This is a genomic window from Paraburkholderia sp. CNPSo 3281 (assembly GCF_024206515.1).
GTDB lineage: Bacteria > Pseudomonadota > Gammaproteobacteria > Burkholderiales > Burkholderiaceae > Paraburkholderia > Paraburkholderia nodosa.
In genome coordinates this window covers 1-57128 of the sequence record NZ_JAMBPS010000016.1, presented here as the reverse complement: position 1 = coordinate 57128, position 57128 = coordinate 1, and the positions used below count along the sequence as shown (strand labels likewise).

At 65.0% G+C, this 57128-nt stretch carries 51 protein-coding genes and 1 pseudogene (1 of these 52 running past the window's edge); 20 read left to right on the top strand and 32 right to left on the bottom strand.

The annotated features are described in order from the left end of the window. Together oxc and M3I56_RS17890 are read right to left on the bottom strand one after the other, a co-directional pair. Positions 1-1068, bottom strand: partial view of an oxalyl-CoA decarboxylase gene (gene oxc, locus M3I56_RS17895; protein WP_254355125.1) — the 5' portion only. The gene continues 681 nt to the left of window position 1, outside the view; 1068 of the gene's 1749 nt are visible here — the first part of the coding sequence; its start codon is at positions 1066-1068; its stop codon lies off the left edge, out of view. Positions 1069-1411: 343 nt separating this feature from the next. Continuing rightward, positions 1412-2131: a GntR family transcriptional regulator gene (locus M3I56_RS17890; RefSeq protein WP_254355124.1), complete on the bottom strand. Its 720-nt coding sequence runs from the start codon at positions 2129-2131 to the stop codon at positions 1412-1414. A gap of 249 nt (positions 2132-2380) precedes the next feature. On the opposite strand from M3I56_RS17890, the gene M3I56_RS17885 reads away from it, so the two are divergent. Continuing rightward, positions 2381-2743 (top strand): hypothetical protein, encoded by a 363-nt coding sequence (locus M3I56_RS17885; RefSeq protein ID WP_254355123.1) that lies wholly within the window; start codon positions 2381-2383, stop codon positions 2741-2743. Between the two features lie 125 nt (positions 2744-2868). Here M3I56_RS17885 and M3I56_RS17880 read toward each other — a convergent pair whose 3' ends face one another. After that, positions 2869-4584, bottom strand: coding sequence for a long-chain fatty acid--CoA ligase (locus tag M3I56_RS17880; protein ID WP_254355122.1), 1716 nt, complete (start codon positions 4582-4584; stop codon positions 2869-2871). An 81-nt stretch (positions 4585-4665) separates the two neighbouring features. After that, entirely contained in the window at positions 4666-5439 is a 774-nt protein-coding gene (locus M3I56_RS17875; protein ID WP_028204838.1) for an SDR family oxidoreductase, read from the bottom strand. Between the two features lie 371 nt (positions 5440-5810). On the opposite strand from M3I56_RS17875, the gene M3I56_RS17870 reads away from it, so the two are divergent. The 3 genes from M3I56_RS17870 (at position 5811) to M3I56_RS17860 (ending at position 10598) form a co-directional block, all read left to right on the top strand. Beyond that, a complete protein-coding gene (locus M3I56_RS17870; RefSeq protein ID WP_254355121.1) occupies positions 5811-6917 on the top strand; it encodes a porin in 1107 nt (368 codons plus the stop codon). A 417-nt stretch (positions 6918-7334) separates the two neighbouring features. Further along, positions 7335-8552, top strand: coding sequence for an MFS transporter (locus M3I56_RS17865; protein ID WP_028204835.1), 1218 nt, complete (start codon positions 7335-7337; stop codon positions 8550-8552). 210 nt (positions 8553-8762) lie between these two features. Further along, positions 8763-10598 (top strand): AMP-binding protein, encoded by a 1836-nt coding sequence (locus M3I56_RS17860; RefSeq protein WP_254355120.1) that lies wholly within the window; start codon positions 8763-8765, stop codon positions 10596-10598. A 28-nt stretch (positions 10599-10626) separates the two neighbouring features. Here M3I56_RS17860 and M3I56_RS17855 read toward each other — a convergent pair whose 3' ends face one another. From M3I56_RS17855 to M3I56_RS17835, 5 genes are all read right to left on the bottom strand, one after another. Further along, the gene (locus M3I56_RS17855; protein ID WP_254355119.1) at positions 10627-11013 is read right to left on the bottom strand and encodes a hypothetical protein; all 387 of its coding nucleotides are present in this window, start codon (positions 11011-11013) and stop codon (positions 10627-10629) included. Between the two features lie 80 nt (positions 11014-11093). Beyond that, the gene (locus tag M3I56_RS17850; protein ID WP_254355118.1) at positions 11094-12695 is read right to left on the bottom strand and encodes an FAD-binding oxidoreductase; all 1602 of its coding nucleotides are present in this window, start codon (positions 12693-12695) and stop codon (positions 11094-11096) included. Between the two features lie 25 nt (positions 12696-12720). Further along, positions 12721-13545: an anti-sigma factor family protein gene (locus M3I56_RS17845; protein ID WP_375541743.1), complete on the bottom strand. Its 825-nt coding sequence runs from the start codon at positions 13543-13545 to the stop codon at positions 12721-12723. Positions 13546-13616: 71 nt separating this feature from the next. Then, entirely contained in the window at positions 13617-14180 is a 564-nt protein-coding gene (locus tag M3I56_RS17840; protein WP_375541742.1) for a sigma-70 family RNA polymerase sigma factor, read from the bottom strand. Between the two features lie 12 nt (positions 14181-14192). Beyond that, a complete protein-coding gene (locus tag M3I56_RS17835) occupies positions 14193-14339 on the bottom strand; it encodes a hypothetical protein (RefSeq protein WP_254355116.1) in 147 nt (48 codons plus the stop codon). A 534-nt stretch (positions 14340-14873) separates the two neighbouring features. On the opposite strand from M3I56_RS17835, the gene hfq reads away from it, so the two are divergent. Together hfq and M3I56_RS17825 are read left to right on the top strand one after the other, a co-directional pair. Beyond that, positions 14874-15374 (top strand): RNA chaperone Hfq, encoded by a 501-nt coding sequence (hfq, locus tag M3I56_RS17830; protein ID WP_254355115.1) that lies wholly within the window; start codon positions 14874-14876, stop codon positions 15372-15374. 226 nt (positions 15375-15600) lie between these two features. Further along, a complete protein-coding gene (locus M3I56_RS17825) occupies positions 15601-15789 on the top strand; it encodes a hypothetical protein (RefSeq protein WP_028204829.1) in 189 nt (62 codons plus the stop codon). A gap of 142 nt (positions 15790-15931) precedes the next feature. Here M3I56_RS17825 and M3I56_RS17820 read toward each other — a convergent pair whose 3' ends face one another. Next, positions 15932-16681 carry a DUF2968 domain-containing protein gene (locus M3I56_RS17820; RefSeq protein WP_254355114.1) on the bottom strand — a complete coding sequence of 250 codons (750 nt, stop codon included), beginning with the start codon at positions 16679-16681 and terminating at the stop codon, positions 15932-15934. A gap of 48 nt (positions 16682-16729) precedes the next feature. Continuing rightward, positions 16730-17002, bottom strand: coding sequence for a hypothetical protein (locus M3I56_RS41645; protein WP_375541741.1), 273 nt, complete (start codon positions 17000-17002; stop codon positions 16730-16732). On the opposite strand from M3I56_RS41645, the gene M3I56_RS17810 reads away from it, so the two are divergent. Next, on the top strand, positions 17001-17465 hold the full coding sequence (locus M3I56_RS17810; RefSeq protein ID WP_254355113.1) for a DUF2147 domain-containing protein: 465 nt from the start codon (positions 17001-17003) through the stop codon (positions 17463-17465). The genes M3I56_RS41645 and M3I56_RS17810 overlap by 2 nt on opposite strands. A 108-nt stretch (positions 17466-17573) precedes the next feature. Here M3I56_RS17810 and M3I56_RS17805 read toward each other — a convergent pair whose 3' ends face one another. The 6 genes from M3I56_RS17805 to typA form a co-directional block, all read right to left on the bottom strand. Then, complete coding sequence (locus M3I56_RS17805) at positions 17574-18029, bottom strand: transposase (RefSeq protein ID WP_254355112.1); 456 nt, start codon at positions 18027-18029, stop codon at positions 17574-17576. A gap of 199 nt (positions 18030-18228) precedes the next feature. Continuing rightward, complete coding sequence (gene zapE / locus M3I56_RS17800) at positions 18229-19326, bottom strand: cell division protein ZapE (protein ID WP_254355111.1); 1098 nt, start codon at positions 19324-19326, stop codon at positions 18229-18231. 115 nt (positions 19327-19441) lie between these two features. After that, on the bottom strand, positions 19442-20872 hold the full coding sequence (gene lpdA, locus M3I56_RS17795; protein ID WP_254355110.1) for a dihydrolipoyl dehydrogenase: 1431 nt from the start codon (positions 20870-20872) through the stop codon (positions 19442-19444). Between the two features lie 156 nt (positions 20873-21028). Beyond that, positions 21029-22300, bottom strand: coding sequence for a 2-oxoglutarate dehydrogenase complex dihydrolipoyllysine-residue succinyltransferase (gene odhB / locus M3I56_RS17790; protein WP_028204823.1), 1272 nt, complete (start codon positions 22298-22300; stop codon positions 21029-21031). Positions 22301-22405: 105 nt separating this feature from the next. Continuing rightward, a complete protein-coding gene (locus M3I56_RS17785; protein WP_254355109.1) occupies positions 22406-25270 on the bottom strand; it encodes a 2-oxoglutarate dehydrogenase E1 component in 2865 nt (954 codons plus the stop codon). A gap of 337 nt (positions 25271-25607) precedes the next feature. Then, on the bottom strand, positions 25608-27434 hold the full coding sequence (gene typA / locus M3I56_RS17780; protein ID WP_254355108.1) for a translational GTPase TypA: 1827 nt from the start codon (positions 27432-27434) through the stop codon (positions 25608-25610). Between the two features lie 409 nt (positions 27435-27843). Between typA and M3I56_RS17775 the strand changes: the two genes are divergently transcribed. The 4 genes from M3I56_RS17775 to M3I56_RS17760 all read left to right on the top strand — a co-directional run bounded on the left by M3I56_RS17775 (position 27844) and on the right by M3I56_RS17760 (position 33048). Next, positions 27844-28347 (top strand): MarR family winged helix-turn-helix transcriptional regulator, encoded by a 504-nt coding sequence (locus M3I56_RS17775; RefSeq protein WP_254355107.1) that lies wholly within the window; start codon positions 27844-27846, stop codon positions 28345-28347. 89 nt (positions 28348-28436) lie between these two features. Further along, entirely contained in the window at positions 28437-30038 is a 1602-nt protein-coding gene (locus M3I56_RS17770; protein ID WP_254355106.1) for an efflux transporter outer membrane subunit, read from the top strand. A gap of 65 nt (positions 30039-30103) precedes the next feature. Next, positions 30104-31372: an EmrA/EmrK family multidrug efflux transporter periplasmic adaptor subunit gene (locus M3I56_RS17765; protein WP_254355105.1), complete on the top strand. Its 1269-nt coding sequence runs from the start codon at positions 30104-30106 to the stop codon at positions 31370-31372. 110 nt (positions 31373-31482) lie between these two features. Next, positions 31483-33048, top strand: coding sequence for a DHA2 family efflux MFS transporter permease subunit (locus tag M3I56_RS17760; RefSeq protein WP_254355104.1), 1566 nt, complete (start codon positions 31483-31485; stop codon positions 33046-33048). A 105-nt stretch (positions 33049-33153) separates the two neighbouring features. Here M3I56_RS17760 and truB read toward each other — a convergent pair whose 3' ends face one another. The 9 genes from truB to M3I56_RS17715 all read right to left on the bottom strand — a co-directional run bounded on the left by truB (position 33154) and on the right by M3I56_RS17715 (position 45447). Next, positions 33154-34122, bottom strand: a complete 969-nt coding sequence (gene truB / locus M3I56_RS17755) for a tRNA pseudouridine(55) synthase TruB (RefSeq protein WP_254355103.1) — start codon at positions 34120-34122, stop codon at positions 33154-33156. 8 nt (positions 34123-34130) lie between these two features. Further along, positions 34131-34496: a 30S ribosome-binding factor RbfA gene (gene rbfA, locus M3I56_RS17750; RefSeq protein ID WP_042272510.1), complete on the bottom strand. Its 366-nt coding sequence runs from the start codon at positions 34494-34496 to the stop codon at positions 34131-34133. 185 nt (positions 34497-34681) lie between these two features. Continuing rightward, positions 34682-37639 carry a translation initiation factor IF-2 gene (gene infB, locus M3I56_RS17745; protein ID WP_254355102.1) on the bottom strand — a complete coding sequence of 986 codons (2958 nt, stop codon included), beginning with the start codon at positions 37637-37639 and terminating at the stop codon, positions 34682-34684. Positions 37640-37794: 155 nt separating this feature from the next. Further along, positions 37795-39270, bottom strand: a complete 1476-nt coding sequence (gene nusA, locus M3I56_RS17740) for a transcription termination factor NusA (RefSeq protein ID WP_254355101.1) — start codon at positions 39268-39270, stop codon at positions 37795-37797. Then, positions 39267-39725 carry a ribosome maturation factor RimP gene (gene rimP / locus M3I56_RS17735; RefSeq protein WP_028204813.1) on the bottom strand — a complete coding sequence of 153 codons (459 nt, stop codon included), beginning with the start codon at positions 39723-39725 and terminating at the stop codon, positions 39267-39269. The genes nusA and rimP overlap by 4 nt, the downstream gene beginning before the upstream one ends. A gap of 494 nt (positions 39726-40219) precedes the next feature. Next, a complete protein-coding gene (gene rluB, locus M3I56_RS17730) occupies positions 40220-41992 on the bottom strand; it encodes a 23S rRNA pseudouridine(2605) synthase RluB (protein ID WP_254355100.1) in 1773 nt (590 codons plus the stop codon). 61 nt (positions 41993-42053) lie between these two features. Then, the gene (gene scpB, locus M3I56_RS17725) at positions 42054-42890 is read right to left on the bottom strand and encodes an SMC-Scp complex subunit ScpB (protein ID WP_309249165.1); all 837 of its coding nucleotides are present in this window, start codon (positions 42888-42890) and stop codon (positions 42054-42056) included. A 358-nt stretch (positions 42891-43248) separates the two neighbouring features. After that, entirely contained in the window at positions 43249-44448 is a 1200-nt protein-coding gene (locus M3I56_RS17720; protein WP_254355099.1) for a pyridoxal phosphate-dependent aminotransferase, read from the bottom strand. A gap of 96 nt (positions 44449-44544) precedes the next feature. After that, positions 44545-45447, bottom strand: a complete 903-nt coding sequence (locus tag M3I56_RS17715) for a LysR family transcriptional regulator (protein WP_028204809.1) — start codon at positions 45445-45447, stop codon at positions 44545-44547. A 425-nt stretch (positions 45448-45872) separates the two neighbouring features. On the opposite strand from M3I56_RS17715, the pseudogene M3I56_RS17710 reads away from it, so the two are divergent. Then, positions 45873-46268: pseudogene (locus tag M3I56_RS17710) on the top strand (transposase); the annotation flags it as partial. Positions 46269-46554: 286 nt separating this feature from the next. After that, on the top strand, positions 46555-46842 hold the full coding sequence (locus M3I56_RS17705) for a hypothetical protein (RefSeq protein ID WP_254355098.1): 288 nt from the start codon (positions 46555-46557) through the stop codon (positions 46840-46842). A gap of 238 nt (positions 46843-47080) precedes the next feature. On the opposite strand, the gene M3I56_RS17700 is transcribed toward M3I56_RS17705, so the two are convergent. Then, positions 47081-47395: a hypothetical protein gene (locus M3I56_RS17700; protein WP_069267881.1), complete on the bottom strand. Its 315-nt coding sequence runs from the start codon at positions 47393-47395 to the stop codon at positions 47081-47083. Between the two features lie 286 nt (positions 47396-47681). Between M3I56_RS17700 and M3I56_RS17695 the strand changes: the two genes are divergently transcribed. The 4 genes from M3I56_RS17695 to M3I56_RS17680 all read left to right on the top strand — a co-directional run bounded on the left by M3I56_RS17695 (position 47682) and on the right by M3I56_RS17680 (position 49794). Then, entirely contained in the window at positions 47682-48404 is a 723-nt protein-coding gene (locus M3I56_RS17695) for a YdcF family protein (RefSeq protein WP_254355097.1), read from the top strand. Positions 48405-48563: 159 nt separating this feature from the next. Further along, positions 48564-48791, top strand: a complete 228-nt coding sequence (locus tag M3I56_RS17690; protein WP_028204804.1) for a hypothetical protein — start codon at positions 48564-48566, stop codon at positions 48789-48791. 265 nt (positions 48792-49056) lie between these two features. Continuing rightward, complete coding sequence (locus tag M3I56_RS17685) at positions 49057-49317, top strand: DNA-binding protein (protein WP_133184189.1); 261 nt, start codon at positions 49057-49059, stop codon at positions 49315-49317. A gap of 90 nt (positions 49318-49407) precedes the next feature. Further along, a complete protein-coding gene (locus tag M3I56_RS17680; RefSeq protein WP_254355096.1) occupies positions 49408-49794 on the top strand; it encodes a hypothetical protein in 387 nt (128 codons plus the stop codon). Between the two features lie 21 nt (positions 49795-49815). Here the strand turns inward: M3I56_RS17680 and arfB are convergent, their stop codons facing one another. Further along, on the bottom strand, positions 49816-50220 hold the full coding sequence (gene arfB / locus M3I56_RS17675; RefSeq protein WP_254355184.1) for an alternative ribosome rescue aminoacyl-tRNA hydrolase ArfB: 405 nt from the start codon (positions 50218-50220) through the stop codon (positions 49816-49818). A gap of 232 nt (positions 50221-50452) precedes the next feature. Here arfB and M3I56_RS17670 point away from each other — a divergent pair, with 232 nt between their 5' ends. Further along, the gene (locus M3I56_RS17670) at positions 50453-51124 is read left to right on the top strand and encodes a VC0807 family protein (RefSeq protein WP_254355095.1); all 672 of its coding nucleotides are present in this window, start codon (positions 50453-50455) and stop codon (positions 51122-51124) included. Positions 51125-51247: 123 nt separating this feature from the next. Next, positions 51248-53779, top strand: coding sequence for an FUSC family membrane protein (locus M3I56_RS17665; RefSeq protein ID WP_254355094.1), 2532 nt, complete (start codon positions 51248-51250; stop codon positions 53777-53779). A gap of 20 nt (positions 53780-53799) precedes the next feature. Here M3I56_RS17665 and M3I56_RS17660 read toward each other — a convergent pair whose 3' ends face one another. Together M3I56_RS17660 and M3I56_RS17655 are read right to left on the bottom strand one after the other, a co-directional pair. Then, positions 53800-53994, bottom strand: a complete 195-nt coding sequence (locus M3I56_RS17660; protein ID WP_254355093.1) for a hypothetical protein — start codon at positions 53992-53994, stop codon at positions 53800-53802. A gap of 95 nt (positions 53995-54089) precedes the next feature. Next, positions 54090-54551, bottom strand: a complete 462-nt coding sequence (locus M3I56_RS17655) for an Lrp/AsnC family transcriptional regulator (protein WP_028204798.1) — start codon at positions 54549-54551, stop codon at positions 54090-54092. Positions 54552-54675: 124 nt separating this feature from the next. Here M3I56_RS17655 and M3I56_RS17650 point away from each other — a divergent pair, with 124 nt between their 5' ends. After that, complete coding sequence (locus M3I56_RS17650; protein WP_254355092.1) at positions 54676-55284, top strand: cysteine dioxygenase family protein; 609 nt, start codon at positions 54676-54678, stop codon at positions 55282-55284. Here the strand turns inward: M3I56_RS17650 and M3I56_RS17645 are convergent. Together M3I56_RS17645 and M3I56_RS17640 are read right to left on the bottom strand one after the other, a co-directional pair. Beyond that, a complete protein-coding gene (locus M3I56_RS17645; protein WP_254355091.1) occupies positions 55281-56639 on the bottom strand; it encodes an MFS transporter in 1359 nt (452 codons plus the stop codon). The genes M3I56_RS17650 and M3I56_RS17645 overlap by 4 nt on opposite strands. A gap of 60 nt (positions 56640-56699) precedes the next feature. Further along, positions 56700-57128 (bottom strand): nitronate monooxygenase (locus M3I56_RS17640; RefSeq protein WP_254355090.1); only part of this gene is annotated, 429 nt, incomplete at its 5' end.

The following is a 57128-nucleotide window of genomic DNA, read 5'->3' as shown; positions in this document are numbered from 1 at the left end:
CTTCGGGAAGTCATTGCCGAGGCCGGCAACGAGCGCTTCCACGCATGAACCGATGTCGCCGATCACCGGCGCTTCGATGGCGACGTTGCTGTCGATTTCGGTCGGCGCAATGTCGATCTGCACGAACTGCTTCGGTCCGGCGCCCGCGCCCCACGTCTTGCCCTTGCCATGCGAGAGCAGCCAGTTCAGGCGCGCGCCGATCAGCACCACAGCGTCTGACTCGGCCAGCACGAACGAGCGCGCAGCCGACGCCGACTGCTCGTGCGTGTCGGGCAAGAGACCCTTGGCCATCGACATCGGCAGATACGGAATGCCGCTCTTCTCGACCAGTTCGCGGATCTGCGCGTCGGCCTGGGCGTAGGCGGCGCCCTTGCCGAGCAGGATCAGTGGACGCTTCGCATTCCTGAGCACATCGATAGCGCGCTGCACCGCATCCGGTGCGGGAATCTGGCGCGGCGCCGCGTCGACGACCTTGATGAGCGACTGCTGGCCCTTCACCGCGTCGATGGTCTGGGCAAGCAGCTTGGCCGGCAGGTCGAGATACACGCCACCGGGACGGCCCGAAACGGCCGCGCGAATCGCGCGCGCCACGCCGACGCCGATGTCCTCGGCGTGCAGCACGCGATACGCCGCCTTGGCATAAGGCTTCGCCGCGTTGAGCTGGTCCATCTCTTCATAGTCGCCCTGCTGCAGGTCGACGATCTCGCGTTCGCTCGAACCGCTGATGAGGATCATCGGGAAGCAGTTCGTGGTCGCGTTGGCCAGTGCCGTGAGGCCGTTCAGGAAACCCGGCGCGGAGACCGTCAGGCAGATGCCCGGCTTCTTCGTCATGTAGCCCGCCACGGCCGCGGCGTTGCCGGCGTTCTGCTCATGCCGGAAGCCGATGAAGCGCATGCCCTCGGCCTGAGCGAGACGGGCGAGATCGGTGATCGGAATACCGACGAGACCGAAGATCGTGTCGATATCGTTGAGTTTCAGCGCGTCAATGACGAGATGAAAACCATCAGTCGTTTGCTGCGCTTCGGGCACAGGGTTCTGCTGTACCTCGTTGATGCCTGCTTCTGCCATGACGTCTCCTCTTTGGCGGGGCGTTGTGTGACTCGTGATATACAATATTCCACACACAATATTAGTCAAGACGTTTTTTTACCCATGCCGCGTTTGCTGCACTGCGTCGCGCCGCGCTGCACCGTTGCCCTCTCGTGCGATCGCTCGCACAGCGACAAGCTCTGATGCGGCACACCATGGGCAAGCACGTTCAATCGGCCCAAACATCCTGACGACCTTGTTACGGACTCCATATCTTTCTTTCAGTATCGCGACGCTCATTCAGACGATCTGCGTATCGATACCGCTGACTCATGCGTCGAGCCGATATAAACCGGCGGCTCGACGCGGCGCGCCCTACGTTTCAGTCCAGAAAATCGCAGTTGGCTTCCACGAACAGCGCGAGTTCGATCGAGTGCTGCCGCACGAGCTGCTCGACGCGCTCGGTGTCGCGCGCCTCGAGCGCCTCGATAATGCGCATGTGCTCGACGATCGAGCGCGACGCGCGATCGCTTTGCGCGATCGTCATGCGCCGGATCGCGCGCACATGCATGAAGATGTTCTTGATGGTGTCGACGATGATGGGCGACTTCGAAAGCTCCACCAGTGACTGGTGAAACATGATGTTCGCTTCCGAGTATTCCTCTATATGGTCCGAGGGCGTCGAATCGCCGAAGGTCGCGAACATGCGCCGCAGACTTGCGATGTCGTCGTCCGAAGCGCGCTGCGTGGCGAGACGCGCGGCAATGCTTTCTAGCGCAGCCCACATATAGATCATCTCCACGATCTCCTTGCGCGTCTTGCGCAGGATGTAAACACCGCGTCGCGGCACCGTGCGCAGGAAGCCCTCTTGTTCCAGCAGCGTCATCGCCTCGCGAACCGGCGTTCGGCTCACGCCGAGCTTCTCGGTCAATTCCTTCTCGTCTAGCCGGATCTCGTCTCGCGAGCGGTAGATGTCGGTTTCGGCAATGGCCTGCTTGAGCTTCGCGTAAGCCTGATCGCGCAGCGAAGCGGTTGCGTTGATCGGCTCCAGCGTCAGGGTGACCGGGGGCATCCCGGTGACGAGTTCTCTTTCGGCGGACATCGGTCGTTTGTCTCCAACGTTCTGTTTAGCCGGCGCTAGCGGGGAATTTCATATTTCCAATACAATATATCAGCGACACGCTCATGGCTAAGCGGGGTTTACGCGGACCGGGCGCGTATCGCGCTTGATTCGCGGGCTTACCCGCAATCCATACAGCTTCACTTATATTTTTCGAAAAAAACTTTAACTATCGTTTATTCATTGGCGCTTCTACTCTTGCTTCACGCCACTCGACTTGAGGAGACAGCCATGAGCCACCTGGACACCCGCCACGATCGTCAACTGGACGCGCAGCTGTGCGCATTCAATACGGCATTTGCCGAACTGGGCCTGCGTTTTCGCTGGGACTCGCGCACGCTCGACTCGCTCGCATCGATCGCCGGTGAACATGCGCGCGTCGCCGCCTATATCGAGACGAATCACCCGCATCTGCTGAAGGCGTACAGCATGGAATTTCTGTGCGAGGCGATCCTGGCTCGCAAGAACGCGCAGGCGCCGGGCGAATGGCCGCTGACCGTGCCCGCTCAACGCGGTTCACAGGAATGGAGCAAGGCAGCCGCCATGGAGCAGGATTGGCGCGAAGGCGGTTTGCCCGCGCTTGCCGGCGCCTGATGCGTAAGCACGAACGTGCCAGCCCAATAAGAACAAAACCCGTCTGGATTGGCGCGCACTTGCGCGCTATCCAGACGGGCTCGATATTGAAGGATAACGAAGGAGAACTGCGCAGGCCTGTGCGCTCACGCGTTGCCGCGCGCCTCTGCCTCTTCTTCCTGCAGCTTGCGCCACAGAATTTTGCCGCTGCCCGACTTCGGCAGCGCGTCCACGAACTGCACGATGCGCGGCGCTTTGTACGCGGCCATGTTGTCATGCGCCCAGGCGATGACGTCGTCTTCGTTCACGCGGCCGACCTGCTTCGGATCGAGCACGACCACGGCCTTCACGGTCTCGCCGCGGCGCGCGTCCTGGGTGCCGATGATGCACACCTCGTTGATCGCCGGGTGCCGGTACATCAGCGCCTCGACCTCGGCCGGCCAGACCTTGTAGCCCGACGCGTTGATCATGCGTTTGAGGCGGTCGGTCATGAAGTAATAGCCTTCGTCGTCGCGCCGTACGAGGTCGCCCGTGCGCAGGAAGCGCTTGCCGTCGCGTTCGATGAACGCTTCGCTCGTCGCCTTGGGGTTGCGCCAGTAGCCCTGCATCACCTGCGGCGCATGCATGATCAGCTCGCCCGACTCGCCTGGCGTCACCTCCTCCAGCGTGATCGGATCGATCACACGCGAGTCGACGTCGAATACCGGAATGCCGAGACACTGCGGCTTGGGACGCCGCGGCGGATTGATATGGGTGCCCGCCATGGTTTCCGACATGCCGTAGCCCTCGACGAAGTCGAGCCCGGTGAGGTCCTTGAGCTTCTTCACGACCGCGTCGGGCATCGTCGCGCCGCCGCCGCGCATCCAGGCGAGGCTCGACAGGTCGTACTCGTGAATGCGCGGGTTCGAGATGAAGTCCACCACCATCGTCGAGATCGCCTGCCAGCCGTTGATGCGGTAATGCTCGATCGCGCGCGCCGCGGCGTCGCGATCCCAGCGCGGCAGCAACACCACGGTCGAGCCGTTGTAGATCGGGCTGTTCATGCCGCCCTGCATGCCGGTTACGTGAAAAAGCGGCAGCACCGAAAGTTGTACGGCATCCTGATTACTTCCAAACCAGTTGCAGCCGCCCACGGCCGTCGCCATCACGCTGCGATGCGTGTGCATACAGCCTTTGGGCTTGCCCGTCGTGCCCGAGGTGTATGGCATCACGCAGAGATCGTCGGGGCCGGCGGTTAGCGCTCCGGGCACGCAACGCGCCTCGAGCACGTCGGCCCAGTGCGCGACGCCCGGACCGCTCACGGAGCGCGGCGCGCCCACGAATTCGGGCGGCGGCGAAAAGGGCTCGCACTTCAGATAATCGCTATACGTCGCAACGAGCAGATGCTGCAGGCCTTCGCTTTCCTGCACGAGCGGCGCAATACGCGGGTAGAGATCCTGCGCGACGAAAGCCGTGGTCGCGCCACTGTCTTCCACGTAATGCGCGAGTTCCTCGGTGAGGTTCATTGGGTTGACCGGCACGACCACGGCGTTGGCGCGCAGGATGCCGTAGTAAGCGATGACCCACTGCGGACTGTTCTGCATGTAGAGCAGCACGCGGTCGCCGGCCTTCACGCCACATTCCTCCTGTAGATAGCCGGCTACGCGCTCGGCCTCGTCCTTGAACTGCGCGAACGTAACGGGCGTGTCGTAGAAGACGATGAACGGCTTGTCGGGATAGCGCGCCGCCGAGACCTCCGCGTTATAGAAGAGGTTCGTTTGCGGAATGCTCAGATGCGGCGACAGATGCGCGGGCCAATGCGGCGAGGCCGGCTGCGGCGATGACGGCGAATGTGCGGATAGCGTCGGGGCGGACGTGGACATGGCGGGCTCCGTCAGGCAAGACTTGTGAAGAACGCGGACGCCAACCGCTCGCTGAGGGCTGGCGCCACGTACCATGCGTAATCAGACGATGCTCGCGCCGCCATCCACGGCGAGATATTGGCCCGTCATATGCCGCGACGCCTGGCTCGCGAGAAACACCACGGCGCCCTTGAGATCGTCGTCGTCGCCGAGACGGTGCAGCGGCGTATGGTCGATCACCACCTGCCCCAGCTTGTCGAGCAGGCCCGCCGACATCTTCGAGGGAAAGAAACCCGGGCAAATCGCGTTCACGTTGATGTTGTACTTGCCCCATTCGGCAGCCAGCGCACGCGTGAAGTTGATGGCCGCCGCCTTCGAGGTGTTGTACGCGATGGTCTGCATGGCCCCGAGGGACCCCTTCAGGCCGGCAATCGAAGCTACGTTGATGATCTTGCCACGCTGGCGCGGGATCATGCTGCGCTTGCCCACTTCGCGCGCGAGGAAGAAGGGCGCGGTCACGTTCAGGTTCATGACCTTGTGCCACGCCTCGTCGGGATAATCCTCCGCGGGGGCGCCCCACGTGGCGCCCGCATTGTTCACGAGAATGTCGATCTGACCGCCGGCCGCCAGCGTCTCGTCCACGAGCGGCTTCACGGCCTCGGCGCGCTGCAGGTCGCTCACGATCGTGGTCGCCTTGATGCCGAGCGCCTGCAGATGGCTCGCAGCCTGGGCCAGTTCGTCGGCCTTGCGCGCCGTGATCACCACGTGGCAGCCCATCTCGCCGAGCGCCTGCGCCATCTGCAAACCCAGCCCGCGCGAGCCGCCGGTGATGAGTGCGACCTGACCGCCCAGCTCGAACATTTCCCTGACCCGCATGCTTTCGTCTCCTTGATGTCTGTCGACCGGCCGTCGCTCCGCATTGCGGAACGCGATGAGATGCCAACGATTCTAGCGAGGCCCGCCAGCTTGGCAACCAGGGAAAAGCACGACCGTTCATTAAACGGCATTTGTGCTTTTGCGACCGGGCGTATGCGGGCTGGGTAGACTGAAAAATGAAAGCACGCAAGGCGTTCCTTGCGCGCGCAACTGTTGCAATCGCGCGACGCCAGCGTTTTCACCCGACCGCCGTAGCGTCTATGATCGCCTCCCAGCCAGCACCCACTGGCTCGGCATACAAGAAATACGGACCCTGGTACCCCGGCGGTCCGAGACACTAACAACACGCAGCAGAAGAAAAGGATCCCACCGTGAGACACACCCAGATCGCATCGGCCATCGGCGGCCTCGCACTCGCACTCGCTTGCCAGCACAGCTTCGCGCAAAGTTCGGTCACGCTGTACGGCATCGTCGACACCAGCATCCGCTACCTCACGAACGCCAACGCGCACAACGACAACGAGCTGCAGATGACGCAAGGCCCGATCACCGGCAGCCGCTGGGGCCTGAAGGGCTCTGAGGATCTGGGCGGCGGCCTCTCAGCCGTGTTCCGCCTCGAGAACGGGTTCAACCTCTGGAACGGCCAATTGGCGAGCTCGAACACGCTGTTCAACCGGATGGCGTACGTGGGGATATCGAGCAACAAGTACGGCACGGTCACGATGGGCCGTCAGAACACGCCCCTGTTCGATCAACTGGGTAACACCTTCGACCCGCTGACCGTTGGCAACTTCGACCAGGACGGCTGGCTGCCGGGCGCACTCGGCTACGGTCTGCGTGAGAACAACTCGGTCAAGTACGACGGCAAGTTCGGCGGCCTCGAAGTCGAAGGCATGTACAGTTTCGGCGGCGTGGCGGGCAGCGTCGGCGCGAGCAACATGTATGGCTTCACGGCCACTTACGCAGCCGGCCCGGTCTCGCTGCTCGCGGGCTATCAGCAGAATAGCGACGCACACAACAACAAGTACCGCGTGGCCAACCTCGGCGCAGTCTATGCGCTCGGTCCGGTCCACCTGTACGGCGGCTGGCTGTGGGGCCAGGACAATACGGGCGTGGTGGACCAGTACATGGCAGCCGCGAACTCGCCTGCAGCGATCAACTTCGTGACGCCGGTGACGAAAACCAACCGTATCGACAACGGTCTCTATGCCGGCGCAACGTGGCAGGTTAGCTCGCCGCTGTTGCTGACCGCAGCGTACTACTACGACCACGCAAAGAACGGCCTGAATGAAGACGGCGTGACGCTCAGCACCGGCGTGCGCTACTCGGCAGTGCTGCTGGCCGAGTACTCGCTGTCCAAGCGCACCGAAGTGTACGGCACGGTCGACTTCATGCGCGGCAACGGCTCGGCAACGGCCGACTTCCCGGGTCGCAACAACCAGACCGGCGTCGCCGTCGGCTTTCGCAACATCTTCTAAGAGCGGCCTGCATCGCCGGGTCTGACGACCGGCTCAACGGCGGCGCGGCTTTTCAATGCAAACGAGCGGGCAAATGCCCGCTCGTTTGCATTCGTTCGTGCACTTCGATTAACTCACTCGCCATTGAGTTACCTTCACTTTAATTACATTTAAATTACGAATAAAACAAATAGCTTTCGCCTCTAGCCGAATTCCCCAGGGATTACTACGGGTTCCAGTCAAGATGCATGCAAATGTTTAACGCCGGGCGTACACTGCTCGCGCGTGGCCCGTTGCGGGGGGGCCGCACCAAGCCACACAACCAAGCCACACAAGGCAATGCCGACACGTGCATGAGATCGCGCGGGGCGCACAAGCGCCCATTGCGATCGACAGGAGACATGGCATTGCCCCCAGTATCACAGGAGAACAATCAACATGAGCTGGACGCGTGAACAGAAGAACGTCACGATCGCTGCGTACCTGGGATGGACGCTCGATGCATTCGATTTCTTTCTGATGGTTTTCGTTCTGAAAGACATCGCCACCGAATTCAACACCAAAATCCCGGCAGTGGCTTTTGCCATTACGCTGACACTCGCCATGCGCCCGCTCGGCGCGCTGATATTCGGCCGTCTCGCCGACAAATACGGCCGCCGTCCCACGCTGATGGTCAACATCGCGTGCTATTCGATACTCGAACTGCTCACGGGCTTCTCGCCCAACCTCGCAACCTTCATCGTCCTGCGTGCGCTCTTTGGCGTCGCGATGGGCGGCGAATGGGGCGTGGGCTCTGCGCTCACCATGGAAACCATTCCGCCCAAGTCGCGCGGCATCGTTTCCGGCCTGCTGCAGGCGGGCTATCCGAGCGGCTTTCTGCTCGCCTCGATCGTGTTCGGCGTGCTGTATCAGTACATTGGCTGGCGTGGCATGTTCTTCGTCGGCGTGCTGCCCGCGCTGCTGGTGGTCTATGTGCGCATGCACGTGCCCGAGTCGCCAGCCTTCAAGGAGATGCAAAAGCGTGTGCGCCCGACCCTGCTCACCACGCTCAAGCACAACTGGAAGCTGTCCCTGTACGCCATCGTGCTGATGACCGCCTTCAACTTCTTCTCGCACGGCACGCAGGATCTGTATCCGACCTTCCTGCGCGAACAGCATCACTTCGACCCGCACACCGTGTCGATCATCACCATCGTGCTCAATATCGGCGCCATCGTGGGCGGCCTCTTCTTCGGTCAGATGTCCGAAAAAATCGGCCGCCGCAAGGCAATCTTCATCGCCGCGCTGATCGCGCTGCCCGTGCTGCCGCTTTGGGCATTCTCGCAAGGCCCGGTGCTCCTCGCGCTCGGCGCGTTCCTCATGCAGATTTCGGTGCAGGGCGCCTGGGGCGTGATCCCGGTTCACCTCAACGAAATTTCGCCTGACGAAGTGCGTGCGACCTTCCCGGGCCTCGTCTATCAGCTCGGTAACCTGTTCGCTTCGGTGAACGCCACGCTGCAAGCGTCGCTCGCCGAAACGCACAACCAGAACTACTCGATGGCCATGGCGATCGTCGCCGGCACAGTGGCCGTGGTGATCGCCGTACTGATCCCGTTCAGCCGCGAACGTCGAGGCATCGACATGACGCAGACCGCGAAAGAGGTGTCGGGCGTCTGAGGTGCCGCACGCGGCGGCCCCGTAACGCCGCACCGCAGCAACACGATGAAAGGCCGTGCCGGGTTCGCCCGCACGGCCTTTTTGCTGGTTTTGACGATCGCCGAGCGCCCGCGCCCGCACACCGGGTAAGACCTCCTGGCCGCACGGCGCGCAGCGTTGCATGATGAAAGATGAAAGGCACTCGGTTGCCCTACCGTCCGGAGATCCACTATGAGCGAAACGCCCCAGCCCGATCCGGCGAACCCTGTGGCAGCTTCCGCACCTCAGACGGCCCCTCTTCAACCGGCCGCACCTGAGGCGGCCCCACCTCAGCCGGCCCCTCCCAACACCGACGGCATCTGGTATGCCTCGTACCCGCCCGGCGTGCCGCGCGAAATCCCCGCAAGCCAGTACGCCTCGCTCACCCATTTCTTCGACGACTGCACGGCGCGCTTCAGCGAGCGCGTCGCCTACGTGAGCGCCGGCTCGCCCATGACCTACGCCGCGCTCGCCCGCAGGGCCACGGCGTTCGCGTCCTGGCTGCAAGGCGCGGGCGCGCAGCCAGGCGAGCGCGTTGCGATCATGCTGCCCAACACCCTGCAGTATCCGGTTGCCCTCTTCGGCGCGCTCAAGGCCGGCGCCGTGGTCGTCAACGTCAACCCGCTCTACACCGTGCGCGAGCTTGCGCACCAGTTGCAGGACAGCGGCGCGCAGACCATCGTCGTGTTCGAGAATTTCGCCGCCACGCTCGAAGCGGCGCTGCCCGGCACGCAGGTGCAACGCATCGTCGTGACGGCGCTCGGCGACTTGCTGGGCGAAGGGCTGAACCTCAAGGGCCGCTTCGTCAACGTCATGCTGCGCCACGTGAAGAAGATGGTGCCGCCCTACCACTTGCCGCAGGTGGTGCGCCTGCTCGATGCACTCGCGCAAGGTGCGCGCGCGCCACACGCCCCGGTGGCGACCCACGCCGACGATCTCGCGTTCCTCCAGTACACGGGCGGCACCACGGGTATCGCGAAGGGCGCGATGCTCACGCACGGCAACGTGCTCGCGAACGTCCAGCAGGCCAAGGCCTGGGTTGGCAACCAGCTCGACGCCCGGGCCGAGACGGTGCTCACGCCGTTGCCGCTCTATCACATCTATTCGCTCACCATCAATGCGCTGATCTTCCTCGCCCTCGGCGGACGCAACATCCTGATCGCCAATCCGCGCGACATGAAGCGCGTGATGAAGGTGCTGCAACACGAAACGTTCAGTTGTATCAGCGCGGTCAACACGCTCTATAGCGCGCTGCTCGATAACGCGGCGTTCCGCCAGCGCGACTTCTCGGGCCTCAAGCTCGCGATGGCGGGCGGCATGGCCATGCAGAAGGCCGTCGCCGACCGGTTCCGGGCCGTCACGGGCAAGCCCGTCGTGGAAGGCTATGGTCTCACCGAATGCTCGCCGATCGTTTCGATGAATCCCGTCGATCTCGCGCGTGGGAACGCGGGCCAGGCGCATCCGGAAGGCTCGATCGGGCTGCCCGCGCCTTCCACGCAGGTGCGCTTTCGTAGGGACGACGGCACCTGGGCCGGCATCGGCGAAGCCGGCGAGCTCTGTGTCAAGGGCCCGCAAGTGATGAAGGGCTACTGGAATCGCCCGGACGAAACGGCGAAGGTGTTCGCCGACGGATGGCTCACGACCGGCGACATCGGCGTGATGGATGAGCGCGGCTATATCCGCCTCGTCGACCGCAAGAAGGACATGATTCTCGTGTCGGGATTCAATGTGTATCCGAACGAGATCGAGGACGTGGTGGCGATGCACCCCGGCGTGCGCGAGGTAGCGGCAATCGGCGTGCCCGATCCGGTGCAGGGCGAGCGCGTGAAGGTGTTCATCGTGAAGCGCGATCCCGCGCTCACGGAGGCCGCGCTGATCCAGTTCTGCCGTCAGCAGCTCACGGGCTACAAGGTGCCGCGCATCGTGGAGTTCCGTGAGTCCCTGCCGCAGTCGACCATCGGCAAGATCCTGCGCCGCCAGCTGCGCGACGAGGAAATCGCGAAAGCGGCGAAGAAGCCGCAGACTTGAGATGTCGATGCGCCATCGCTAAGGTTACCTAAGCGAAGTCGCGCAGCGTCACCCCGCGCGCGCTTGCTAGCCGCGCGAGCACGAAACGGTCCGAGGCACGCAACGCGCCAGTCAAGGCCGCGCCGGGCTCGAGCCGCCGCGCGATCCGCCCGTGCCACAGGATGCCGATGTCGCTATTGGCCGTATCGGCGCAGCCGTCGCCGATGGCCCACGCAACGCATCCCGCGCGCGCCGCTTCGCGCGCGAGCACGCGGCCCTGCGCGAGCGCCGGGTCGAATACCACGGCGCCTGGCGCATCCAGCACTGCGCCCGCACGAGGCACGCGTTCGCCAAACGCAACGCGGAGCGGATGCGCCTGGCATGCCGCGCCTAGCACCACGGCACCGGCATCGTAGAGAAAAGCCCGCCTGTCCATCGAGTCCTCCGTGCGGCCTTCCTGCCAATCCTTGCTGCAAATCCTTGCTGCCAAACGCTACGCAGTCTTGATTAACTCGATCACGTATAACCGCGCTCCGCACGCCACGCCTCGGGCCAAATGCCCTGCTTGCCCGGCGAGAGCACGCCCTGCGGATCGAGTGCGTCTTTCACGGTTTGCGCGAGGCGCAACAGCGCGCCGTCGTTGAAGGCGTATTGCGCCGCGGCGTAATCCATGTACAGCAGATGCGAGCGGTACACGCCGTAGCCGGCTGCACCCGCGTCGCTCATCAGCGCGCGTAGCAAATCCCCTGCGCGCGCGGCATCGTCACGGCGCTCGCGCGCGAAGATCGCCGCAAATACGTGATGCAGATAGCGCCCCGCCGCGGTAAAGCCGCCGTAGTAATCGAAACCGTACTCGGCCGCGCGCGCCTTGACGAGCGCGTACTGGCGCAGCGCGTCGCGCCCGTCGGCGGGACACAGCGGCGAGAAGTCCACGTGCGCCCCCTCGCCGCCGCGCCAGTCGAGCATGCGAAACGCGCTCATCGCCGGAATGCCGGCGAGGTTGCGGTCGGCGCCGCCCTGCGGTTCGTCGCCTTCGGCGCAGCGCTGCGCCGAGAAACGCACACCCGGCACGCCGGCAAACGCACGCTCGACGATGCGCCGCTCCACGTCGATCACCTCGGGCGCGCCATAGAGCGCATAGTGCAGATTCCAGCGGCCCACGCCCAGATCGCGCTGCATCGCGGCGACGGTGGCCTCGGGCATCGCGCCCTCGCCTTCGTACCAGCGCGCGCGCGGCGCGAGGCTCGCGGCGCGCCGGATCGCGCCTTCGATCGCTGCGTGCTGGCGTATCGTGCCGCCGAGTTGCAGCGCGCGCAGCGTATCGACGAGCACGCCGAGGTCGTCTTCGCGCGCGAACTGGATCTCGCCGATCACGAACGCCTGCGGCGCGGGCATGAGCCAGAGCCCCATCTTCGTGACGACGCCGTAGTTCGACTGCGTAAAGAGCGCATCGAACGAAGGCCCATAGCCCGCCCGGTAGAGTTGCCACGCCGTGCCGTTTTCGATCGCGCCCATGCCGGTGCGCACCACGTCGCCGTTGGCGAGCACGACCTCCATGCCGCACTGCGACGCGGCGTGGTCGCCGTAGGCGGTCGTACCGAAGCCGCGCTCGAGCGTGTTGCCGACCACGCTGCCCCAGCCCGCCGCGGGCGGATCGACCCACAGGCGCAGATGCTGCTCGCGCAGATGCGCGTGCAAATCGAAGTAGCTCACGCCTGGCTCGACGCGCGCCCAGGCGAGGCGCTCGTCCACTTCGAGGATGCGGTTCAGGCGCTGCAGGTCGAGCACGACCGAGCCCGCCAGACGCGGCGCGGCGCCGCCGTAGGCGAAGTTGCGCCCCGTGGAAACGGTCCACAGCGGCACGCGCGTTTCGTTCGCGACGCGCAGGATCGCGCGGATCTCTTCGACACTCGCGGGGAGGATCGCAGCAGAAGGTGCGAAGGCATGCGCATCCGCAACCGGCACGAACGGATCGAAATACGGTTCGAGCGATGCGCCGCCACGGCAGACGTTCGGCGCGCCCACGATGCCTTCGAACGCGGCGAGCGCACGCGCGAAACGGGCCTCGTCGATGCCGTGAGGCAAGACGGGAGCGGCATGGCGTGCGGTGTCGCTCATGAGTCCGCTCTAGTGGCGCCGCACATCACCACTGCCCGGGCTTGCCGCCCAGCGCGCCGCATACGTCCAGCGCGATCTCGCGCAGCTTCGGCTCTGTCTGCGGCCCGGAGAGCGCATAGCCGGTCCGTTCGGTGCTCCAGTAGAACGTGCGGCGGTTGCCGTCGCGCAAGAGGCGCACGGGGTCCCGCTCCCTGGCCGAACTGCCCACGTAGAGCGTGAGGCGCTCGCCCGCATCGTTCTCGTACATGAATTGCGCGGCCGGCCCCGTGTTGCCGGGCAAGAGACGCCCGCCCACGAGCGTGTAGCCGTACTCGGCCAGCGACGGCACCGAGAGCGGCTTGCCGAGCCGCTTGGAGAGCCACGCGACGAGATGCGCCTCGTCGGCCGCGCCCACCTCCACGGGATGCCGCTGCTCCGGCGAATACACCGCGTAGGCGATGTCGGCGCGGCGCGCGAACGCTTCGGGCGTTTCGCTGCGCGCGGCCGCCGGCGCCGAGACGGCTGCCAGTTCCGGAGCCAGGCCCGGCGCGAGTCGCGGCACGAGCGCCGTGGCCGCCACCGCGAGCCCCGCACCCACCGCCACCCATGCCGCCGCGATGCCGGCGCGCCACCACCACGGCACGCCCGGACGCAGAACGAGCACGGCGGGCGCGCTGCCTGCCGCTTCGGCGGCGCCGGGCGCTGCATCCTCGCCCGCCACGCGCGCGCCTTCGCACAACGCCTGCAGCGCAGCCTTCTGCGCGCGATAGGCCGCGACGCGCGCCGCGGCGCGCGGATCGTCGGCGAGGCGCGCCTGCAGCGCCTCGCTCTCGCCCGCGGGCAGTTCGCCGTCGACGAGAGCACCCAGCATCGTGAGGTCCTCTTCAGGCGAAGCAGGCGGCACGCCTTCGCCATCGCGTTCGGGGCCGAGATCGTTGTCGTTCATCGTAGCGTCCCCACCACCCTGAGCGGCGCGGTGCGTTGCGCCGGATCGCGCCCCGGATCCTGCACCGGCTCCGTGTCGAGCAGCGCTCGCAGATGCTCGCGCGCCCGCGACAGGCGCGACATCACCGTGCCAGCCGGCACCCCGAGCACCGCCGACGCTTCGCTGTAGCTCAACTCCTCCACGCACACGATCAGCAGCACCTCGCGCTGCGCCGCCGGCAACGCATAGAGCGCGCGCTGCAGATCGCGCAGCACGAGACCATCCACCTCGCCGTGCGGCGCTTCGAGCGTGCGCCACGGCGCGGCTTCGTCGTCGACGGCGATCTCGCGCCGGCCGCGCAACTGATCGATATAGAGGTGGCGCAGGATCGTGAGCAGCCACGCGCGCAGATTGCTCTGCGGGCGAAACGAAGTCCAGCGCGAGAGCGCGCGCTCTGCGGCGTCCTGCACGAGGTCATCAGCCCACGCGGCGTCGCCGGTCAAGGCGCGCGCATAGCGGCGCATGGGCCCGAGCTGTGCCACGACCTGCGCTTCGAACTCCGGCGACGGATGACGCAACACGCCGCACGCCGCTCAGTAGCCGCCACCCGACGAGCCGCCCGAACTGGTCGACGACGCCCCGCCTGAATTCATGTCGCTGCAGGCCGTGAGGCCGGCCCCGGCGACGCCGGCCAGCGCCGCACAAACGAGACACGCGAGAACTTTCCGAAACCGCTCCATGATCACCTCCGTTGAGGTTTATCCCCGATATCGCGTTAAACGTTGCAGCCGGTGCGCTTATTCCGCACAAGCGGCGATTTCGCCTTGCGTGTGCCGCCGCACGGAACGAAGCCCTCTGGCACCGCGAGAATCGTCGCAAGCGGATCGAAATACATCGTGTAAGGGTGTGATTCGGCCTCGAATCGGTCGAGCATGGGCCGCCGTCATGGACTACGCTGTGGTGAGTGAGTGCATGCGCGTCGAAAGGTCGCGCGGGTCTGACAATCCGCGGTCGTATCGTCAGCAGGCCTCTTTCCGAAAACCGCTGTCGCTGCCCATCGCAACCTGTCATCCGGACGCGCCGCTTCCCGGCAGCCGACGACAAGGGACGCAGCGATGCATTTTTCGTCAATCTGCGGTCGCGGCCGCGAGCCGGTATAGTTCTGCAGTAAGCTTACTTTCCCGCACGCGCGCTTCGCCGACACAAGGTAGAATCGCGGCGAGCAAACGTTTCCAACTGATTGCGGCATTGCGCCGCCTGGCCAAATCTAGTCCATGCCTTCCGCAGAATCGCACCCGCAAAACGACTTCATGAACGCCGCGCGTAAGGAAAGAAAGCGCGTCGAAATCTATCTGGTCAACGGCATTCGCCTGACCGGATGCATCGAGTCGTTCGATCAGTACCTGGTGATGCTGCGCACGCCCGTCGGCCTGCAAGGCATCTACAAGCGCGCCATTTCGACCATCCAGCTCGACACCGGCACCCGTCCCGGTCCGCGCCCGGGCGGTGCTCGCAGCTCGCACGGCGAGCATACGAGCCGCGGCCCGCACGGCAGTCACGGCGGCCATGGCCCGCGTGAACAACGAGAACCGCGTGAATCGCGCGAGCCGCGCGAGAACTGGTCGGCGCCGTCCGGCGCGCCATCGGGCGCATCGGGCGCCCCCGGCAACGACCGTGGCGCCCAGGACGGCCCGGTCGTCGTCACGCGCCGCCGCCGCCTTTACGGCGCGGTGAACAACGGCGGCAACGGCGGCGAAGGCTCGGGCAACAGCTAACCCGCTGCTGGCTGGCGCACTCGCTGCACGGTACGCCGGTCACGCCGATCTTCAGTACAGTACGGGCGCGCCTTGGCGCGCCCGCTTGTTTGCGCGCGTAGTTTTGTACAACTGCGCTGCAGTTTCGTTCCACTGTCTTCCGAAGCGCTCTGGAAGCCGTGGCTCGCAGTCACGATTCTGGCTTTGCGTTATTCTGGGCGTGACGCATATCGCCACGGAGACCGCCATGAGCGCATCCAAGCCGAAAGCCCCGCAACCCTCGCAGGAAGACCCGCTCGACGAAGCGCTCGACGAAACCTTCCCTGCGAGCGATCCGATCGCCGTGGCCCCCTCGCCCACCGGCTCTCAACAGAAACCCCATTCCGCAGACGAAAGCCGCAAGGGCCGCGACACGCATCGCCACGGCAAGCACTGAGCGCGCCCTGAACTATCGCCCAATGAAGAAAGGCGGAGCGCCCATGACGCTCCGCCTTTTGCGTGCCGCATCTGCGTATTTCGCGCAACCCATCGCACAACCTGTCGCACGGCGAGGCGCGTGCCACACCGCGTACCTGCGATCAGCGGATCGGCAGACCGCCTTCCACTTGTTGCTGCAGTTCGCGCACTTGACGCTGAACCGTGCGCAGTTGCGCCTGGGCGGCTGTCTTCTGCGCCTGCAATGCGGTCGCCTGATCGCGGCCCTGCTTCTGCTGGTCCGCGACGAGCGCCTGCTGCTCGCGCGCGATGGCCAGATCCGCCTGGAGCCGGTTCGCGTGGTCTTGCGTGAGCGCGATCATGCGGTCCGTGAACGCCTTCTGCGCTTCGAGGCGCGTGCGGCGGATTTCCACTTCGGCGAGCTGTCCCGACTTCACCGCAAAGTCGCGATAGATGGCTTCGGCGCGCGTCTCGTCGCTCGTCTTGATCACGCGCCAGAACGTCTTGTTCTGGAACAGCGTGACGTAGTACGTCATTTCCTTGCCGTAAAACAGCAAGCTCGCGCCATACGAGCCGTTGTAGGTCGTGCGCAACTCGGCGAGCTCCGAGCCTCGCAGCATCTGCTGCAGCTCGGCGACGTTGCCCGCGGCGTTCTGCTTCGCTTCATCCGGCGTGAGCACGCTCGGCTGGCTCGCTGCCAAAGGCAGCGCAGGGGTCGCGGCCTGCTCGTCCTGCACTGCGGGTGCGGCGGTGGTCTGTGCTACGGGCGCCGCTGCCGCTGCATTCGCTGCTGCTGAATTGTCAGGCGGCGTCTGTGCGCAGCCCGTACCGATTCCCCCGATTAATACCAGCACCGCCAGGGCGGTGCGACGAACTCTCCACTTGTAGTCCATGTAGTACCTGCTTTGAACAGTTCTAATTTTTACAATTCGGCACAATTATTACTCACTTTCACGTGTTTCGGGCCCCTCGTAGAAAATTTGCCGATTACGTATCTTTTCCCACAACACATAGCAAGAATTTCCTGGGAATTGCGCCGTGTCCTTGCATCGCCAGCCGTTTTGGTCCAGCGCGGCGAAGGGGCCGACCAAACTAGAGTTCCTTCTCTCAAACGCGCGCAGTGCTTTCCAGTATCCTGCCCTGACCTTGCGGCGTGCCAGGCGCGACGCACGGTCAGCATCGACATGACAAACAACATCAGTGGAGGAAGACATGAACCGAGTCATGGGACGCGCGGCGCGCCATGTCGCGCTTGCGAGTGCACTGCTGTGCGGCGCCCTCGTCGCGCACGCTCAAACCGATACGCCAGTCGGCGTCTGGCAGACCATCGACGACCACACCGGCCAGCCGAAAGCGCTCGTGCAGATCAGCGCCGACGCCAACGGCGATCTGAGCGGCAAGGTCATCAAGGGACTCGGCGCGAATGACCAGCCCGACCGGCGCTGCACGGCCTGCTCCGATTCACGCAAGGATCAGCCGATCCTCGGCATGACGATTATCGACAGCATGAAGAAAACCGGTGAGGGGTACGACGGCGGCCACATTCTCGACCCTGAGAACGGCAAGGTGTACCGCTGCAAGATGCATACGGAAGACGGCGGCCAGAAACTCGTCGTGCGCGGCTATATGGGCATTTCGCTGCTTGGCCGCTCGCAGACGTGGGTGCGTCAGCAGTGAGTGGATCGACCTGAGGACCGGTACGCAAACCGGCAAGGGGACCTGAGAGACGAAACCGGCCGAAGCGCACGCATGAGCTGCTTCGGCCGGACTTCGTAAGCGCCGGTATTACGCCGTGTGGCGATACACGGAGCGATAGTTCAAAGGCTGCGATTGCGCGGACGCGCTCGCCACCGACACGAACAGCGAATTGCGCGGCGTGTTGCGCGCCGCTTCCTGCTTGCGCGCGGCTTTTTCTGCGCGGCTCACGTGTTTGCGCATACGCGTTTCGATGGTGCCGCACAACCTCACGCCGTCTTCGCCGAACAACTCGCCCATCACGCACTTGAGCGCGCCGTTGTAATGCCAGGTCTTGAAGCGCCGATGGCAGGTTTGATACGAAGGGTAGCGGCGCGGCATGGCCGACCAGTTCGCCCCGCTGTACATGACCCACAGCACGCCGTTGAGCACCGAGCGCGTATTGGCGAGCGGCCGGCCGCGCAACTCGGTGCGCGGGCGCAGTTCGGGCAGGAGCGGCATCACGCGCTGCCATTCTTCGTCGGTAATATCGCGATGCGGGGTCATGGAGGGTCCTTTGTCAGAGGGTGTGCTGACAAACGATATCCACTCGCCCCCGCCGCCCAAATCAGACGAGTCCGAATCTTGAAAAAGGTGCCGCCGCGCTATTTTGAGACTGGTTTGGCACCTGCGTGGCACCACGCTTGACCGGTGCGTCGCCGCAGATGCGCCCACGGCCCGCGCTTGCGGTGCGGGCGCCGCGCGCTCAAGTCAGCGCCGTATCGACGATGCGGCGCGGCGTTTCGAGATATTCCCTGGACTGCATTTCGACGATGCGCGACACCGTGCGCGTGAACTCGTTGGCCATCGGGCCTTCCACGTAGAGTTCCTCGGGCGGCACCGCGGCCGACATCAGCAGCTTGACCTTGTGGTCGTAGAACACGTCGATGAGCCAGGTGAAGCGGCGTGCTTCGGACTGCATACGAGGCGTCATCTGCGGCACGTCGGAAAGGATCACAGCGTGAAAGCGGCTCGCCAGCTCCAGATAGTCGTTCTGCGAGCGCGGACCGCCGCACAGCGTCGCGAAATCGAACCACACCACGCCGTCGGCCTTGCGCAGCGCCTTCAGTTCGCGCTTCTCGATGCGCAGCAGCGGGCTTTCGTCGGGGACGGCGGCAAGCTCCGCGAACGAGTGGCGCAACGCCTTGTCGGCGGCCGCGCCGAGCGGCGTATGATAGACCTCGACCTGCGCGAGCGTGCGCTGGCGATAGTCGACGCCCGCGTCGACGTTGAGCACGTCGAGCTTGCTCTTGATCAACTCGATCGCAGGCAGCATGCGGTCGCGATGCAGGCCATCGGGATACAGCAGATCGGGATCGTAGTTGGACGTCATCACGAACTGCACGCCGTTCTCGAACAGGCGGTCGAGCAGACGGTAGAGGATCATCGCGTCGGCGATGTCCGAGACGTGGAATTCGTCGAAGCAGATCAGGCGATAACGCTTCGCAATGCGGCGCGCGAGTTCGTCGAGCGGATCGGCCTGGCCCTTGAGCTCTTCGAGCTCACGGTGCACCTCGCGCATGAATTCGTGAAAGTGCAGACGCGTCTTGCGCTGCAGCGGCACGACGGCATAGAAGCTGTCCATCAGGAAGCTCTTGCCGCGCCCAACCCCGCCCCACATGTACACGCCGCGCGGCAGGTCGGGGTGAATGAGAAACTTCTTGAACGCGTTCGAACGCCGCGACTTGTACGCCGCCCACTCGTCGTAGCACCGCTGCAGCCGGTCGATCGCGGCGCGTTGCGCCGTATCGGGCTTGTATCCCCGCTTCTGCAGTTCGTTTTCGTAGTATTCGGTGACGTTCATTTTCTGGGCCGCAAATGAGGAAAGGCGGGAGAGCAAAAGCCCACCCGCCTCCGTACGTGATGCTGGGTACTGCGGGGCAGCGCGGCCAAAAAGTCGGCCGCCCTGCCCTTGGCGCTTACATGTTGAGCGCGCGCTTGTCAGTGGCGAGTGCAGCTTCGCGCATGACTTCGGACAGCGACGGGTGCGGATGGCAGATGCGGCCGATGTCTTCGGCGGCAGCCTTGAATTCCATCGCCACCACGGCTTCCGCGACCAGGTCCGATGCGTTGGCCGAGATGATGTGCACGCCGAGCAGCTCGTCGGTCTTGGCGTCGGCGATCATCTTCACGAAGCCGTCCGACTTGTTGATGCCCAGTGCGCGGCCATTCGCCATGAACGGGAACTGGCCCGTCTTGATGTCGCGGCCTTCTGCCTTGAGCTGCTGCTCCGTCTTGCCGACCCATGCAATTTCCGGCTCGGTGTAGATCACCCACGGAATGCAGTTGTAGTCGATGTGCGGCTTCTGGCCGTCGATGATCTCGGCCACCAGCACGCCTTCGTCTTCGGCCTTGTGCGCGAGCATCGGGCCACGCACCACGTCGCCGATCGCGTACACATTCGGCACGCTCGTTGCGCAGTGGTCGTCCACGTCGATGAAACCACGCTCGTTGGCCTTCAGGCCAATCGCTTCGAGACCGAGGTTGTCGGTGTTCGGCACGCGGCCAACCGACACGATCAGGCGGTCGGCTTCGAGCACCTGCGCGTTGCCGTCCTTGTCCGTGTAGTTGATCGTGACGCTCTTGTCGGTCGTCGTCACTTCGCCGACCTTCACGCCAACGTGAATGTCGAGGCCTTGCTTCTTGAAGAGCTTGGCGGCTTCCTTCGCGAGCGCCTGGTCGGTCGCGCCGAGGAATTCCGGCAGCGCTTCGAGGATCGTCACGTCGGCACCGAGACGGCGCCACACCGAGCCCAGCTCCAGACCGATCACGCCTGCGCCGATCACGGCCAGCTTCTTCGGCACGGAGTCGAACGTGAGCGCGCCTTCGTTGTCGGAGACGATCTTGTTGTCGACCGGAATACCCGGCAGATGGCGCGCCTTCGAACCCGTCGCGATGATGACGTTCTTCGCCGTGACGACTTCGGTTTCGCCTTCGCCGCTCACTTCGATCTGCACGCCGGCGTCGGTCTTGCCGGTGAACTTGCCGTGGCCCTTGAGCCACGTGATCTTGTTCTTGCGGAACAGGAACTCGATACCCTTCGTCATCTTCTCGACGATGCCTTCCTTGCGCTCGATCATCTTCGCGACGTCGATCTTCACCTCGCCCACGCTGATGCCGTGGTCAACGAGATGATGCGCGGCGTTTTCGAACTCTTCCGACGAGGCGAGCAACGCCTTCGACGGAATGCAGCCGACGTTCAGGCAGGTGCCGCCGAGCTTCAGCGTGCCGGCCGGATTCTTCCACTTTTCGATGCACGCAACCGACTTGCCGAGCTGCGCGGCGCGGATTGCCGCGATATAGCCGCCGGGGCCGGCGCCGATCACGACGACGTCAAATTCTTTGGACATGACTATCCTTTTGATGGCGAGCCAGCGCGGCCGCGTTTCGCGGCGCGCGTGGCTTCAGTACTGCGGAAATGCGAGAGACTTGCTGCCTAAGTTGACATCGCGTCGCGACGGCGGCGCCCGGTTTCAAGCCGCACGCTGCCGTCGCGCGTCTTGCAATTACAGGTCGAGCAGCAGACGAGCCGGATCTTCCAGCGCGTCCTTCATCGCGACCAGCGACAGGACGGCTTCGCGGCCGTCGATGATGCGGTGGTCGTACGACATCGCGAGGTAGTTCATCGGGCGGATCACGATCTGGCCGTTCTCCACCACGGCGCGTTCCTTGGTGGCGTGCACGCCGAGGATCGCCGACTGCGGCGGGTTGATGATCGGCGTCGAGAGCATCGAGCCGAACACACCACCGTTCGAGATCGAGAACGTGCCACCCGTCATTTCTTCGATCGAAAGCTTGCCGTCCTTGGCCTTCTGGCCGAATTCGGCGATCTTCTTCTCGATGTCGGCGAGGCTCATCTGGTCTGCGTTGCGCAGGATGGGCACCACCAGACCGCGCGGCGAGCCGACCGCGATACCGATGTCGAAGTAGCCGTGGTAGACGATGTCGTTGCCGTCGATCGACGCGTTCACGAGCGGGAACTTCTTGAGGGCGTGAACCGCGGCCTTCACGAAGAACGACATGAAGCCGAGCTTCACGCCGTGTTCCTTCTCGAACTTGTCCTTGTACTTGTTGCGCAGATCCATGACCGGCGCCATGTTCACTTCGTTGAACGTCGTGAGGATGGCGTTGGTTTGCTGCGACTCGAGCAGACGCTCTGCGATACGCGCACGCAGACGCGACATCGGCACGCGCTGCTCCGGACGGTCGTTGAGCCAGTTCGTCGCCGACGCCGGTGCGCTGACTTGCGGCAGCGACGGCTTGGCGGCAGCCGGCTTGCCAGCCGGTGCTGCAGCCGGAGCGGCCTTCGGTGCGCCAGCACCGAGCACGTCCTGCTTCGTGATGCGGCCGTCACGGCCCGTGCCGGCGACGTCGCCGCCTGCGAGACCCTTCTCTGCCATCAGTTTCGAAGCTGCGGGCGAGGCAACCGTGCTGCTTGCCGTCGTTGCGGCGGCAGCAGCAGCCGGTGCAGCTGCGGGAGCTGCGGCAGCCGCCGGAGCGGCAGCGGCTGCGGGGGCCGCAGCGGCGCCAGCCTTGGCTTCCGTGTCGATCTTCGCGATCAACTGTTCGCTCTCGACGGTTGCGCCGTCGCCCACCAGGATCTCGGCCAGCACGCCGGCTGCCGGCGCGGGCACTTCGAGCACGACCTTATCGGTTTCGATCTCGATGACGACTTCGTCCTGGGCAACCGCTTCGCCCGCCTTCTTCTTCCACTGCAGCATCGTGCCTTCCGACACCGACTCCGAAAACTGCGGGACCTTCACTTCTACGATAGCCATGTGATTTTCCTGAATACTTTATCGGGGACATCCCCGTATGACGAACCGGTCGCGCACATGAGCGCGGGAAAGCGCGACGCTTTCCCGGTTCGGTTGCTCTAGTGCTTACTTCGCGACCTGCGCGCCCTTCAGGCGGCCGAATGCACCTTCGATCAGCGCCTTCTGCTGCTCGTAGTGCTTCGCGTAGTAGCCAACAGCCGGCGAGGCGGAAGCAGGACGGCCGCTGTACGCGAGCTTCATGCCTTCCTTCATGCCTTCCTTCAGGTGGTGCTCGATGTAGAACCACGGGCCTTGATTCTGCGGCTCGTCCTGCACCCAGACCACTTCGGTCGCGTTGTCGTACTTCTTCAGCTCCGCTTCGAATTGCTTGTGAGCAAACGGATAGAGCTGTTCGATACGGATGATCGCGACGTCGTTCGCCTTCGCTTCGCGGCGATGCGCGACGAGGTCGAAGTACACGCGGCCCGAGCAGGCGACCACGCGCTTGACCTTCTTCGCGTCGATGGCTTCGTCCACTTCGCCGATGACCGGCTGGAACGTGCCCTTCGCGAGTTCGGACAGATCCGACACGGCTTCCTTGTGACGCAGCAGCGACTTCGGCGTGAAGATGATGAGCGGCTTGCGGAACAGGCGGATCATCTGGCGGCGCAGCACGTGGAAAATCTGGGCCGGCGTGGTCGGCTGAACGACCTGCATGTTGTGCTCGGCGCACAGCTGCAGGAAACGTTCGATACGCGCCGACGAGTGCTCCGGACCCTGGCCTTCGTAGCCGTGCGGCAGCAGCATCGTGAGACCCGAAACACGGCCCCACTTCACTTCGCCCGACGAGATGAACTGGTCGATCACGACCTGCGCACCGTTGACGAAGTCGCCGAACTGGCCTTCCCACGCGACGAGCGTGTTCGGCTCGGCGGTCGAGTAGCCGTATTCGAAGCCCAGCACTGCCTCTTCCGAGAGCACCGAGTCGATCACCGTGAACTGCGCCTGGTTCTCGCCGATGTTCTGCAGCGGCACGTACGTGCCGTCGTCCCAGCGCTCGCGGTTCTGATCGTGCAGAACGGCGTGGCGGTGCGTGAACGTACCGCGGCCCGAGTCCTGGCCCGTCAGGCGAACTGCGTAGCCCGACGCGCACAGCGACGCGAACGCGAGGTGCTCGCCCATGCCCCAGTCGAGCTTCGCTTCGCCCTTGCCCATCGCGCGGCGGTCGTTGATGACGCGCTCGACCAGCGGGTGAACCTTGAAGTTCTCCGGGATCGTGGTGATGCGCTCAGCGAGGCGCTTCAGTTCTGCCAGCGGCACAGCCGTATCGGCGGCGTCGGTCCACTTGCGGTTCAGGAACGGAACCCAGTCCACCGCGTACTTGCTCTTGTAGTTCGAGAGCACCGGGTCGACCGTGTGGTGGCCTTCGTCCATCGCGGCGCGGTAGGCCTTGACGTAGTTGTCTGCGTCTTCAGCCGTGATGACGCCCTGCTGCACGAGCTTCTCGGCGTACAGCGCACGGGTGCCCGGGTGCTTCGCGATCGTCTTGTACATCAGCGGCTGCGTGACAGCCGGGGTGTCCTGCTCGTTGTGGCCGAGCTTGCGGAAGCAGATGATGTCGACGACGACATCCTTGTGGAACTGCATACGGAAATCGACCGCGAGCTGGATAGCCAGCACGACCGCTTCCGGATCGTCGCCATTCACGTGCAGCACCGGCGCTTCGATCATCTTGACCACGTCGGTACAGTAGAGCGTCGAACGCGCATCGCGCGGGTCGGACGTCGTGAAACCGATCTGGTTGTTGATGACGATGTGCAGCGTGCCGTGCGTGCCGTAACCGCGCGTTTGCGCGAGGTTCAGCGTTTCCATCACGACGCCCTGGCCTGCGAAAGCCGCGTCGCCGTGGATCTGCACCGGCAGCACCTGCAGGCCGTCCGCGTCGCCGCGTCGGTCCATACGGGCCTTGGCCGAACCTTCAACCACCGGGTTGACGATTTCGAGGTGCGACGGGTTGAACGCGAGCGACAGGTGAACCGGACCGCCTTCGGTCGAGACGTCCGACGAGAAGCCCTTGTGGTACTTCACGTCACCTGCCGGCAGGTCGTCGACGTGCTTGCCTTCGAATTCGGCGAAGAGGTCAGCCGGCATCTTGCCCAGCGTGTTGACCAGCACGTTCAGACGGCCACGGTGAGCCATGCCGATGACGATTTCCTGCACGCCCTTCGCGCCTGCGTGACGGACGGTTTCGTCCATCGCGGCGATGAAGGACTCGCCGCCTTCGAGCGAGAAGCGCTTCTGGCCGACGTACTTGGTGTGCAGGAAGCGCTCGAGACCTTCGGAGGCCGTCAGGCGCTGCAGGATGTGTTTCTTCTTGTCGTTCGAGAAGTTCGGCGTCGAGCGGATCGACTCGAGACGCTCCTTCCACCAGCGCTTCTGTTCAGGATCGCTGATGTACATGTACTCGGCGCCGAGCGTACCGCAGTACGTATCGCGCAGCGCCTTGACGATCTCGCGCAGCGTCGCGCGCTCGAACCCGAAATAGAGGTTCGTGGCGCTGAACGTCTGGTCCATGTCGGCTTCGGTGAAGTCGTAGAACGCAGGCTCGAGTTCGGGAATGTTCGGACGTTCGCGGCGCTTGAGCGGATCGAGATTAGCCCATTGCGAGCCCAGGAATCGATAAGCACCAATCAGGGACTGAACGTAGACTTGCTTGCGTGCCGTGGCGAGATCTTCGCCCCCGCCGCGCGCAACAAATGCGTTGGCCTTCGCGCGTTGAGCGAAGGATTCGACGATCGGCCCGTGGGCGATGTCGTTGTCGGTCGTGCCACTCGACGACGGCACGTTTTGCAGTGCGTCGAAGTATTCACGCCAGGTGTCCGGAACGGACGCAGGGTTGTCAAGATATGCTTCGTATAGCTCTTCGACATACGGAGCATTGCCGCCGAACAAATAGGAGTTCAGCTGGAATTGCTTCATCGTTTCCGACATTTACGCTCACCTTTCTTCGAGTTTCTCGAGAAATAGCGGGTTACTCAACCTTCCGCGCCACGGCCTGACCGTTTAGCGGATTGCGAATCAAGTCTGCTTGGAAGGACCTAAATCATGCATCCGCGGAGTATAGCGCATATGCGCATCTCGCCACAGGATGCAATGCGACCGAACATCACGCGCAAACCCTTTTTATATGGGCTTTTGCGGCGTTCGCAATGCTCTCTTCCTGCACCGCAATGCAATCCCCGCCAGACGCAAAAAAGCCGCCCGTAAAGCGGCGGCTTTCCTGTATTTCTGTTTGCATTGCAGTGCGGAAAAAAGCGGTGACTGCAAATTACTCGGCAGCGCCTTCGCGGCTCGCGCGGCGACGCTCATGCTCTTTGAGGTGACGCTTGCGCAGACGGATCGACTGCGGCGTGACTTCCACGAGTTCGTCGTCGTCGATGAATTCCACTGCGTATTCGAGCGACATCTGGATCGGCGGCACGAGGCGCACGGCTTCGTCGGTGCCCGAGGCGCGCACGTTGGTGAGCTGCTTGCCCTTGATCGGGTTCACGACGAGGTCGTTGTCGCGGCTGTGAATGCCGATGATCATGCCTTCGTACAGCGCGTCGCCCGGCTTCACGAACATGCGGCCGCGGTCCTGCAGCTTCCACAGTGCGTAGGCGACAGCAGCGCCGTCGTCCTGCGAGATCAGCACGCCGTTGCGGCGCTCGCCGAGCGTGCCTTCCTTGATCGGGCCGTAGGCGTCGAACACGTGGCTCATGAGACCCGTGCCGCGCGTGAGCGTCATGAACTCGCCCTGGAAGCCAATCAGGCCACGAGCCGGAATACGATACTCGAGACGCGTGCGGCCGCGGCTGTCCGACGCCATGTCGAGCATTTCGCCCTTGCGGCGGCCCAGTTCTTCCATCACGCCGCCCTGGTGGGCGTCTTCGACGTCCACGGTCAGCATTTCGTACGGCTCCTGCTTCACGCCGTCGACTTCGTGCAACACCACGCGCGGACGCGACACGGCCAGCTCGTAGCCTTCGCGGCGCATGTTTTCGATCAGGATCGTGAGGTGCAGTTCGCCACGGCCCGACACTTCGAACGTGGTTTCGTCGCCGGTGTCCTTCACGCGCAGCGCGACGTTGTGGTTCAGCTCCTTCGTGAGACGGTCGCGGATCTGGCGGCTCGTCACGAACTTGCCTTCGCGGCCGGCGAGCGGCGACGAGTTCACGAGGAAGTTCATCGTGAGCGTCGGCTCGTCCACCGTGATCATCGGCAGGGCTTCGGGGGTGTCGACCGCGCAGATCGTCGCGCCGATGCCGATGTCTTCGATGCCGTTGATCAGCACGATGTCGCCGGCTTCAGCCGATTCGACCTGCACGCGCTCGAGGCCGCTGAACGACAGCACCTGGTTGATCTTGCGGTTCATCACCTCGCCGTCCGGACCGAAGCGCAGCGCCACCGGCTGACCCGGCTTGATGCGGCCGCGCTTGATACGGCCCACGCCGATACGGCCGACGTAGGTCGAATAGTCGAGCGACGTGATCTGCAGCTGGAGCGGACCTTCCGGATCGGCGTCGCGCACCGGCACGTGTTCGAGGATCGCCTCGAACAGGGGACGCATGTCGCCTTCGCGCGCGTCAGCGGAGAGCGACGCGTAGCCGTTCAGGCCCGAGGCGTACACCACCGGGAAGTCGAGCTGCTCTTCGGTCGCGCCGAGCTTGTCGAACAGGTCGAAGGTCTGGTTGATCACCCAGTCGATACGGGCGCCCGGACGGTCGATCTTGTTGACGACGACGATCGGCTTCAGGCCGAGCGCGAGCGCCTTCTTGGTGACGAAGCGCGTTTGCGGCATCGGGCCTTCCACGGCGTCGACGAGCAGCAGCACCGAGTCGACCATCGAGAGCACGCGCTCCACTTCGCCGCCGAAGTCGGCGTGGCCCGGGGTGTCGACGATGTTGATGTGGGTGCCTTCGTACTCGACCGCGCAGTTCTTCGCGAGAATCGTGATCCCGCGCTCTTTTTCGATGTCGTTCGAGTCCATGACGCGTTCGGCGATCTGCTGGTTGTCGCGGAAGGTGCCGGACTGGCGCAGCAGTTGGTCGACGAGCGTGGTCTTGCCGTGGTCGACGTGGGCAATGATGGCGATGTTGCGAAGAGCGCGGGACATAGGAACCTGGGTACAGTTGAGTGCGCCGCGCATGCCTGCTGGCAGGCCCGGCGAGGGCGCGCGGCCGCCGCTTCGATCCGCCCCGGTTTACTGCCGGCGGGTCAATTCAGCATCGCTGCGATGACGCACTTTTGGGAACCTGAAATTGTAGCACGCGCAGATGAATTGATCTTGCGTATATAAGGGGGCACCCTGGATCGGGGTGGCCGGCGTCGCAACGGCGCAACGCGGGCAAAGATGTAACGGGTGCCGCGGCGCGCCGTCCACGCCGCATTTTCTCATGCCCATGGGGCCGGATTCAGCCCCTACTCTGCAAAGGTTTCTCGGCAAAGGCAGAATAAACCTTGCCGCGTCAACTAACCGCCCCTATAATCCCTGCCTGGTCAACCATTGCAGTCGCAGCAGAATCATGACGGATTTGACTCCCACGCCCCCGCCCGAAGTCCGCGACTACGACCTCGGCGAAAGCGTCGGCTACCTGATCTCGCGGGTGAAATCGACCATGTCGAACATGGTCACCCAGCGCGCCGTTGCCGAACTCGGCGTCACGAGCCAGCAGGCCAGCATCCTCTTCATGGTGGCGACCGGCAAATGCACACTCGCGGCCGAACTCGCCCGCGAGTACGGCATCGACGCGAGCGCCGTCACACGCCTCGTCGACCGGCTGGAGAAGCGCGGGCTCCTGAAGCGCGTGCGCAGCTCCGAAGACCGCCGCGCGGTACGCCTCGCGCTCACACCCGAGGGCCTTGCCATCGCCGCGCGCATGCCAGCGATTTTCCGCAGCGTCACGGAGCATCTCTCCGCCGGACTCACGCCTGAGGAAGTCGGCTTCCTGAAGAGCATGTTGCGGCGGATTCTTTCGAATAGCTGCGAAGCTAGCCAGAGTTCGAACCCGAATCCGTCCGAGAATTGATGACGGGGCAAGCAAATTTGAAATTGCCGAACAAGAAAATAGCTGCATCGTCCAGTATCACCACACACTCTCACGCATCGAGACGAGCAATGAAATCCCAAACCGAGTTTGCGCCTGTTCCGGCCGTGCGGGCACTGTCCTGCCGGGCGGCGGTCGCCGCCGCGGTCGCGGCGCTCGCCCTTGCGGGTTGCGCGAACTACATCGGCATCAAGAGCGACAAGACCATCGATCAGCCGCAGCAGTTCGAAAGCTCGCAGAGCATTCCGGCGCAAGGCGGCCAGTGGCCGACGCTCGACTGGGCGAACCAGTTCGGCGACCCGCAGTTGCCGAAGCTGATCGATGAGGCGCTCGAAGGCAGCCCGAGCATCGCTCAAGCGCAGGCGCGCATTGCCAAGGCGTCGTCGTACATCGAAACCTCGCGCTCGGCGCTCTTCCCGAAGGCCAACCTGAGCTATTCGTGGACCCGCGAGCTGTACTCGGCCAACGCCCTTTTTCCGCCCCCGTACGGCGGCACCTGGTATAGCGAGAACAACGTGCTCGCCAGCGCCTCGTGGGATCTGGACCTCTGGGGCAAGAACCGCCAGCGCCTCGCGCAAGCCGTTTCCGCACAACGTGCCGCCGAGGCGGACATGCAGCAGGCGCGCGTCGCGCTCGCCTCTTCGGTTGCGCGCACGTACAACCAGCTCGCCCAGCTCTACGAGCTGCGCGACATCGCCGTGCACGAGATCGACAACCGCAAGACCATCGGCACGATCACGAACGGCCGCGTGGTGGCGGGCCTCGACACCAACGTCGAGAAACAGACCGCGAACGGCAACATCGCGACGAGCCAGGCGAACCTCTCGCAGATCGACGGCCAGATCGAATCCGTGCGCTATCAGCTCGGCGCGCTGCTCGGCAAGGGCCCCGACCGTGGCCTGCAAATCGCGCAACCGGTGCTCAACCCGGTCGCCAACGTCGCCCTGCCTGACAATCTGCCCGCCGACCTGCTCGCGCGCCGCCCCGACATCGTCGCCGCGCGCTGGCAGGTGGAAGCCGCGATGCACGACGTAAAGGAAGCCAAGGCCGAGTTCTATCCCGACGTGAACCTCGCGGCCGGCTTCGGCTTCGACGCGTTCGGCTGGGGCAAATTCCTGAACTTCACGAGCCGCCAGGCGAACATCGGGCCGGCCGTGCATTTGCCGCTCTTCGACGCGGGCGCGTTGCGTGCGCAGTTGAAGGGCCGCTACGCCGACTTCGAGCTCGACGTGGCGAACTACAACCAGACGCTCATCGGCGCGTTCCAGGACGTGGCGACCAACGTATCGACGATCCGCTCGGCGGACAAGCAGCTCGTGGACGCCGATCGTGCGCTCGACGCGTCGACCAAGGCCTGGCAGCTCGCGGTGATCCGCTACAAGGCGGGGCTCTCCGAGCAGCTTCAGGTGCTCAACGCCGACCAGAACCGCCTAGCCGCGGAGCAGACGGTGTCGAACCTGAAGGCGCAGCGCCGCGACCAGCAGATGGCGCTCATCAAGTCGCTTGGCGGCGGCTTTGAAGCGCAAGGCGCGGGTCTCACGCCGCCCGCCGAAGTCGGCAGCGAAGCGCGGGGCCAGAGCGACGTGAACGGTGCCCCGTGGCGCGGTACGCGCTCGCCGCAGAACGCGGCGGCAGCGACGAACGCGGCCAACGCTACGCCTGCGTCGAATTGAGCGCCGAGCAGCACACGAACATCAAAAACTGAACGAACAGCACGCAAGCATCCGGAGATCCTTCCATGAGCACCCCCCAGCAGCCGGCGGCCAATCCGCAGCCGAACGCGAACAGCGGCAAGCGCAAGCGCATGATGACGCTGCTTGTCCTCGTGATCGTGATTGCAGCCGTTGCCTACGGCCTGTACTACTTCCTCGTCGCGCGCTTTACCGAAAGCACGGACGACGCCTATGTGAACGGCAACGTCGTGCAGATCACGCCGCAGGTCACCGGCACCGTGATCGCACTGAAAGCGGACGACACGCAAACCGTGAACGTCGGCGACCCGCTCGTGCTGCTCGATCCGGCCGACGCGCGCGTCACGCTCGAGCAAACCGAAGCGCAGCTCGCGCAGACGGTGCGTCAAGTGCGCGGCCTGTTCGCCGACGACAGCCAGTACGAAGCGCAAGTTGCGCAGCGTCAGTCCGACCTCTCGCGTGCGCAGGACGACCTGCGTCGCCGTATGCAGGTCGCGCAGACGGGCGCCGTCTCGCAGGAAGAGATTTCGCACGCCCGCGACGCCGTGCGCAGCGCCGAAGCCGCACTCGAAGCCGCGCAGCAGCAGCTCGCCGCGAACCGCGCGTTGACCGCGAACACGACCATCGCCAATCACCCGAACGTCGAGGCCGCCGCAGCCAAGGTGCGCGACGCCTATCTCGCGAACGCGCGCAACACGCTGCCAGCGCCCGTTACCGGCTACGTGGCCAAGCGCTCGGTGCAGGTGGGCCAGCGCGTCTCGCCGGGCAATCCGCTGATGTCGGTGGTGCCGCTGAGCTCGCTGTGGGTCGACGCCAACTTCAAGGAAGTGCAGCTCAAGCACATGCGCATCGGCCAGCCGGTCGAGATGACAGCCGACGTGTATGGCTCGTCGGTCGTCTACCACGGCAAGGTGGTGGGCTTCTCGGCGGGCACGGGCTCGGCCTTCTCGCTGCTGCCTGCGCAGAACGCGACGGGTAACTGGATCAAGGTGGTGCAGCGCCTGCCGGTGCGTATCTCGCTCGATCCCGAAGACCTGCAGAAGCACCCGCTGCGTATCGGCCTCTCGATGCAAGTGGACGTGAGCATCCGCAACGATTCGGGCACGCAGCTCGGCAATGCGCAGAACACCGTCTACGAGACCGATGTGTTCGCCAAGTACGGCGCAGAAGCCGATGCGGAAATCGCGCGCATCATCGCCGAAAACGCCGGTCCGAATGCGCACAAGGCCGCTAGTAACAACGCCAGCAGCGCGACCAGCAACACAGCCGCCAAGGCGCAGGTGTCGTCCGCTCACGCGGCGAAGCCGGGCGCGTAAGGCTGATCGAAGCCCTGATAAAAGCACTCGCAAGCGCCGGCGCGGGCTGATCCTCAGCCCGCGCCGCTTTGCTTCGTGTTGCCTCAAACAGGTCAACAAGAAAGGACGCAATGGCAGCAGCACAACAACCCGTCGCGCATCCGCCGCTACAGGGCGCGCAACTCGTGATCGGCACCATCGCGGTGTCGCTCGCGGTGTTCATGAACGTGCTCGACACCTCGATCGCGAACGTGTCGATCCCGTCGATCTCGGGCGACCTCGGCGTGTCGTCCGACCAGGGCACGTGGGTCATCACCTCGTTCGCGGTGGCCAACGCGATTTCGGTGCCGCTCACGGGCTGGCTCACCGACCGCATCGGCCAGGTGCGCCTCTTCATGGCGTCGATCATCCTGTTCGTGATCTCATCGTGGATGTGCGGCCTCGCGCCCACGCTGCCCATTCTGCTCGCCTCGCGCGTGCTGCAAGGCGCCGTGGCCGGCCCGATGATCCCGCTTTCGCAAACGCTGCTGCTCGCGAGCTATCCGCGCGCGAAGGCGCCCATGGCGCTCTCGATGTGGTCGATGACCACACTGATCGCGCCGGTAGCCGGCCCGATTCTTGGCGGCTGGATCTCGGACAACATTTCGTGGCCGTGGATTTTCTACGTGAACATCCCCGTTGGCATTATCGCGGCGCTCGCCACGTGGATGATCTTCCGCAATCGTGATTCGGTCGTGAAGAAGGCGCCGATCGACGGCGTGGGTCTTGCGCTCCTCATCATCTGGGTGGGCTCGCTGCAGGTGATGCTCGACAAGGGCAAGGATCTCGACTGGTTTTCGTCCACCACGGTTGTCGTGCTCGCGCTCACCGCAGTGATCGCATTCGCGTTCTTCGTGGTGTGGGAGCTGACTGCCGCTCATCCGGTTGTGGACCTGTCGCTCTTCGCGCGGCGCAATTTCACGGGCGGCACGATCGCGCTTTCGGTGGGCTACGGGCTGTATTTCGGCAATCTCGTGCTGCTGCCCCTGTGGCTGCAAACCACGCTCGGCTACACCGCAACGGACGCGGGCCTCGTGATGGCGCCGGTGGGCTTCTTCGCCATCCTGCTCTCACCCATCACGGGCAAGATCTTGCCGCGCACCGACCCGCGCTATATCGCGACGACAGCCTTCATTGTGTTCGCACTATGCTTCTGGATGCGCTCGCAATACACGACCGGCGTGGACACGTGGGCGCTCACGCTGCCTACGCTCATTCAGGGCATCGGCATGGCGGGTCTGTTCATTCCACTCGTGTCCATCACACTATCGGGGCTGCCGGGCAGCCGTATCCCCGCGGCGTCCGGCCTGTCGAACTTCGTGCGGATCATGTGCGGCGGTATCGGCACGTCGATCTTCGAGACGGCGTGGGATCACCGCACGACGTTTCACCACGCGCGCCTGAACGAAGTGGCCACGCCGACCAACCCGGTCTTCAACCAGTCGATGCAGCAATTCCAGGGCGCGGGTCTCGATCCTTCGCAGGCGCATGGGCTCTTCGACCGGATGCTCTCGCAGCAGGCCGCGCAGCTCGGTGTGAACGACCTGTTCTGGATTTCCTCGATGATCTTCATCGTGCTGATCGCGCTCATCTGGATCACGCGGCCCGAGCGTGCCGGCGGTGCGGACGCGGGTGCAGCGGCTTCGGCAGCGCACTGAAGTTGATGCGTTAGCGCTTGCGGGTGCCCATAGCAAAACGGCACGTCCGGTTGTTCACCGGCGTGCCGTTTTTGTTTTTGCGCTCCTGGCGCGGTGCGAGTACGCTCAGGCCGCGCCGCTGACCACTAGCCGCTCCGGCGCAAGCACGCCGTTCGCGGCCTTCGCGACGCCGAGCAAGCGCCCATCTTCCGCGTACACGCGCACGCGCTCGGCCGCTTCGCAAATCGCGCGATCGAGCAGCAGCTCGTTGAGCGGCAAGCGCTGGCCATGCGTGAAGCGGCGCGCCGCTTCCGCGTCGAGCGTGACGGCGGGGAACGTGGAGAGCAGCGCATCGACGGGGCGCAGCCAGGTGTCGCGCTCGGGCTCGTCGGCGGCCGTGAGTGCGTCGAGCGTCACCGCATGCTCGAGCGTGAGCGCCCCCACACCCGTACGCCGCAGCATCACGAGATGCGCGCCGCAGCCAAGCGCCTCGCCGATATCTTCGGCAAGCGTGCGGACGTACGTGCCCTTGCTGCAGGTCACGCGAAACGTCACCTCGGGAACCTCGGGAAGCGCACAGGCGATCATCTCCAGCGCAAGGATCTTCACCTCGCGCCCCTCGCGCTCGACCGTCTGGCCCGCACGCGCATATTCATAGAGCGGCTTGCCGTCGCGCTTGAGCGCCGAATACATCGGCGGTACCTGCACGATGTCGCCGAGGAAGCGCGTCATCGCCTCACGCACGGCGGCTTCGTCGCAGCTGACCTCGCGCGTTTCGATCGCCTCGCCTTCGGCGTCGCCGGTGGCCGTGCGAATGCCGAGGCGCATGGTCGCCTCATAGGTCTTGTCGGCTTCGAGCAGATCCTGCGAAAACTTGGTCGCCTCGCCAAAGCACAGCGGCAGCAGGCCCGACGCGAGCGGATCGAGCGTGCCAGTGTGGCCGGCCTTCTTCACGCGGTACAGACGCTTCGCACGAATCAACGCGTCGTTGCTGGACAGGCCAACGGGCTTGTCCAGCAGCAGCACGCCGTCGAGCAGGCGACGCGGGACTTTCGGTCGCGCCCCGCCCTGATTCTGTTTCGATGATGCAGTCATTTCCCGCGTCAGTCGTCCTTCGCGCGCGTGGCGTTCGCCTCGTCGATCAGGCGCGACATCTCGACACCCTTCTCGACCGACTGGTCATAGTGAAAATGCAGCGTCGGCACCGTGTGAATATGCAGGCGCTTGAAGAGTTGGTTGTGCAGATGGCCTGCGGCGTGATTGAGCGCTTCCTGCGTGGTCTTCGGGTCGCCCGTGAGGGTCGTGAAGTAGACCTTGGCGTGTGCGTAGTCGGGTGTGAGTTCGACGCTCTGGATCGTCACGAGCCCGATTCGCGGGTCCTTCACTTCGCGCATCAGCTCAGACAGATCGCGCTGGATCTGATCCGCGATCTGCACGTTGCGATTCGGGGAAGTACGTTTTTTCGGCATGATGGTTCCACCTCTTTATCTGCGAGGCATTCAGGCGGCGTTGCGTCCATGCAGGGGCAAACGGCCGCGCAAAAAACAAAACGGGCGGGGCTGGCCAGCGCCTGCCCCGCCCGTTATCGGCAAACCCGCGGCAAACCCGCGGCCAAGCGGGCGACCCTGAAGGTCTGCCCGCGGGCGCCGCTGTATTACAGCGTACGCGCGACTTCGGTGATCTCGAACACTTCGAACTGGTCGCCTTCGACGATGTCGCTGAAGTTCTTGATCGACATACCGCACTCGAAGCCTTGCTTGACTTCCTTGACGTCGTCCTTGAAGCGCTTGAGTGAGTCGAGTTCGCCGGTATGGATGACCACGTTGTTGCGGATCACGCGCACCGACGACGAACGCTTGACGAAACCGTCCGTGACCATACAACCCGCAATCAGGCCGACCTTCGGCACGCGAATCACCTGACGCACCTCGGCCATGCCCGTGACCGTCTCGCGCTTCTCCGGCGCCAGCATGCCCGACATCGCCGCCTTCACCTCATCCACTGCGTCATAGATGATGTTGTAGTAGCGGATGTCGATGCCATTCGCCTCGGCAACCTTACGCGCCTGCGCATCTGCACGCGTATTGAAGCCGATGATGACCGCCTTCGAAGCCGTTGCCAGGTTGACGTCCGACTCGCTGATCGCACCGACCGCGCTGTGCACGATCTGCACGCGCACTTCGCTGGTCGACAGTTTGAGCAGCGATTGCACCAGCGCTTCCTGCGAACCCTGCACGTCCGCCTTGACGATGAGCGGCAGGTTCTGCACTTCGCCTTCGCCCATCTGCTCGAGCATGTTTTCGAGCTTCGCGGCCTGCTGCTTCGCCAGCTTGACGTCGCGGAACTTGCCTTGACGGAACATGGCGATTTCACGCGCCTTGCGATCGTCCGGCAGCACGATGACTTCTTCGCCCGCGCCCGGCACTTCCGACAGACCCTGGATCTCGACCGGAATCGACGGGCCCGCTTCCTTCGTGGGCTTGCCGGTTTCGTCGAGCATCGCGCGCACGCGGCCGTAGGCGCTGCCAGCGAGCACGACGTCGCCACGGTTCAGGGTGCCGGACTGGACGAGGATCGTTGCAACCGGACCCTTACCCTTGTCGAGCTTCGCTTCGATCACGAGACCCTTGGCCGGCGCTGTGACCGGTGCAGTCAGTTCCAGCACTTCGGCCTGCAGCAGCACGTTTTCGAGCAGATCGTCGATGCCCGCGCCGGTTTTCGCCGACACCGGCACGAACGGCGAGTCGCCGCCGTACTCTTCCGGCACGACGCCTTCTGCGACGAGCTCCTGCTTCACGCGCTCGAGGTTCGCGTCCGGCTTGTCGATCTTGTTGATCGCCACGACGAGCGGCACACCCGCAGCCTTGGCGTGCGAGATCGCTTCCTTCGTTTGCGGCATCACGCCGTCGTCGGCTGCGACCACCAGAATAACGATGTCGGTTGCCTTCGCACCGCGAGCACGCATGGCCGTAAAGGCCTCGTGACCCGGCGTGTCGAGGAACGTGATGACGCCACGCGGCGTTTCGACGTGGTAAGCGCCGATGTGCTGCGTAATGCCGCCCGCTTCGCCCGCGGCAACCTTGGCGCGGCGGATGTAGTCGAGCAGCGACGTCTTGCCGTGGTCGACGTGACCCATGACCGTGACGACCGGCGGACGCGGCAGCTGCTCGGCGTCCGTAGCCGTGCCCTGACCTTCGACCAGCAGCGCTTCCGGATCGTCGAGCTTCGCGGCAACCGCACGGTGGCCGAGTTCCTCGACGATGATCATCGCCGTTTCCTGGTCGAGCATCTGGTTGATGGTGACCATCTGGCCCATCTTCATCATCACCTTGATGACTTCCGATGCCTTCACGGACATCTTGTGCGCGAGGTCGGCCACCGTGATGGTTTCCGGCACGTGCACTTCACGCACGATCGGCTCGGTCGGCGCCTGGAACGTCGAAGCGTCCTGGTGACGGCCACGGCCCTTCGGGCCGCCGCGCCAGCCGCGGTCCACGCCGCCCGACGAGTCGCCGCGCGTCTTGATGCCACGGCGCTTGGCCGCGTCGTCCTGCCAGCCGCCCTTGCCTGCGCCCGGCTTCTTGTTGCGGTCGCCCGCGCCGGCACCCGGCGCGCTCGTCGAAGGCGCGGCCGTCGTGGCCGGCTTCTTCGCCGCGGCGCCTGCACCGGCCGGACGGGCCGGAGCACCTTCCGGACGGGCCGGCTTGTGCAGCGTGCCCTTGGCTTCGGCGGGCTTGGCCGGCGGCTCGACGGGCTTGGGCGGCTCGGGCGCCTTCACCTGCGCCTTGCGCGGCGTGTTCATCATTTCGCGGATCGCGCGCGCTTCGGCTTCGGCAGCCGCACGGCGGCGGGCGATCTCGTCCTGTTCCTTCTGCGCCTTTTCGGCGGCTTCGCGTGCGGCGGCTTCGGCCTTCTGGGCCGCTTCGCGCTGCGCGGCGCGCTCGGCTGCGGCGCGCTGTTCTTCTTGCTGATCCTGCGCTTGCTTCACTTCTTTCGCTTCCGCTTCGGCATTGCGCTGCGCAGCCACGGCCTGAGCGGCCAGCTCGCGAGCGGCGGCATCGGCCGAAGCCTTCTTCTTTGCAGCTTCTTCTTCGGCACGGCGGCGCTCGGCCTCGGCGGCCTCTTCGCGCGAACGGCGCTCCGACTCTTCACGCGCGAGCAGTTCCTGGCGCTCCTTGAGCTCCAGGGCCTGACGCTCGAGCAGTTCTGCCTCGCGGCGCGCTTCTTCCTCGCGGCGCTGCAGCTCCGCCTCTTCGGCGGCAGCGGCTGCGTCGGCTGCATGATTCGATGCATCCGCTTCACCGGCGGACTCGTCGCGGCGGACGAACGTGCGCTTCTTGCGCACCTCGACCTGAATGGTGCGTGCCTTACCCGTCGAATCGGACTGCTTGATCTCCGACGTATGCCGTTTCGTCAGCGTGATCTTGCGCTTGTCTGCATCAGTCGAGCCGTGAGACTTGCGCAAGTGATCGAGCAGACGCGCCTTGTCGGTCTCCGACAAGGCATCGCTCTCGCTCGCTTTCGTGACGCCCGCCGCCTGCAGCTGCTCGAGCAGCACGCCGGCAGGCATCTTCAGTTCCGCGGCAAATTGGGCTACGTTGTTACTCGCCATTCATTCCTCTTAATGCAAGGACCGATTCCTTGCGGTTGACATCGGGTCATGCGGCCTTCGGTGCCTCGCGTTCTGCAAGGCTCCGCCGCGTTCAGTTCAGTGGGTCATGGTCGCTTCCTGCTCGTCGCGCCCTGATGCAGTTTCCCGTCGGCGGGTTACTGGAACCAGTGCTCACGTGCCTTCATGATCAACGCCTTGGCGGCGTCCTCTTCCATTCCCGTCATTTCGACCAGCTCGTCCACGGCTAGCTCGGCGAGCTCGTCGCGGGTGTGAACTTCATGCTGCGCCAGTTTCGCGAGCAGGTCCGGGTCGATACCGTCCAGACTCTTGAGGTCCAGCGCGGCGCTTTCCACCTTCTCCTCGTTCGCGATCGCCTGCGTGAGCAGCGCATCGCGAGCGCGGTTGCGCAGCTCGTGCACGGTGTCCTCGTCGAACGCCTCGATTTCCAGCATTTCGTTGAGCGGCACGTAGGCGATCTCTTCGAGGCTCGTGAAGCCTTCGTCGATCAGGATGTCGGCGACTTCCTCATCCACGTCGAGACGCGCCATGAACAGGTCGCGCAGCACCGTGCGCTCCTGATTCTGCTTTTGCGCAGATTCGTCCGGCGTCATGATATTGATTTGCCAGCCGGTCAGTTCACTGGCGAGACGCACGTTCTGGCCGCTACGGCCGATCGCGACTGCGAGTTCACTCTCGTCGACCACGACGTCCATCGAGTGCTTTTCCTCGTCGACGACGATCGACTGCACGGCAGCCGGCGCGAGCGCGCCGATCACGAACTGGGCGGGATCTTCCGACCATAGCACGATGTCGACGTTTTCGCCACCGAGCTCGTTGCGCACGGCCTGCACGCGCGAACCGCGGATGCCGACGCAGGTCCCGATCGGATCGATGCGCTTGTCATAAGCCACCACGCCGATCTTGGCGCGTACACCCGGATCGCGCGCCGCCGCCTTGATCTCGAGGAGGCCCTGTTCGATTTCAGGCACTTCCATCTCGAACAGCTTCATCAGGAACTCGGGCGCCGTGCGCGAGAGTTCGATCTGCGGGCCGCGCGCGGTGCGGTCGACCTTGCCGATCCAGGCGCGCACGCGGTCGCCCACGCGCAGGTTTTCCTTCGGAATCAGCTGGTCGCGACGCAGCAGCGCTTCCACACGACCGGATTCGACGATGAAGTTGCCCTTGTCCATGCGCTTGACCGTACCGGTCATGATGCTTTCGCCGCGCTCGAGGAAGTCGTTCAGGATCTGTTCGCGCTCGGCGTCGCGCACCTTCTGCAGGATGACCTGCTTGGCGGCCTGTGCGCCGATACGGCCGAACTCGACCGAAGCTACCGGCTGCTCGACGAAGCCGTCGATCTGCGCTTCCGGGTCTTGCTCGCGCGCTTCGAACAGCAGGATTTCCTGGTCCGGCTCCTGCAAGCCCGCCTCGTCCGGCACGACGCGCCAGCGGCGGAACGTTTCGTGTTCGCCGCTTTCGCGATCGATATGCACGCGGATATCCGCATCCTCGTCGAAGAGTTTCTTGGAGGCCGACGCAAGCGCCGCTTCAAGGGCGGCGAACACCACGTCCTTGTCGACATTCTTCTCGCGTGCCAGCGCATCCACCAGCATCAACACTTCGCGACTCATTGTTTGCGGCTCCTAAAGTCAACTTTGGGGACAAGGCGTGCTTTGTCGATGTCCGCGAGCGTGAAATCGAGCATCGCAGGACCCGCCTTCCCTTCGAATTCCAGACCGATGGATTCGCCTTCGGGAGCATGCACGATGCCCCGGTACGATTTCCGTCCGTCTAATGGCTTTTTCAACGTGATTACCGCTTCGCAGCCTGCGAAGCGTTCGAAGTCCGCCAGTTTTTTCAGCGGACGGTCGAGACCCGGCGACGAAACCTCGAGTCGCTCGTAGTCGATGTTCTCGACCGTCAGAACGTGCTGCAGCTGACGCGTGACCTTCTCGCAGTCCTCGATCGCGATCCCCGCGGGCTGATCGATGAAGATGGTCAGCATGCCGCGCCCGGTGCGCTCGAGGTCGACCAGCTCGTAACCGAGCCCGGTGACCGTGGTTTCAATCAGTTCCGTCAGTTGCACAATGCCCACTCCAGATGTTCTGCGCAGCGGGCCAGCAACTTCCTTCGCTCTAGTTCTTGCTTCGCTAGGGATTCGCGGGCCGCGCGCCAGGTGAGCGCGCGCGCTTCTCACCTACCTGCCCCACGATGACGAACGACCTGGCGCGTTGGTGACTTTAGACGCCCCCAAATTGACAATGCCGAACGTGAAACGTCGGCATTTTGGTAACCAGTTTGGGGCGAACCAAAAAAAAATGGGCGAAACGCCCATCTTCTCACTTAGCCAGGTGGTCGCACCTGGGGCGCAAATAACAGCCGCACGCCCAGCGACTTTGTGATTCTAGCCTTTTTTACACATTAACGCAAATCACAGGTCAAGCCGGTGCGGCCTTTTACCGTTATTTATGGGCTCGCAAGGGGATTTTCCGGTGTTTTGCGCGCTAACCACGCGTATCGCCGCCGTTGCGTGGCCGCGACGCCCGCCGCATGGCGCGGCCGGGCGTCGCGCCTCGCGGGTCAATGCCCGCGAGTGCGGTTGCGAGGCGTGCCACGCTGGCCGCCACGGCTGTTGCCGCCCGCGCGGTCGCCACTGGAGTTGGCATTGCCGGCGTTGCCGGGACCGCTGCGGCGATTCCCGTTGGCATTGCCGCCCGCACGCTTGCCCTGCGCGCCCGGCGCACGGTTGCCGTCGACTTCGCGGCCGCCTGCACGGTTGCCGCCACGGCCGCCGAAACCGGAGCCCGCGCCGAAATTGCCGTGACCGGCGCCCGCGCCGCCGCCGAAACCGCCCGTCGCGCCGCGCCGTCCCTGGCCCTGACGCGGCTGACCCATCGCACCGTGCGAGCTCAGCACCGGCTCGCGGTTGATGAAGCCCATCGACGTCTGCATCGGATCGGGCTGGCGACGCTCCTGCTCCTTGCCGCCACGACCGCCCTTCTCTTCGCTCGGCGCCTTCAGGCCGACCGCTGCCATCAGCGCGCGCACCTCGTTGTCTTCGAGCTCTTCCCAGCGGCCGCGCTTGAGGCCCTTGGGCAGCGCGATCGGGCCGTGGCGCGTGCGGATCAGGCGGCTCACCATCAGGCCTGCCGCCTCGAACATACGGCGCACTTCGCGGTTACGCCCTTCGGCCAGCGCGACGTGATACCAGTGATTCGTGCCTTCGCCGCCGCCGTCGCGGATGCGCAGGAAACTCGCGGGGCCGTCCTCGAGCTCGACGCCCTTGAGTAACTTCTGGCGGTTACCCTCGGTCAGCTCGCCCACGACGCGCACGGCATATTCGCGCTCCACGCTGTAGCGCGGGTGCATGAAACGGTTGGCCAGGTCCCCCGAGGTGGTCAGCATCAGCAGACCTTCGGTGTTGAAGTCAAGACGGCCGACAGCCAGCCACTTCGCCGTTTTCATCGACGGCAGGCGGTCGAACACCGACGGGCGGCCTTCCGGATCGGCGTGGCTCACGATTTCGCCGGTCGGCTTGTGATAGATCAGCACGCGCGGCGGCTTGTTCTGCAGCTTGCGCTTGATGGGCTTGCCATTGATGCGGACCTGGTCGGTCGGCAGAATGCGCTGGCCAATGTGCGCGGGCTCGCCGTTCACCGAGACGCGCCCGGCGATGATCAGCTCTTCCATGTCGCGGCGCGAGCCCATGCCCGCATCCGCCAGCACCTTGTGGAGCTTGGGCGCGTCGTCGTCCGGGCTCAGCACGCGCTTGGGCTGCTGGGCACGGCCGCGGCGCAGCATCGGTGCGTGCACGCCCGAACTGGCGCCGTTGTCGGCGTCGAACGCCGGCGACGTCACATAGAGGAACAGGTCGTCCTGCGTGGACTCGCCCGCGGCGGCGGCTGCCGGCTGGCCTTCGCCTCGACCCTGGCCCTGACCTTGGCCCTTCTGGCGTTTGCCCGCGCCTTGCTGGCGCTCGCCCTGCTGGCGTTCGCCTCGACGCTCACCCTGAGCGGCGGCGCCCGTGTTCTGGCGGCGGGCCGGCTTCTTCGCGCCTGCGTCCTTGCGCGGTGCGCGCCCGGCGGGAGCGCGCTCAGCCGCCGCTTCCGGCGCGGCAGCAGGCGCTTCGGAAGCGTCGGCGCCTTCAGCAGACTTTGTCTTCGCGCCCGCGCGGCGGCGCGCGATCAGGCTGCGCGGCCCGCGGCGCAGGCCGCGGCGTGGGCGCTCTTCGCCCTCGCCGCCCTGTGCTTCGCCTTCGACCTGCGTAGCACGCGTGTCGTCGTCGCGCGCGGAGGACGCGCGGCGCGCGGATTCGGGCGCGTCGGTCGAATCGGTGTCGTGGATATCAGTCAAAACAACCTCAAATGTCAGGTTGCGCGCCCGCTTGCGGGGCGCGTCAAAAATGCTTGTTGCTTCAGATGCCGCGTCGTGCGGCTTCGTCGTCCGTCGTAGAGACGGGGTCGTCCTGCGCCGCGTCGCGGCGGTCTTCGTGTTCTTCTTCGCCCGCCGCATCTGCTGCGTGCGCGGCATCCTGCGCGTGAGTCTCCGGGGCTAGCCCGTGCTGCGCGAGGCTTGTTTCGTCAGGTACCGCTTCGCCCTCGGCTACCGGCGTCAGCGCATCTTCCGCGCCCGCTGCTTCGGTGGCCGCCTCGGGCTGGCCTTCCGCGACGAGCTGCGCCGCGGCGCTATCGGGAAACTCGATCGCATGCTGCGCAAGCAGTTGCTCCCCGAACTGGCTCGACGGATCGTCGAGCGGCGGCAATTCGTCGAGCGACTTCAGTCCGAGATCGTCGAGAAACTCCCGTGTCGTTGCATAGAGCGCCGGGCGGCCCGGCACGTCACGATGACCGATGACTTCGATCCAGTTACGGTCCTCGAGCTGTTTGACGACCTGCGTGTTGACCGTGACGCCACGAATTTCCTCGATGTCGCCGCGCGTGACCGGCTGCCGGTACGCGATGATCGCGAGCGTTTCGAGGACCGCGCGCGAATAGCGCGGCGGCTTTTCGGGGTGCAACCGGTCAAGGTACGTCCGCATGGCCGGCTTGCTCTGAAAGCGCCAGCCCGACGCGAGCCCCACCAGCTCGACGCCGCGCCCGGACCATTCCTGCCGCAGGTCTTCGAGCAGGTTGCGGACCGTGTCGGCCGAAATGTCGTCGGCAAACAGTTTGCGCAGTTCGCCGATCTTCAACGGCTCCTGCGTGCAGATCAATGCAGTCTCGAGGACGATCTTCGCCTCTTGGGTATTCATGCAGCCAGGTCAGACCCTAAGTAAGGTAAATCAGGTTCAAGGAACCGGATCAGACAGACGAAAGACGATATGGAACTGGAGACGCGCTCGCCCGATTCTGATCGGTCATATTGATGGGAGCACGCACCGGGGGCCGAAATTCAGGCAAGAGCCAGACCCAGCCGGAGGGAGCCGCGAAATTCCCGCAGGGAATCGCTTGACTGAGCGCCATATTACGCAAAAACGCTGGGTGCGTAAAGACGCCATTCCGCATGAGGCGCCTCATTTTAATCCGGGCCCCGCCATCGCTTTATGTGCGCTCGCGCCCCGCGGCCGCATGGCGCGGCGCATGCCGGCCGTACGCACGCCCAGTGCCGGCTCAATACGCTCGCACCGCCTCCAGATAGCGCGCGAGTCGCTCGACGCCTGCATCGAGCCGCGCCGGATCGCACGCATAGCACCAGCGCACGAAGCCTTCCCCTTGCGGTCCGAACGCGCTGCCCGGCGCGAGCCCGAGGCCCGCGTCGCGCACCAGCGCCTTGCATAGCTCGAGGCTATTCTGCGCGCCGGCCAGCCGGAAAAAGAGGTACATCGCGCCGTGTGGCACCTTCACGTCGACGCCGGGCAGTTTCGCCAGCGCCGCGGCGAGGTGGTCGCGCGAAGCGCGCAGATCGGCCACCAGCGCCCGCGTGAACGGCTCTCCGTGCTCGACAGCCGCAATGCCGGCCTGCTGCACGAACGAGGGCGCGCACGAGGTGTTGTACTCGACCAGCTTGCTGAGATCGTCGGTCAAGGTGCACGGCACGACGATCCAGCCGAGCCGCCAGCCGGTCATGAGCCAGGCCTTCGAAAACGAATTGACGCAGATCAGCCGCTCTTCGCGCGACGCCATGTCGAGGAACGAGGGCGCGGTGCGCTCACTCGCGTCGCCGTAGTGAAGGCGCTCGTAGACCTCGTCGGCGACGATCCAGATGCCGAGGCGCCGGCAATGCTCGAGCACCGCGCGCTGCTGGTCGCGCGTCATCACCCAGCCGGTCGGATTGTTCGGCGAATTGATCATGAGCAGGCGCGTATCGGGCGTGAGCGCCGCCAGCAGCCGGTCGAGATCGAGCGTCCAGCCGTGCTCGCCGTAGCTGAGCGAGACCGTCTCGACCGTGGCGCCGAGGATCTTCGGGATTTCGACGAGGTTCGGCCACAGCGGGGTCACCGCCACCACCCGGTCGCCCGCGCCGACGACGAGCTGCGCCGCGAGCATCAGCGCGTTAACGCCGGCGCTCGTGACCGCAAGGTTGTCCACCGACGTCGCGCCGTGCAGTTCGCTCACGTAGCGCGCGAGCGATTCGCGCAGCGGCGCGATGCCGAGGTTGTGCGTATAGAACGTGTCGCCGCGCCCCAGCGCCTCGGCGGCCGCCTCGCGGATGAACGGCGGCGTCACGCGGTCCGACTCGCCGAACCAGAACGGCAGCACGTCGGGAACGCCGAACCCGGCGTTCGCCACTTCGCGGATCTGCGACGAGCGCAACGCACGCACTGCTTCACGCGGCAGGGAGATGGAGGACGACGGTTCGAAATCGCTCATCGGGGTTCCGGGTGGCACAGAATGTGGGAAAACATGCAGTGTAGCGCGCGGCCCCGCGCGATGAGGACCACGCCTGCAAGCGTCAGCGCCGCGGCGTCAACGTTGCGCCTCGGGCTGGCCGGCAAGTTGACGGATCAGCGACCAGACGGCTTCGGCGGCAGGCGAAAGCGAGCGGTCGCGCCGCCGCACGAGCTCGACGGTGCGCTCCGCGCGCGGCACGAGCGGCCGCGCAAGCAGGGGCGCGCCCGCCGGCACCGGCAGCGCGAGCCAGGGCAACACGCTGATGCCCACGCCCGCCTCGACGAGGCCGAAGACCGTGGCCGGATGACCCAGCTCCTGCACCACGCGTGCGCGCACGCCCTGCTCGCTCATCACGGCGTCGATGAGCGGGCGGCTGCCCGAGGCGTAGTCCAGCATCACCAGACGCTCGCCGTCCAGCTCCTTCCAGGGGACTTCCTGGCTCAGCGCGAGCGCGTGATCGCCGCGCACCACCACGCAGAACGAGTCCGTGGTCAGGCATTCCGTTTCGAGATCCTCAGCGGCAAAGGGTCCGATGATGACACCGAAGTCCACCTCGCCCGAGCGGATCTTGCGGACGACGTCGCTCTGCACGTCGTCGCGCAATCCAAGCGTAATGTAGGGAAACTGCCGCCCGCACGCGGCAACGACCTGAGGCATCAAGCGGCACGCGACCGTCGGACTGGCCGCCACGACGACGCGGCCACGCCGCTGCTCGCCGATCTCGCGAATCTCGCGCAAGGCATCGTCGAGATCGTTGAGCAGGCGCGGAATGCTCGCGATCAGGTTCGCGCCCACATCGGTGAGCTGCACCTCGCGCGTGGTCCGGTCGACGAGCTTCACGCCAATCTCGGCTTCGAGTTCGCGCACGCAGCGGCTCACCGCAGACTGCGTGAGCCCGATTTCGTCCCCTGCCCGGCTAAAACTCTGCAGCCGGGCGACCTCGATGAACACCCGCAACTGCCGCAGCGTCACATTCATCCACTCGCCTCATGAATTGTCCGTTTTCATGCAATTCTATGCCGGACACCCACTGTTACGGGCAGATGACCCTCACTGCCCATTGTTCGCCGCAATGCAGCAATACGGCGCAAACGCACGTCGGACGGGCTTGCCTGCACAAGATTGGTGATTCTCCCGATTTTCTCGATAGGTGTTTTCGAGTCTTATACGCCCCTGGCAATCTCCCGCGCGGGCTTGGCGCCACGCGGCTTCAAGACGAGAACGTACGTGCTGGCACGGTTTTCGCATTAAGGCACGCACAGGTTCGATGGACGTACCGGAAACATTGAGTCCGGGACGATCCAGCCGGGCCCGCCTGGTACTCCGGCATCCGGCCGGGAGTACATGAAGAGTGCGCAGCGCGGGGCAGCGCACCGGAGATAGCTTCGCTGAGGTGAAACATGATGCTGTTCGACGATTTGAGAGACAACGAATGGGCGCTGGTCGAGGCGTTGTTCTGTGCCGAACCGGCACGGAGCGAACGGCGCGGACGGCCTCGCGTCGAAGCGCGTGCTGTGGTCAACGCGGTGCTCTGGGTGCTTTCGACGGGTGAGGGCTGGTCCAAGCTGCCGGGGCGCTACCCGTCGCCGCCGACTTGCCGCCGTCGTTTCGACGAGTGGCAGGCAGACGGGACGCTTGCAGAGATCGTCAAGCGGCTTAGCACGAGCGGGCGTGAAATTTCGCTGCGCGGCCGTATCGGCGCCACGGCGACCAAGCCGCCGGCGCCGCCCAGCCGTGATCGCCTGCGCGGCGCGTTCTGGACCAATCCGGAATCGTGGCGCGCGCCGGTCAAGATGGCCTGAGCCACGCTTCACTTACTTTTCCGCCGGGCGCCTCGTGCGCCCGGCGTGTTTTTCTCTGACCCCTTCCGCACTTCGCGGTCAGTGCAGACTGCTTTCCGGTCATGCACTAATAGCGCCGCCCCTCTCCAGCCGATGCAGGCTGCAGCGACATCGCTGCGTCCGCAACCAGGCGACCGGCACCGCGATACATCTCTTTACCAATATTTACAGCGCGCTTTCGCGGCCGACGTTAGCTTAGGAGCATGTCCACTAACGTCAAGAAACCGGATTGACGGGAACCTCCATGAAATCCATGAACCTGCACCTTCGGGGCATCATGGTTTCGCTGTCCGCCCTCGCCCTCTTCGCGCCAACGGCCTCGTTCGTTTCGTTCAGCGCCGCGGCCCAGCCGCCGCATGCCTCCGCACCGACATGGTCGATATCACGCACCGGCGCGCGCGCAATGCCGCCCGTAGCGCCTGGCCCGAACGCGGGCAAGCCGCCCGTGCCGCGCGGCGACTTGCGCGGCGACATTGCGGACAATGCCCGCCGCAGCGCGACGCAGAAGCAGGAACCGACGCAGCGCCGGTAAGCCGGCGAGCGAAACACCATCGAGGGGACGGCCGGAACCGATGAAAGCGCCGCGATTCCAGGCGCCGGCAAGACCGCCCGGCACGTCGCGGCTCAGCATATACCCTGCCCCGGGGAACCACCGCGCTTCATGTGCGGTCTACCCTTACGCCATCAAGCACAGCGTGGCAGCAGTAATTCCGGTAAGCCCGTATCTTTCGATGCGGGCTTTTTTTTGGCGGGACAAAGAGGATTCAGCGCTACTGGCTGGCTTCGAGGCCGGATTGGGGCACGCGCTCCGCGACGTAGTCGGCCACGCGATGCGCGCTCCACTGCACCGTGCGCTCGTCGCGTGCGAGCCGGGCGAATTCGGCGCGGCCGCGATCGGTCAGCACCGCGATATCGACCGGCGCATGGAAACCCGGCGCCGGCGCAACCGTGCGCTGCCGGACGATGTCCATCATGCCGAGATCGCGCAAATACTGGAACACTTCAGGACGACGCGCCCACGGGACCTGCCGATACTGCACCCGCCTCAGCGCTTCGAGTACTGCTTCGTTGGAATACGTGGTCATCTCACTTCTTTCTTAAAATGCAGTCCTGCGATCATTGAGCCTCGCGCGGGCCGGCTGCGGCGCAATGCGGACCTGAGAACGGCGCGGACTGTGCCCTGGCGGGCCCACGCGCCCCATCCGTGCGCTGTGCAGCGGCAGGGACTGCAGGTTATCCGGGCCCCCGTGAAAGCAGCATCACTGCTTCCCGCACGGCCAACGCCGCGCCACGCTCGCGGCGCGGAGGTCGGTCAGACGCGCATTTTCCCGAAAACAATACGTTACCTCATCCAAATTGATTCTATTCGTTTTGTTTGTGCTATTTGTTGCGCTCGGCCTGCTGTGGCGCAGCGCGCGCTGGCGGGTCGCAGCCTGCGCGGCCGGGGTCTTCTGGCTGCTCGCGGCCGGCTGGCTCACCGGGGTGCTGCTCGATATCGCCCAGCCGGAGTTGTATCGCACTCCCTACGATCAGGCGAAAATCGGCCCGGCGCGCTTCGGTGCGCGCACCGCCATCATCATGCTGGGCGGCGGCACCGAATCTCGCCACGGCCAACTGTTCCCCGCGAGCGACGTCTACGCACGCATTGCCCTTGCCGCCGAACTGTACGCGCAGTGCGCGCGCGCGGGCGGCATGTGCCGCGTGATCGTGAGTGGCGGCAACCCTGAGCACCATGCGAGCGCCGAGGCCGACAACTACGCGCCCTACTTGCTGCGCGCCGGCGTACCGAGCGCCGATCTCGTGCTCGAGAACCAGAGCCTTACGACGTATCAGAACGCGCGCAACGTCGCACCCATCGTCCGGGCCGGCAACGACGAAACGCTCCTGCTCGTGACGTCCTCGTACCAGATGCGCCGCGCGATGCTCGATTTCCGGCGCTTCGACATGAACCCGCTGCCTGCGGTTTCCAGCGTGCGCCGCGTCGAGCGCGGCCTGCTCCCGCGCATCGCGAATCTCAAGTCCGCCGAAACGGCGCTCCACGAATCAATTGGGGTTGCGCAGTTTTATGTGTATCGGATGATCGGCTGGTTCTAGTATGACCGTTAAGCGGCGCCAGATGTAACGAGATGTAACTCCCGTGCGAACGGCTTACACGATGTCATCTGGCGCGAGTATTTGATCGTTAGAATGGCATGTCCATCCTGCTTGGACAGGTAACGGCTGGGTCCATAAACCGCTCCTTCGGAGGTAGAGATGAAAAAAGTGTCCCTCGCAGTCCTGATTTCACTTTCCGCACTAGCGGGCGCTGCGCATGCGCAGTCGGATAACGGCATCACGATGAGCACCGACCCGGCCAAGGCCGACGACGTCCTGCAACGCGCGCAGGCGCTGCAGCAGCAACAGGAAGCCGCGCCCGCGCCGGCGCCCATGATGCATCACAAGTCGGGGCATCCGCATCACAAGAAGGCCCCCGCCCAGTAAGAACGGGCGAGGCCTGGCCACGTGCTGCCCTGCTCACGCAGGCAGCGCCTTCCCTGGAATGAAGCCGATGCCGGTCTAGCCGCCATCGGCTTTTTTATTCGCCACGCCGCTGCGTGTGTGGCCTCGCGCGCGGATCGCCACCGCGCCGGTGCGCCGGTGCGCCGGCGCGGTATGCTAAAGTCGCGCACCTCGAAAACGCCCCGCTCGGCTAGATGCGGTCGGCATAGACCCAACCTTTTGTGCGCGCCACGCGCGGAGATACGCAATGAGCAACATCCAGCTCGACATCGAATGGACCGAAGCGGCCTCACGCAAGATCGAAAAGCTGATGCCGCGCGGCGGCAACCAGGACGCGTATCTCGCGCTGCCCCCCATCGAATGCCTGCCGATGGAGGGCGACGTGCTGTTTCTCGGCCCGGCTGGCAAACAGCAGCCGTTCATCGTGGCGGAGCGTCAATACCATCACGAGGGCGATGCGGACTGGACCATCATCCTGATTCTCGACGTGCCCGACACGGCGCACTGACCGGCAAACCGTGCCGCCAGCAGGCGGCATGCGAGGCACTCGCACCTGACGCGCGCGCCCTCTCGCGGCTTCGCCTCCCCCCCGCCTGTCATGGCATGCCTCACCGCGCTCGCGCAGTCAATGTGGCGGCGCTTCGCCGATTATCAGCGCAGCACCGAGATCATCGAGCAGGTCAATTTCGGCGCGCTCTCGCACACCATCCTGCGCGGCGCGCGCGTACTCACGGGTGGCGGAACGCTCGAAGCGGCCGCCGAGGCAATTTTTGGCGACAACGGCAGCCACGCCCAGCGCGTATTCACCGCGGATGAACACGGCGAGCAGCACGAGCCTTCGATTGCCGTGCCCGGCGTCGGGCCGCCCGCGCGCCTCGCACCTTTCTATCCCGACACCGACAGCAACTGGTCGCGCCGCGAGTATTTCCGGCGTGCGCTCGCCGAGCCCGGGCCGCGCGTGCGCCCGTGGCGCGTGCCGGGTTAAGCCGCCGCGCCGTCCTCGTCGCTATTCGGAGACGCGCCGACGTCCCGCCTTCAGCTCACCGGTGCGCGCCTTGCTGTCGAGCCGGCGCACCTTCGAGGCACGTGTGGGGCGCGTCGCCACGCGCGCCTTGCGCGTCACGCTCACGCGGTCGACCAGCTCCTCGAGGCGCGCAAGCGCAGCCACGCGATTCTGTTCCTGGGTGCGGTATTCCTGCGACTTGATCACGACGACGCCCTCGCTCGTAATCCGCCGGTCGGCGAGCGCGAGCAGGCGCATCTTGAGCACCTCGGGCAACGACGAGGCGCGGATGTCGAAGCGCAGATGAATCGCGCTCGATACCTTGTTCACGTTCTGGCCGCCCGCGCCCTGTGCGCGAACGGCGACGAGTTCGATTTCCTGCAACGGGATGGGCGCGCGTGCGGTCATGGGCGAATAGAAAAAGGCAGGCCGCATCGGGCCGGACACGCGGCAGTGTCGCATAGCGCGGCTGAATCGGCACAGGTATGACACAGGCGTGACACCTCCTGGCGTAAGCGGCAGGCCGATCCGCCGCGGGCATGCGAAATGCCGCCCCGCTGCGCAGCCAGTTTGCCGCCGCGGGGCGCATGAACCATACTTGCGACATTCCCTTGGGCGAACCCTCAGGAGCACGCACCCCATGAAGCTGCGTCCCGCATTCGTTGCCGAACTGGCGGTCAACCTGCTGCTTCCCTGGGTCGCCTACCGTCTCGCCGAGCCGCACTGGGGCGAAGTCGGCGGCCTCATTGCCTCGGCCGCGCCGCCGCTTGCCTGGAGCATCGTCGAACTGGTGCGCTTTCGGCGCGTGGATGCGCTCTCCGCCGTCATTCTGCTGGGCATCGTGCTCTCGCTTGTCGCCGTGGCGTTCGGCGGCAGCCCGCGCGTGCTGTTGATGCGCGAAAGCCTCGCCTCCGGCGCGATCGGCGTCGCGTTCCTGATCTCGCTTCTCGCGAAGCGCCCGCTCGTGTTCTATCTCACGCGCGCGACGGTCGCGCGCGAGACTCGCGAGGGCGTCGCGCGGCTCGAACAGCTCTGGAAGGAGAACGCGAGCTTCGCGGCAGCGATGCGGCTCCTCACGTTCATCTGGGGCTTCGGGCTTTGTCTCGATTCCGCGCTGCGCACTTATCTGGCCGCCACCTGGCCGATCGAGCGCTTTCTCGTCGTCTCGCCGATCATCGGTTATGGCGTGTTCGGCTGCCTGATGGCCTGGACCTTCTGGTATCGCACGCGCATGCGGCGCATTCACGGCACGCACGGCCTGCTCGGCGACGCGGCCGCGGCAACGAACGCGAGCACGCTCAGCGTGGACTGAGGCGCCGGCGCCGGCTTCCGCCCGGTCCGGCACGCACCGGCGGTCAGATCGCGCCCGAAATACGATAGACTCAGCGCCACACTCCGCGGCGGACCGTCCGCTCTCGAACTTCCCCGGCAGTCGATGCGCTACTCCGTAGAAATCAGGAAATTCCTCTATAGCCAGTACTTTTACGGCGGCCTGCGCATCGCGATCGGCATCTCGCTTCCGGCTGTCCTGTGCCTGTTCGTCTTTCACAAGAGCGAGCTGGGCTTCACCATCTCGACCGGCGCGCTCGGCGCCTGCGTGGTCGACATGCCGGGACCGCTCAAGTACAAGCGCAACGAAATGCTCGCGTGCAGCGTGATCGGGTTTCTCTCCGCTTACGCGACCGGCCTCGCCACCTTCAGTCCCATCGCGCTATGGGCCACCGTGGTGCCGCTCACCTTCGTGCTCTCGCTGATCGTGGTCTACGGCAACCGCTGGCCGCAGATCAGCTTCGCCACCCTCTTCATGATGGTGATGACGCTCGAGGAGCATTTCACGCCGCACCTCGCCCTCGTCAATGCGCTGTGGATTCTGCTGGGCGGCCTCTGGTACACGGCGTGGTCGACCTTGATCAGCCAGCTCATGCTCGATCGCATCGAGCAGCAGGCGCTCGCCGAAAGCGTGTTCGCCTGCGCCGACTATCTGCTCGCGCGCGCCCAGTTCTTCGACCTCGACAATGATCTCGACGAGTGCTATCGCAACCTCGTCGCGAAGCAGATCGCCGCCGTCGAGCGCCAGGACGCGGCGCGCGACATCGTGCTGCGCAACCTGCCCAAGCTCAGAGCCGGCAAGATCGATGCGCGGCGCGCGATGCACTTCAACCTGTTCATCAACACGGTCGATCTGCATGAGCTGTTCGTGGGCGCGCACACCGACTACCCGCTCGTGCGCAACACCTTCGGCGGTTCCGACCTGCTCGTGTTCTACCGCGACCTGATCCGCAAGGCCGCCGCCGATCTCGAAGACATCGGCCTCGCGGTGCTGCAAAACGAGGCGCCGCGCGCGAGCGTGAACGTGAAGGCCGAGTTGCGCGCCATCGAATACGAGCTCGAGCAGCTGAAAAAACGCGACCTGGCCGCGACCGACCCGGAGGCCTATGCGGCGATCTCGGCATCGTTCCGGCGTATCTGGAGCGCGACACGCCTGATCGACCGCATGCGCCGCAACCTCGCGAGCGAAGTGCCGACGACCGAGACCGAGCTGCGCATCGACGAAGCGCTCACACGCTTCGTGACGAACCGCCGCGTGTCCTGGCTGCAGATCTTCTCGAATCTCACGATGGCCTCGCCGAGCTTTCGCCACGCGCTGCGCGTGACGATCGCCGTGGCGGTGGGCTTCTGGCTCGGGCGGCTTCTGCCGCTCACCAACGCTTACTGGATCGTGATGACGAGCATCATCATCCTGAAGCCGGGCTACTCGCTCACGCGCCAGCGCAACGCGCAGCGTATCGTCGGCACGCTGATCGGCTGTATCGCCAGCATTGCGTTGATCCTGCTCGTGAAGCAGCCGCTCGTGCTGCTCGTCTCGATGTTCGCGGCGATGGTGATGAGCTACAGCCTGCTGCTCTTCAACTACACGGCGAGCGTGGTGTTCACGTCGGCCTACGTGCTCCTGATGTTCCATCTGCTCGCGCCGGGCAGCATGCGCATCATCGGCGAGCGCGCGATCGACACGGTGGTGGGCTGCATGATCGCCATCGCCGCGAGCCATCTGTTCCCGTACTGGGAATACCGCCTGATGGGCAAGCTCGTGCACGACATGATCGCCGCGACGCGCAGCTATCTCGAGGCGAGCTGGTGGTGGAGCGGGCGCACGAGCGCGCCGCAGCCGGCGTTCGCGGGAGCCGCGGTGAGCGAGGCCGGCGCACGCGTGGCAGCCCGTGCAGCGCCCACGGCGGCGCTCGCAGCCGATGCGGGCAGCGCGGCTAATCCGCTGCCCGGCAGCGTGAGCGCCATGGCGAGCGCTTCGGCGAACGCGGCGAGCGTCGCCGACGAATCCGTCGCCGCCACCACCGCAACCCTCGACGACTCGCCCACAGCGGGCGCTCCCGGCTCGCCCGTGTCGGCCGTGGGCGCGAAAGCCACCGCCCAAACCGCGCAGTCCACGGCGGGCGCAGCCGCCGCAGCGCCGTCGCTCGCGCGCGACTTCCGCTACCGGCTCGCGCGCAAGAACGTTCACGTCGCGTTCGCGAATCTCGGCCAGGCGTTCCAGCGCATGATGCTCGAACCGAAGGCCGCGCAGAAGTTCGTGCCCGAACTCAACGATCTGCTCGTGCGCAGCCACGTGCTCGCCTCGCAGATCACCGCCACCGCTCCGCTCCTGCGCAGCACGGCGCGGCCCGACCAGCCGGAAGTCAAGCTCGACGCGCTCGAGAGCGCGCTTTCGTGCGTGCGCGAGAATCTCGTCGCCGCCGAAGCTGGCACGGCTGCGCCCGTCGATCAGGGCGACATCACGAAGCAGCTCACGCGCGAACTCGATGCGATGGTGGTGGAAGCCGAGCGCGCGCTCGGCGCCGCCGCGGAACTGCCGCAGGAACTCAGGCTGCTCGCACACCAGTGCAAGCAGATGATCACGGCGTCCTGGCTGATTCGCCGGGACGCGAGCATTATCCGGCTACCGGAGGAATAAGAAGGACGCGGCCCGGCGCGTCACTGCGTGGAGCCGCTGGCTTGCGAGGCGGCCGTGCTCGCCGACGCATGCGCCGCGCTGGCGCCCACGGTCTCGTCGTACTCGCGCTTGCTTTTCAGCGCGTTGAACAGCACGGTGCCGATCACGAACAGCACCACCACGACGATGAGCACGGCAACGCCAACGGTGGGGTTTTTCTTGCGCGGTTCGTTCATCAGTCGTGCCCAGCCTCGAATTGGATGACAGGAACGGGCATTCTACGCCGCCATGCCTTGCAGACGGCTTGCGCCGCGGGCCGCCCGGTACCGCGCTACGTGCCGCTGCGCACGGGCAGCGCCGTCGAATATTTGAGCTGCTCCATCGCGAAGCTCGAACTGACGTCGAACAGCGGCACGGCGCGAATGAGCTGCTTGTAGACGCGGTCGAAGTCGTCGATATCGGAGACCACGATGCGCAGCAGGTAGTCGGTCTCGCCGCTCATGCGATACGCCTCGACGATCTCGGGAATCTCCTGCACGGCGCGCGTGAAGGTCTGCGCCCAAGCCTCGGTGTGCTGGTTCGTGCGCACGGCGACGAACACCGTTGTCCCCACGCCGAGCTTGCGCGGATCGCACAGCGCGACCTGCGCGCGGATCACGCCCGTTTCCTTCAGGCGCTGCACGCGTTTCCAGCACGGGGTTTGCGAAAGATTGACGCGCTGCGCCAATTCCGCGACCGGCATGGTCGCGTCCTGCTGCAGCAGCTCAACCAGCTTTCTGTCGATGAGATCCATTTCCGCACTTGCCAAGCGTAGAAATTTATTCTACACGATGGGCAAACGGGAAAAAAATAGGAAAACTCTTTCCAGGCGCGAACGGCTATAAATCTTCTTGTAGAAACCGCGAGAAGAACACGCCATGAACGCCCCTGCCGAACTCGCCCTGCTGAGCGCCTTCCACACCGCGGAGCAGCACGCCGCCGCCGTCGCGCGCTTCACCGCCGCACTCGACGGCGCCTTCGATGCCTGCGCGACGCCCGGCGACCCGTCGCGCTGCGCACGCTTCGCGCGCGGCATGCGCACGGCGCTCACGCTTGCGCTCGCCGACCCGGCGCTCGTCACGCATGCGCAGCGCGAAGGCAGCGCCGACACGTACCGGCGTCATGTCATCGCGGCCGACAGCCTGGGCCGCTACACGGTCGCGGCGCTGGTCTGGCAGGCGGGCCACGCAAGCCCGATCCATGCGCATCACACCTGGTGCGGTTACGCCGTGCTCGACGGTACGCTGACCGAAACGCTCTACGCGTGGGACGACGCCCGCCTGGGCGCCGACGTGGTTCGCTCGCATCCGCGCGCGAGCGGCGCGGTATCGTTCGGCGGACGCGGCCGCACCGGCATTCACCGGCTTTCGAACGGCGGCGACGCGCAGGCCGTCTCGCTGCATGTTTACGGCGTCGCCGCCGAGGACATTGGCACACAGGTCAACGACGTGCTGCCGCTCGTGCGCAAGACGGCGCTCGTGTCTTAACGCGACCGCCCCATATCCAACGAAGGCGTCATAGCGCGCTGCTGTGCGCCCTCGTTGACCGGCGCCGCATCGCGCCGGGCCGCTTCGAGAATGCGCTGACGCGATTGCTCCGGGTTCAGCAGCACGAGACCGAGCGCGCCGCTCGCGAGCAGCAGCGCTCCCACCACGTTGAAACCGTGCTCGTAGCCGAGCGCCGGGTTGCCATGACTGGCCTGCACGATGCCGCCCATCAGCGCCGGCGCAATCAAGCCGGCGAGCGTGCCGATCGAGCTGTTGATGCCGAGCAGCGCGCCGCGCTGCCTGACCGACACGATATCGCTGATCATCAGCGGTCCGAACGAAAACACGAGCTGGCTGAGCGCACCGCCGATCGCGAGACAGGCCACCTTGAGCGCGGGACTTAGCCCGCTCGACGTCGCGAGGAACAGCACGCCGCCGAGTATGGCAAAGCCGCTCACCATCACACCGCGGGCGAGACGCGAGCTGACGCCCTTGCGGATGAGCCGCTGCGAGACCCACGCGAGGAGCAGCGTGACCGGAATGAACGAGCCGACGATGGCTGAAAAGAGCCAGCCTGTCACGATGGGGGCGTAGCCCAATCCCAGCCGCAGATAAACCGGGAACCAGGTGAACGCGAGCGAAATGACCGCGTACTCCACGAAGTAGATGAAGAGCACGCCGATGAACGTGCGGTTGAGCAGCAGGTGACGATAGGCGATCGTTTCCCCCGCGCCGTCATGCGCCACGCCCGGCGCATGGCTTGCCGCGCCCACCGGTCCGTCGCGACCGATCGCGAGCCACAGCGCCGTCCACACGAGCCCGACGATCCCGAGCGCAAAGAACGCCATGTGCCAGTCGTAGCGCACGATGAGGTACGAAAGAATCGGCCCCGCGAGCATGAGGCCCGCGCTCGCGCCCTGCTGCACGATAGTGTTCGGCACATTGCGGTGTGCATTGTCGAACCACTTGTAGCAGGCGTGCTGCGCGAGTGGAAACGCGGGGCCCTCGCCAGCGCCGAGCAGCACGCGCGAGGCGATCAGCAAGGGCAAGGTCACGCTTGCAGCCACGAGCGGAAACTGGACCGCGCTCCACACCAGGGCCAGCAGCGCGAGCAGCCATTTGCTCTGCACCCGGTTCGCGACGAAGCCAAAGCCGATGCCCGAGAGCGAGAACAGCAGGAAAAAGCTGCTGCCGACCAACCCAAACTCGCGCGGGCTGAGATTCAGGTCGCGCATCATCGGCACGGCAGCGAGGCCGAACACGGCTTTGTCGGCGAAATTGATCACCATGAACAGGAACAGCATGGCGACGATCAGCCACGCGCGTATCGATCCGCCTGATGCCTTTGCATCCATTGTCGTCTCCGTGTCGTTTTGTTTTCGTCCGGCGTCTGTACTTTCGCCAGCGCCATTGCTTCAGTCGGACATCGCCGCTTCGAGCGTTGCGAGCGCCGCGTTCGCATCCGCGATCAGCGTGGCCATTTGCGCCGCGACCGTCGTCGGTGCATCGATGGCAAAGACGCTCTGCCCCGCCGCCTCGTAGATGAGATCCGCGCGGTCGTATTCGTGCATCGCGCTGAAGTCGCCGCCCGTGAGCGCCTGCTGCTGCGGCATGGGCAGCGGCACCGGCGCGTCGCTCGCCTGCCACGCGTCGATCCATGCGCTGCGCACGACGCGGCACGGCTTGCCGCTATGGGCGCGCGTGACGAGCGTGTCGCCACTGTCCGCCTCGATGAGACGTTGCAGCAGCGCCGGCGACGTATGGTTCTCCTTCGCCGCGAGCCAGAGCGTCCCCAGCCACGCCCCTTGTGCGCCCATCGCGAGCGAGGCGGCAACCTGCGCCCC

Excerpts from the sequence above, each read along its gene's own strand:
- arfB (WP_254355184.1), bottom strand. The coding sequence starts at position 50,220 with ATGACCGCACGCGCGCCCATCCCGTTGCAGGAAATCGAACTCGTCGCC.
- M3I56_RS17860 (WP_254355120.1), top strand. The coding sequence starts at position 8,763 with ATGAGCGAAACGCCCCAGCCCGATCCGGCGAACCCTGTGGCAGCTTCC.
- M3I56_RS17890 (WP_254355124.1), bottom strand. The coding sequence starts at position 2,131 with ATGTCCGCCGAAAGAGAACTCGTCACCGGGATGCCCCCGGTCACCCTG.
- M3I56_RS17825 (WP_028204829.1), top strand. The coding sequence starts at position 15,601 with ATGAGCGCATCCAAGCCGAAAGCCCCGCAACCCTCGCAGGAAGACCCG.
- hfq (WP_254355115.1), top strand. The coding sequence starts at position 14,874 with ATGCCTTCCGCAGAATCGCACCCGCAAAACGACTTCATGAACGCCGCG.
- infB (WP_254355102.1), bottom strand. The coding sequence starts at position 37,639 with ATGGCGAGTAACAACGTAGCCCAATTTGCCGCGGAACTGAAGATGCCT.
- lpdA (WP_254355110.1), bottom strand. The coding sequence starts at position 20,872 with ATGTCCAAAGAATTTGACGTCGTCGTGATCGGCGCCGGCCCCGGCGGC.
- M3I56_RS17845 (WP_375541743.1), bottom strand. The coding sequence starts at position 13,545 with ATGCTGGGTGCTCTCGTCGACGGCGAACTGCCCGCGGGCGAGAGCGAG.
- M3I56_RS17660 (WP_254355093.1), bottom strand. The coding sequence starts at position 53,994 with ATGAACGAACCGCGCAAGAAAAACCCCACCGTTGGCGTTGCCGTGCTC.
- M3I56_RS17820 (WP_254355114.1), bottom strand. The coding sequence starts at position 16,681 with ATGGACTACAAGTGGAGAGTTCGTCGCACCGCCCTGGCGGTGCTGGTA.
- nusA (WP_254355101.1), bottom strand. The coding sequence starts at position 39,270 with ATGAGTCGCGAAGTGTTGATGCTGGTGGATGCGCTGGCACGCGAGAAG.
- M3I56_RS17700 (WP_069267881.1), bottom strand. The coding sequence starts at position 47,395 with ATGACCACGTATTCCAACGAAGCAGTACTCGAAGCGCTGAGGCGGGTG.
- M3I56_RS17835 (WP_254355116.1), bottom strand. The coding sequence starts at position 14,339 with ATGGAGCGGTTTCGGAAAGTTCTCGCGTGTCTCGTTTGTGCGGCGCTG.
- M3I56_RS17655 (WP_028204798.1), bottom strand. The coding sequence starts at position 54,551 with ATGGATCTCATCGACAGAAAGCTGGTTGAGCTGCTGCAGCAGGACGCG.
- rbfA (WP_042272510.1), bottom strand. The coding sequence starts at position 34,496 with ATGCCGAAAAAACGTACTTCCCCGAATCGCAACGTGCAGATCGCGGAT.
- M3I56_RS41645 (WP_375541741.1), bottom strand. The coding sequence starts at position 17,002 with ATGTCTTCCTCCACTGATGTTGTTTGTCATGTCGATGCTGACCGTGCG.
- truB (WP_254355103.1), bottom strand. The coding sequence starts at position 34,122 with ATGACTGCATCATCGAAACAGAATCAGGGCGGGGCGCGACCGAAAGTC.
- zapE (WP_254355111.1), bottom strand. The coding sequence starts at position 19,326 with ATGAACGTCACCGAATACTACGAAAACGAACTGCAGAAGCGGGGATAC.
- M3I56_RS17680 (WP_254355096.1), top strand. The coding sequence starts at position 49,408 with ATGGCATGCCTCACCGCGCTCGCGCAGTCAATGTGGCGGCGCTTCGCC.
- M3I56_RS17805 (WP_254355112.1), bottom strand. The coding sequence starts at position 18,029 with ATGACCCCGCATCGCGATATTACCGACGAAGAATGGCAGCGCGTGATG.
- M3I56_RS17880 (WP_254355122.1), bottom strand. The coding sequence starts at position 4,584 with ATGTCCACGTCCGCCCCGACGCTATCCGCACATTCGCCGTCATCGCCG.
- M3I56_RS17850 (WP_254355118.1), bottom strand. The coding sequence starts at position 12,695 with ATGAGCGACACCGCACGCCATGCCGCTCCCGTCTTGCCTCACGGCATC.
- M3I56_RS17865 (WP_028204835.1), top strand. The coding sequence starts at position 7,335 with ATGAGCTGGACGCGTGAACAGAAGAACGTCACGATCGCTGCGTACCTG.
- scpB (WP_309249165.1), bottom strand. The coding sequence starts at position 42,890 with ATGAATACCCAAGAGGCGAAGATCGTCCTCGAGACTGCATTGATCTGC.
- M3I56_RS17670 (WP_254355095.1), top strand. The coding sequence starts at position 50,453 with ATGAAGCTGCGTCCCGCATTCGTTGCCGAACTGGCGGTCAACCTGCTG.
- M3I56_RS17650 (WP_254355092.1), top strand. The coding sequence starts at position 54,676 with ATGAACGCCCCTGCCGAACTCGCCCTGCTGAGCGCCTTCCACACCGCG.
- M3I56_RS17885 (WP_254355123.1), top strand. The coding sequence starts at position 2,381 with ATGAGCCACCTGGACACCCGCCACGATCGTCAACTGGACGCGCAGCTG.
- M3I56_RS17690 (WP_028204804.1), top strand. The coding sequence starts at position 48,564 with ATGAAAAAAGTGTCCCTCGCAGTCCTGATTTCACTTTCCGCACTAGCG.
- M3I56_RS17645 (WP_254355091.1), bottom strand. The coding sequence starts at position 56,639 with ATGGATGCAAAGGCATCAGGCGGATCGATACGCGCGTGGCTGATCGTC.
- M3I56_RS17785 (WP_254355109.1), bottom strand. The coding sequence starts at position 25,270 with ATGTCGGAAACGATGAAGCAATTCCAGCTGAACTCCTATTTGTTCGGC.
- M3I56_RS17770 (WP_254355106.1), top strand. The coding sequence starts at position 28,437 with ATGAAATCCCAAACCGAGTTTGCGCCTGTTCCGGCCGTGCGGGCACTG.
- M3I56_RS17760 (WP_254355104.1), top strand. The coding sequence starts at position 31,483 with ATGGCAGCAGCACAACAACCCGTCGCGCATCCGCCGCTACAGGGCGCG.
- M3I56_RS17765 (WP_254355105.1), top strand. The coding sequence starts at position 30,104 with ATGAGCACCCCCCAGCAGCCGGCGGCCAATCCGCAGCCGAACGCGAAC.
- M3I56_RS17705 (WP_254355098.1), top strand. The coding sequence starts at position 46,555 with ATGAAATCCATGAACCTGCACCTTCGGGGCATCATGGTTTCGCTGTCC.
- M3I56_RS17810 (WP_254355113.1), top strand. The coding sequence starts at position 17,001 with ATGAACCGAGTCATGGGACGCGCGGCGCGCCATGTCGCGCTTGCGAGT.
- odhB (WP_028204823.1), bottom strand. The coding sequence starts at position 22,300 with ATGGCTATCGTAGAAGTGAAGGTCCCGCAGTTTTCGGAGTCGGTGTCG.
- M3I56_RS17875 (WP_028204838.1), bottom strand. The coding sequence starts at position 5,439 with ATGCGGGTCAGGGAAATGTTCGAGCTGGGCGGTCAGGTCGCACTCATC.
- typA (WP_254355108.1), bottom strand. The coding sequence starts at position 27,434 with ATGTCCCGCGCTCTTCGCAACATCGCCATCATTGCCCACGTCGACCAC.
- M3I56_RS17775 (WP_254355107.1), top strand. The coding sequence starts at position 27,844 with ATGACGGATTTGACTCCCACGCCCCCGCCCGAAGTCCGCGACTACGAC.
- M3I56_RS17715 (WP_028204809.1), bottom strand. The coding sequence starts at position 45,447 with ATGAATGTGACGCTGCGGCAGTTGCGGGTGTTCATCGAGGTCGCCCGG.
- M3I56_RS17720 (WP_254355099.1), bottom strand. The coding sequence starts at position 44,448 with ATGAGCGATTTCGAACCGTCGTCCTCCATCTCCCTGCCGCGTGAAGCA.
- M3I56_RS17855 (WP_254355119.1), bottom strand. The coding sequence starts at position 11,013 with ATGGACAGGCGGGCTTTTCTCTACGATGCCGGTGCCGTGGTGCTAGGC.
- M3I56_RS17665 (WP_254355094.1), top strand. The coding sequence starts at position 51,248 with ATGCGCTACTCCGTAGAAATCAGGAAATTCCTCTATAGCCAGTACTTT.
- M3I56_RS17685 (WP_133184189.1), top strand. The coding sequence starts at position 49,057 with ATGAGCAACATCCAGCTCGACATCGAATGGACCGAAGCGGCCTCACGC.